Source organism: Bradyrhizobium sp. HKCCYLRH2015, assembly GCF_051168215.1.
Taxonomy (GTDB): domain Bacteria; phylum Pseudomonadota; class Alphaproteobacteria; order Rhizobiales; family Xanthobacteraceae; genus Bradyrhizobium.
On record NZ_JBNPUO010000002.1, the window covers coordinates 55,391 to 110,867 of the forward strand.

General features: G+C 65.1%; 51 protein-coding genes and 1 tRNA gene (1 of these 52 only partly in view). 29 read left to right on the forward strand and 23 right to left on the reverse strand.

Going from position 1 to position 55,477, the window contains the following annotated elements; genetic code table 11:
- On the reverse strand, positions 1–1,159 hold the 5' portion of the coding sequence (gene pyk / locus ACQR1H_RS04350; protein ID WP_434873602.1) for a pyruvate kinase. Its footprint begins 278 nt before the window's first position; the window shows 1,159 of its 1,437 coding nt (coding positions 1–1,159); it begins with the start codon at positions 1,157–1,159; its stop codon lies off the left edge, out of view.
- Positions 1,156–1,752 (reverse strand): DUF1036 domain-containing protein, encoded by a 597-nt coding sequence (locus ACQR1H_RS04355; protein ID WP_315802598.1) that lies wholly within the window; start codon positions 1,750–1,752, stop codon positions 1,156–1,158. Before ACQR1H_RS04355 ends, pyk begins: the two co-directional genes overlap by 4 nt.
- A gap of 200 nt (positions 1,753–1,952) precedes the next feature.
- Here ACQR1H_RS04355 and ACQR1H_RS04360 point away from each other — a divergent pair, with 200 nt between their 5' ends.
- Together ACQR1H_RS04360 and ACQR1H_RS04365 are read left to right on the forward strand one after the other, a co-directional pair.
- Entirely contained in the window at positions 1,953–2,249 is a 297-nt protein-coding gene (locus ACQR1H_RS04360; protein ID WP_316179843.1) for a DUF1244 domain-containing protein, read from the forward strand.
- A 252-nt stretch (positions 2,250–2,501) separates the two neighbouring features.
- Positions 2,502–2,777 carry a DUF2312 domain-containing protein gene (locus ACQR1H_RS04365; RefSeq protein ID WP_008961835.1) on the forward strand — a complete coding sequence of 92 codons (276 nt, stop codon included), beginning with the start codon at positions 2,502–2,504 and terminating at the stop codon, positions 2,775–2,777.
- Positions 2,778–2,942: 165 nt separating this feature from the next.
- Here ACQR1H_RS04365 and ACQR1H_RS04370 read toward each other — a convergent pair whose 3' ends face one another.
- The 3 genes from ACQR1H_RS04370 to ACQR1H_RS04380 form a co-directional block, all read right to left on the reverse strand.
- On the reverse strand, positions 2,943–4,583 hold the full coding sequence (locus tag ACQR1H_RS04370; RefSeq protein ID WP_315802600.1) for a DUF882 domain-containing protein: 1,641 nt from the start codon (positions 4,581–4,583) through the stop codon (positions 2,943–2,945).
- Between the two features lie 269 nt (positions 4,584–4,852).
- Entirely contained in the window at positions 4,853–6,925 is a 2,073-nt protein-coding gene (locus ACQR1H_RS04375; RefSeq protein WP_434873637.1) for a L,D-transpeptidase family protein, read from the reverse strand.
- Positions 6,926–7,311: 386 nt separating this feature from the next.
- On the reverse strand, positions 7,312–8,805 hold the full coding sequence (locus ACQR1H_RS04380) for a sigma-54-dependent transcriptional regulator (RefSeq protein WP_434873601.1): 1,494 nt from the start codon (positions 8,803–8,805) through the stop codon (positions 7,312–7,314).
- A 120-nt stretch (positions 8,806–8,925) separates the two neighbouring features.
- Between ACQR1H_RS04380 and ACQR1H_RS04385 the strand changes: the two genes are divergently transcribed.
- The 12 genes from ACQR1H_RS04385 (at position 8,926) to ACQR1H_RS04440 (ending at position 19,800) form a co-directional block, all read left to right on the forward strand.
- On the forward strand, positions 8,926–10,908 hold the full coding sequence (locus ACQR1H_RS04385; protein WP_434907209.1) for a M3 family oligoendopeptidase: 1,983 nt from the start codon (positions 8,926–8,928) through the stop codon (positions 10,906–10,908).
- Positions 10,909–10,992: 84 nt separating this feature from the next.
- Entirely contained in the window at positions 10,993–11,217 is a 225-nt protein-coding gene (locus tag ACQR1H_RS04390; RefSeq protein ID WP_315802603.1) for an AbrB/MazE/SpoVT family DNA-binding domain-containing protein, read from the forward strand.
- Positions 11,214–11,609, forward strand: coding sequence for a type II toxin-antitoxin system death-on-curing family toxin (locus tag ACQR1H_RS04395; RefSeq protein WP_434884651.1), 396 nt, complete (start codon positions 11,214–11,216; stop codon positions 11,607–11,609). The genes ACQR1H_RS04390 and ACQR1H_RS04395 overlap by 4 nt, the downstream gene beginning before the upstream one ends.
- 106 nt (positions 11,610–11,715) lie before the next feature.
- Entirely contained in the window at positions 11,716–11,868 is a 153-nt protein-coding gene (locus ACQR1H_RS04400; protein WP_315736334.1) for an aa3-type cytochrome c oxidase subunit IV, read from the forward strand.
- Between the two features lie 131 nt (positions 11,869–11,999).
- A complete protein-coding gene (locus ACQR1H_RS04405) occupies positions 12,000–13,127 on the forward strand; it encodes a Re/Si-specific NAD(P)(+) transhydrogenase subunit alpha (protein WP_315753919.1) in 1,128 nt (375 codons plus the stop codon).
- Positions 13,128–13,138: 11 nt separating this feature from the next.
- Positions 13,139–13,456, forward strand: coding sequence for a proton-translocating transhydrogenase family protein (locus ACQR1H_RS04410; RefSeq protein ID WP_284420324.1), 318 nt, complete (start codon positions 13,139–13,141; stop codon positions 13,454–13,456).
- Between the two features lie 45 nt (positions 13,457–13,501).
- Entirely contained in the window at positions 13,502–14,899 is a 1,398-nt protein-coding gene (locus ACQR1H_RS04415) for an NAD(P)(+) transhydrogenase (Re/Si-specific) subunit beta (protein WP_315736336.1), read from the forward strand.
- An 18-nt stretch (positions 14,900–14,917) separates the two neighbouring features.
- Positions 14,918–15,718, forward strand: coding sequence for an alpha/beta hydrolase (locus ACQR1H_RS04420; protein ID WP_434907210.1), 801 nt, complete (start codon positions 14,918–14,920; stop codon positions 15,716–15,718).
- A gap of 97 nt (positions 15,719–15,815) precedes the next feature.
- Positions 15,816–17,150, forward strand: coding sequence for a sodium:proton antiporter (locus ACQR1H_RS04425; protein ID WP_434907211.1), 1,335 nt, complete (start codon positions 15,816–15,818; stop codon positions 17,148–17,150).
- 117 nt (positions 17,151–17,267) lie between these two features.
- Positions 17,268–18,365, forward strand: coding sequence for a calcium:proton antiporter (locus tag ACQR1H_RS04430; RefSeq protein ID WP_434907212.1), 1,098 nt, complete (start codon positions 17,268–17,270; stop codon positions 18,363–18,365).
- Between the two features lie 15 nt (positions 18,366–18,380).
- Positions 18,381–18,665 (forward strand): cupin domain-containing protein, encoded by a 285-nt coding sequence (locus ACQR1H_RS04435; protein WP_315717559.1) that lies wholly within the window; start codon positions 18,381–18,383, stop codon positions 18,663–18,665.
- A 226-nt stretch (positions 18,666–18,891) separates the two neighbouring features.
- On the forward strand, positions 18,892–19,800 hold the full coding sequence (locus tag ACQR1H_RS04440) for a hypothetical protein (protein ID WP_316217932.1): 909 nt from the start codon (positions 18,892–18,894) through the stop codon (positions 19,798–19,800).
- 222 nt (positions 19,801–20,022) lie between these two features.
- Here ACQR1H_RS04440 and rpsU read toward each other — a convergent pair whose 3' ends face one another.
- The 3 genes from rpsU to purE form a co-directional block, all read right to left on the reverse strand.
- Positions 20,023–20,325, reverse strand: coding sequence for a 30S ribosomal protein S21 (gene rpsU, locus ACQR1H_RS04445; RefSeq protein WP_011924350.1), 303 nt, complete (start codon positions 20,323–20,325; stop codon positions 20,023–20,025).
- Positions 20,326–20,490: 165 nt separating this feature from the next.
- Positions 20,491–21,600 (reverse strand): 5-(carboxyamino)imidazole ribonucleotide synthase, encoded by a 1,110-nt coding sequence (locus ACQR1H_RS04450; RefSeq protein ID WP_434907213.1) that lies wholly within the window; start codon positions 21,598–21,600, stop codon positions 20,491–20,493.
- Entirely contained in the window at positions 21,597–22,085 is a 489-nt protein-coding gene (gene purE, locus ACQR1H_RS04455) for a 5-(carboxyamino)imidazole ribonucleotide mutase (protein WP_315802609.1), read from the reverse strand. Before purE ends, ACQR1H_RS04450 begins: the two co-directional genes overlap by 4 nt.
- A 147-nt stretch (positions 22,086–22,232) precedes the next feature.
- On the opposite strand from purE, the gene ACQR1H_RS04460 reads away from it, so the two are divergent.
- Complete coding sequence (locus tag ACQR1H_RS04460; protein WP_434907376.1) at positions 22,233–22,934, forward strand: GGDEF domain-containing protein; 702 nt, start codon at positions 22,233–22,235, stop codon at positions 22,932–22,934.
- 48 nt (positions 22,935–22,982) lie between these two features.
- On the opposite strand, the gene ACQR1H_RS04465 is transcribed toward ACQR1H_RS04460, so the two are convergent.
- The 3 genes from ACQR1H_RS04465 to ACQR1H_RS04475 all read right to left on the reverse strand — a co-directional run bounded on the left by ACQR1H_RS04465 (position 22,983) and on the right by ACQR1H_RS04475 (position 23,900).
- Complete coding sequence (locus tag ACQR1H_RS04465) at positions 22,983–23,234, reverse strand: hypothetical protein (protein WP_315802610.1); 252 nt, start codon at positions 23,232–23,234, stop codon at positions 22,983–22,985.
- Positions 23,235–23,336: 102 nt separating this feature from the next.
- Entirely contained in the window at positions 23,337–23,549 is a 213-nt protein-coding gene (locus ACQR1H_RS04470) for a hypothetical protein (protein ID WP_315802611.1), read from the reverse strand.
- 144 nt (positions 23,550–23,693) lie between these two features.
- Positions 23,694–23,900, reverse strand: a complete 207-nt coding sequence (locus ACQR1H_RS04475; RefSeq protein WP_009028242.1) for a YdcH family protein — start codon at positions 23,898–23,900, stop codon at positions 23,694–23,696.
- Positions 23,901–24,191: 291 nt separating this feature from the next.
- On the opposite strand from ACQR1H_RS04475, the gene ACQR1H_RS04480 reads away from it, so the two are divergent.
- Positions 24,192–24,377 (forward strand): YdcH family protein, encoded by a 186-nt coding sequence (locus ACQR1H_RS04480; RefSeq protein ID WP_315802612.1) that lies wholly within the window; start codon positions 24,192–24,194, stop codon positions 24,375–24,377.
- 190 nt (positions 24,378–24,567) lie between these two features.
- Here the strand turns inward: ACQR1H_RS04480 and ACQR1H_RS04485 are convergent, their stop codons facing one another.
- Positions 24,568–25,671, reverse strand: a complete 1,104-nt coding sequence (locus ACQR1H_RS04485) for an NAD(P)/FAD-dependent oxidoreductase (protein ID WP_434907214.1) — start codon at positions 25,669–25,671, stop codon at positions 24,568–24,570.
- Positions 25,672–25,883: 212 nt separating this feature from the next.
- On the opposite strand from ACQR1H_RS04485, the gene ACQR1H_RS04490 reads away from it, so the two are divergent.
- From ACQR1H_RS04490 to ACQR1H_RS04510, 5 genes are all read left to right on the forward strand, one after another.
- Complete coding sequence (locus ACQR1H_RS04490; RefSeq protein ID WP_315802614.1) at positions 25,884–28,586, forward strand: sensor domain-containing protein; 2,703 nt, start codon at positions 25,884–25,886, stop codon at positions 28,584–28,586.
- A 131-nt stretch (positions 28,587–28,717) separates the two neighbouring features.
- Positions 28,718–30,280 carry a glycerol-3-phosphate dehydrogenase gene (locus ACQR1H_RS04495; RefSeq protein WP_316179767.1) on the forward strand — a complete coding sequence of 521 codons (1,563 nt, stop codon included), beginning with the start codon at positions 28,718–28,720 and terminating at the stop codon, positions 30,278–30,280.
- A 50-nt stretch (positions 30,281–30,330) separates the two neighbouring features.
- Positions 30,331–31,503 carry an ABC transporter ATP-binding protein gene (locus ACQR1H_RS04500; RefSeq protein WP_315802616.1) on the forward strand — a complete coding sequence of 391 codons (1,173 nt, stop codon included), beginning with the start codon at positions 30,331–30,333 and terminating at the stop codon, positions 31,501–31,503.
- Positions 31,500–32,414: an ABC transporter permease gene (locus ACQR1H_RS04505; RefSeq protein ID WP_315802617.1), complete on the forward strand. Its 915-nt coding sequence runs from the start codon at positions 31,500–31,502 to the stop codon at positions 32,412–32,414. The genes ACQR1H_RS04500 and ACQR1H_RS04505 overlap by 4 nt, the downstream gene beginning before the upstream one ends.
- A 171-nt stretch (positions 32,415–32,585) precedes the next feature.
- Positions 32,586–33,398, forward strand: coding sequence for an ABC transporter permease (locus ACQR1H_RS04510; RefSeq protein WP_315802618.1), 813 nt, complete (start codon positions 32,586–32,588; stop codon positions 33,396–33,398).
- Between the two features lie 98 nt (positions 33,399–33,496).
- Here ACQR1H_RS04510 and ACQR1H_RS04515 read toward each other — a convergent pair whose 3' ends face one another.
- The 5 genes from ACQR1H_RS04515 to ACQR1H_RS04535 all read right to left on the reverse strand — a co-directional run bounded on the left by ACQR1H_RS04515 (position 33,497) and on the right by ACQR1H_RS04535 (position 39,804).
- Positions 33,497–34,489 carry an alpha/beta hydrolase family protein gene (locus ACQR1H_RS04515; RefSeq protein WP_434907215.1) on the reverse strand — a complete coding sequence of 331 codons (993 nt, stop codon included), beginning with the start codon at positions 34,487–34,489 and terminating at the stop codon, positions 33,497–33,499.
- A 7-nt stretch (positions 34,490–34,496) separates the two neighbouring features.
- Positions 34,497–35,348: a carbohydrate ABC transporter permease gene (locus ACQR1H_RS04520; RefSeq protein ID WP_315802620.1), complete on the reverse strand. Its 852-nt coding sequence runs from the start codon at positions 35,346–35,348 to the stop codon at positions 34,497–34,499.
- Complete coding sequence (locus ACQR1H_RS04525; protein ID WP_316179762.1) at positions 35,345–36,220, reverse strand: carbohydrate ABC transporter permease; 876 nt, start codon at positions 36,218–36,220, stop codon at positions 35,345–35,347. Before ACQR1H_RS04525 ends, ACQR1H_RS04520 begins: the two co-directional genes overlap by 4 nt.
- Positions 36,221–36,333: 113 nt before the next feature.
- On the reverse strand, positions 36,334–37,713 hold the full coding sequence (locus tag ACQR1H_RS04530; protein WP_315802622.1) for an ABC transporter substrate-binding protein: 1,380 nt from the start codon (positions 37,711–37,713) through the stop codon (positions 36,334–36,336).
- Positions 37,714–37,854: 141 nt separating this feature from the next.
- Positions 37,855–39,804 carry an AsmA family protein gene (locus ACQR1H_RS04535; protein WP_434846805.1) on the reverse strand — a complete coding sequence of 650 codons (1,950 nt, stop codon included), beginning with the start codon at positions 39,802–39,804 and terminating at the stop codon, positions 37,855–37,857.
- 310 nt (positions 39,805–40,114) lie between these two features.
- Between ACQR1H_RS04535 and ACQR1H_RS04540 the strand changes: the two genes are divergently transcribed.
- Positions 40,115–40,843 (forward strand): CoA transferase subunit A, encoded by a 729-nt coding sequence (locus tag ACQR1H_RS04540; protein ID WP_315802623.1) that lies wholly within the window; start codon positions 40,115–40,117, stop codon positions 40,841–40,843.
- Complete coding sequence (locus ACQR1H_RS04545) at positions 40,843–41,493, forward strand: 3-oxoacid CoA-transferase subunit B (RefSeq protein WP_315802624.1); 651 nt, start codon at positions 40,843–40,845, stop codon at positions 41,491–41,493. Before ACQR1H_RS04540 ends, ACQR1H_RS04545 begins: the two co-directional genes overlap by 1 nt.
- 8 nt (positions 41,494–41,501) lie before the next feature.
- Here the strand turns inward: ACQR1H_RS04545 and ACQR1H_RS04550 are convergent, their stop codons facing one another.
- From ACQR1H_RS04550 to ACQR1H_RS04565, 4 genes are all read right to left on the reverse strand, one after another.
- Entirely contained in the window at positions 41,502–43,223 is a 1,722-nt protein-coding gene (locus ACQR1H_RS04550) for a hypothetical protein (RefSeq protein ID WP_316179759.1), read from the reverse strand.
- A gap of 178 nt (positions 43,224–43,401) precedes the next feature.
- Positions 43,402–44,283: a formylglycine-generating enzyme family protein gene (locus ACQR1H_RS04555; RefSeq protein ID WP_316217925.1), complete on the reverse strand. Its 882-nt coding sequence runs from the start codon at positions 44,281–44,283 to the stop codon at positions 43,402–43,404.
- A gap of 52 nt (positions 44,284–44,335) precedes the next feature.
- The gene (gene nirK / locus ACQR1H_RS04560) at positions 44,336–45,430 is read right to left on the reverse strand and encodes a copper-containing nitrite reductase (RefSeq protein ID WP_434846782.1); all 1,095 of its coding nucleotides are present in this window, start codon (positions 45,428–45,430) and stop codon (positions 44,336–44,338) included.
- Positions 45,431–45,774: 344 nt separating this feature from the next.
- Positions 45,775–45,984 carry a hypothetical protein gene (locus tag ACQR1H_RS04565; protein WP_315802628.1) on the reverse strand — a complete coding sequence of 70 codons (210 nt, stop codon included), beginning with the start codon at positions 45,982–45,984 and terminating at the stop codon, positions 45,775–45,777.
- A gap of 210 nt (positions 45,985–46,194) precedes the next feature.
- On the opposite strand from ACQR1H_RS04565, the gene hemN reads away from it, so the two are divergent.
- Positions 46,195–47,547, forward strand: a complete 1,353-nt coding sequence (gene hemN / locus ACQR1H_RS04570) for an oxygen-independent coproporphyrinogen III oxidase (protein WP_434907216.1) — start codon at positions 46,195–46,197, stop codon at positions 47,545–47,547.
- Between the two features lie 78 nt (positions 47,548–47,625).
- Positions 47,626–47,829 carry a DUF1858 domain-containing protein gene (locus ACQR1H_RS04575; RefSeq protein ID WP_409997929.1) on the forward strand — a complete coding sequence of 68 codons (204 nt, stop codon included), beginning with the start codon at positions 47,626–47,628 and terminating at the stop codon, positions 47,827–47,829.
- On the opposite strand, the gene ACQR1H_RS04580 is transcribed toward ACQR1H_RS04575, so the two are convergent.
- On the reverse strand, positions 47,830–48,549 hold the full coding sequence (locus ACQR1H_RS04580) for a Crp/Fnr family transcriptional regulator (RefSeq protein ID WP_434907217.1): 720 nt from the start codon (positions 48,547–48,549) through the stop codon (positions 47,830–47,832). It lies immediately after the preceding gene.
- A 170-nt stretch (positions 48,550–48,719) separates the two neighbouring features.
- On the opposite strand from ACQR1H_RS04580, the gene ACQR1H_RS04585 reads away from it, so the two are divergent.
- On the forward strand, positions 48,720–49,931 hold the full coding sequence (locus ACQR1H_RS04585; protein ID WP_434907218.1) for an NnrS family protein: 1,212 nt from the start codon (positions 48,720–48,722) through the stop codon (positions 49,929–49,931).
- Here ACQR1H_RS04585 and ACQR1H_RS04590 read toward each other — a convergent pair.
- Entirely contained in the window at positions 49,916–53,245 is a 3,330-nt protein-coding gene (locus tag ACQR1H_RS04590; protein WP_434907219.1) for a PAS domain-containing protein, read from the reverse strand. The two genes, ACQR1H_RS04585 and ACQR1H_RS04590, sit on opposite strands and share 16 nt — an antisense overlap.
- A 332-nt stretch (positions 53,246–53,577) precedes the next feature.
- On the opposite strand from ACQR1H_RS04590, the gene ACQR1H_RS04595 reads away from it, so the two are divergent.
- The 3 genes from ACQR1H_RS04595 to ACQR1H_RS04605 all read left to right on the forward strand — a co-directional run bounded on the left by ACQR1H_RS04595 (position 53,578) and on the right by ACQR1H_RS04605 (position 54,935).
- Positions 53,578–53,958, forward strand: coding sequence for a phasin (locus ACQR1H_RS04595; RefSeq protein ID WP_315802632.1), 381 nt, complete (start codon positions 53,578–53,580; stop codon positions 53,956–53,958).
- A gap of 204 nt (positions 53,959–54,162) precedes the next feature.
- On the forward strand, positions 54,163–54,597 hold the full coding sequence (locus ACQR1H_RS04600; protein ID WP_315802633.1) for a phasin: 435 nt from the start codon (positions 54,163–54,165) through the stop codon (positions 54,595–54,597).
- 261 nt (positions 54,598–54,858) lie between these two features.
- A tRNA-His gene (locus ACQR1H_RS04605) sits at positions 54,859–54,935 on the forward strand.
- Positions 54,936–55,477 lie beyond the last annotated feature (542 nt).

The window sequence follows — 55,477 nt, forward strand, 5'->3', positions numbered from 1 at the left end:
CGACGCGGATGGCGGTGGAACCTGACGAGGTCCAGCAGATGATGGTGGGCAGATCGAGATTCTCCGCAATCTGCCGCGCGGCTTCGGCGATGGCGTCGCCCGCGGTCGATTCGGGCTCGGGGCGCTGGGCCGCGATCACGGAGCGGTAGACCACGTCGCGCTCGACCTCCTCGCCGATGCGGTTCATGGTCGAGACCGCCTCGACCGGATATTTGCCGGCGGCCGATTCGGCCGACAACATGATGGCGTCGGCGCCTTCATAGACCGCGGTGGCGACATCGGAGACCTCGGCGCGGGTCGGCACCGGCGACTGGATCATCGATTCCAGCATCTGCGTCGCCACCACCACCGGCTTGCCGGCGCGGCGCGCCAGCCGCGTCATCTGCTTCTGCAGTCCGGGCACACGCTCCAGCGGCAGCTCGACGCCGAGATCGCCGCGCGCCACCATCAAGGCATCGGAGACGTCGACAATGTCGTTGAGCCGGTCGATCGCCTGCGGCTTCTCGATCTTGGACATCACGGCGGCGCGGCCGCGGATGATCTTCTTGGCTTCCAGCACGTCGTCGGCGCGCTGCACGAAGGACAGCGCGATCCAGTCGATGCCGATGTTCAAGGCGGCGTCGAGGTCGGCGCGGTCCTTCGGCGTCATCGCCGACACCGGCAGGTCGGTGTCCGGCAGGCTCACGCCCTTGCGGTCGGACATCCTGCCGCCGATCACGACCCGGGTGACGGCGCGGGTCGGCGAGGTCTCCTCGGCGATCAGCCGCACCTTGCCGTCATCCAGCAGCAGCGCATGTCCGGGCTGCAGGGCGGCCAGGATTTCCGGATGCGGCAGGTGGACCCGCGTCGCATCGCCCGGCGTCTTGTCGGAATCGAGCACGAAGCTCTGGCCATTGTTGAGCTGAACCGGGCCCTCGACGAAGGTGCCGAGCCTGAGCTTCGGGCCCTGGAGATCGACCAGAATGCCGATCGGGCGGCCGTAGCTCGCCTCGACGCTGCGGATCGTGGCCACCAGCTCCCGCAACTTGTCGTGCGGGGTGTGGCTCATGTTGATCCGGAAAATGTCCGCCCCGGCCTCGAACAGCTTGCGAATCATCGCGCTGTCCGAGGAGGCGGGACCGAGCGTGGCGAGGATCTTGATGCGTCGCAGCCGCCTCATGGCTTGGGTGCTTGCCCTGGCGGCAGGGCCGGCGCGGCCGCCGGCGGCGTGCCCTGCGGCCCATTCGGCAGACCGGGGACGTTGCCTCCGGGTCCAAGCGTGCCGGGAATTCCAGGCACGCGCTGCTGCGCCGGCTGCTCGTTGGCCTCGGTGAGCTGTACCGTCCAGGCGCGCTGGTCGCCGGTGTCGACTTCGAAGAAGCCGGTGCGGTCGAAGCCGCGGGCCAGGCAATTGTCGGTGCCCTTGATCGTGAATTCCTTGTCACGCGAGCACATGAAGGCCTGTCCCGACCATTCGCCGCCGCGGTCATAGTCCAGCGCATAGATGTAATAATAGCGCGCCACCAGCGTGCCCTTGAGCAGCGTCTCGCAGCTGCGTGACGACACGTTCCACCAGCCTTCGGTGGTCCAGCCTTCGGAGTCCTTGTAGCCGAGGGCGATCCCGACCCGGCTTGAGGTGTTGTTGCAGAGCCGAAAATCGGCGGCCGCAGGGGAGGACCACAGACAGAGCGCGGCCAGCCCAAGCAGCGAAAGCAGTCCGTAACCGGGGCGGAAGGGATTGCGATGCAGGAGAGAGGAGATTTTCGGGATCATTGCGCGACGCTATATCAACCGTTGAACGATGTCGCTGGGCTTGGCTGCGGCTGTCAACGCCACGACGATCTCGTGCGAAGCCGCTGCGATCGAGCGCCTCGCTCCTCCTGACGGTGCTGCGATATGGCCAAATCCGCGACGAAGCCTCATTATATAGCAGACATCCGTCACGGCGCGGAACAGGGAACAAAGAGATGACGATGGACAGCACCACCCGGACCGAGCTCGAAGCCGCCGCCTTTCGCCGGCTTGTCGAGCATCTGCGGACGAGAACCGACGTTCAGAACATCGATCTGATGAATCTGGCAGGCTTCTGCCGCAACTGTCTCTCCAACTGGCTGAAGGACGCCGCCGACGCCCAGGGAGCGCCAATGACCAGGGACGAGAGCCGCGAGGCGGTCTATGGCATGCCCTACGAGGAATGGAAGGCGAAACACCAGCGTGAGGCCAGCGCCGAGCAGCGCGAAGCCTTCAAGAAGTCGCATCCGGGCCACTGATCAGACGCGCAGGAGCCGCGCTGTCCGGCGCGGCAATGTGCGAATCGGGTGCTGCGCGGGATGGCGACGAAACACAAGTGGCGCGAGCGGCTTGCGCAGGCTTGACGCTGCGCAGGCCAACAAGGTGTGGGCGCTCTGTGGATGAGGTCGATGCCGCCTTGACGCAGGGCACGCCAGATTTGAGGGTCGCGGCGAACACGTAGCGCCCTTTGGCGCCTTCCTTGGACACAGAGTTCCACTCAGGAGTATCAGATGGCCACCTCCGCCGCCGCGAAGGACGACGACTCGCCCGCGACCCGCTTTGCCGTAGACCAGCTCAAGTCGATCATCGAGCGGATCGAGCGTCTCGAGGAGGAGAAGAAGGCGATCTCCGAAGACATCAAGGACGTCTACGCCGAAAGCAAGGGCAATGGCTTCGACGTCAAGGCGCTGCGCACGATCATCCGGCTGCGCAAGCAGGACCCGAACGAGCGCCAGGAAGAGGAAAGCATCCTCGAGACCTATATGCAGGCGCTCGGAATGATCTGAGCAGCAGGCCTCGCTCACCTGCAGGAGATCTCCGCTGCCCCTGACGGGGCATTCGCTTTCTCCCGATCCGGCTCGGCTTGCCGGCGGCATGCGCATGTTGCGGCGATCGACGCCGCACTCCAACCTGTCGATGCTGAGGAGAACGACTAGCAGGCCGCCGCGGCGTCAGCGCAAGGCTGCCGCGCGCATGGCGAAGGATTTGGTTTCGAGCTTGATGATCGCCGGCCCCGTGAACTGGTCGTAGCTCAGTCCCGGCGTCGGCTCGGCGGCGAAGCTCATCGCCAGCGCGACCTGCGGCTTGACGAAATAGCTGCGCATCACGGTGAGGTCCACGTCGCCCATTTTCGTCACGGACATCGAGGATGAAGCGCTCGGCGTCAGCATGATGGCCCGCATCCAGGTCGAATCGGGACCCTTGGCCGCCGAGATCCGCGTCGCCATCGTGATGGCGCCGTCCTGACCTTGCCCGTTCTTCGCGGCCTCCGGCACCGGCGCGACGCTGCGGGTCGCCGGGCGGGCATTTCGCACCGGGATGACGGTCGTGGAGGCGGCATTGGCGCGATCGAGCGGAGAGGAGGCCGGGGGCGCGAAGGCCATGGCCTGCATCAGGCTCGCGGTCTGCTGCTGATCGATCGACGACAGCGCACGGCGCGCCGTGATCGCGGCAACCTGCTCGGGGGTGGCCTGCTTCGGCGTGCCGGGATTGTCACCCCAGAAGCCGCGCGAATTGATGATGTCGGCGACGCTCTGCGGCGCGCCGTCCCTGGATCTGCTGCCGACGGCGCCCGTCGTTTCGGACTTCGTCTCCGGCTTGGTCGCCACGGGCTGAGCTGCAGATTGCGCATCCGCGGAGGCCAACTGCAGGGCGTTGACGATCTTGCCACGCGCGGTGGCGGCTTTGCTGTCCACCGATCGCTCGGCGGTCCGGCTGTCCTTGTCGGAGTTCTTGTCAGCCGGCTTGGCGGCGAGTGCCGCGGTTTGAACCGGCTTGGCGTCGGCCTTGCTCTCGCTCTCGCCCGACTCCTCGTCATCCTCGCTCGGACGACCGCGGAACAGCCGTGCAAACAGGTTGGGGCTGGACGACGTGTCATCGCCATTGCCGCGCTTCTCGATCTCGGCCTTGGCCAGCTCATAGCCCTTGAGCGGAACGCCGTTGCTCGGCACGTGAACGGTCTTGCCGTCGGGGAACACGCGGGCGAGCTGCTCGGCGGTCATGCGCGGCCAGTGGCGGATGTTGCCGGTGTCGAGATGGACGAAGGGCGAGCCGGAGGTCGGGTAGAAGCCGACGCCGCCGCGCTGCAGGCGCAGGCCGGCAAAGCGGATCTGCTCCAGCGGCACGCCAGGGATGTAGAAGTCCATCGCATGGCCGAGCATGTGCTGGCTGTGGCGGGCCACCCCGGAATGCGCCGAGCGCCGGCGCAGCATCGAGTTGGTGGCGGGCGACCGGTACGACGAGATGATCTGGATCGGCTGCTTGGCGTCGACGTCGCGATAGACTTCCCAGAGGATGTCGAACAGGCGGCGGTCCATGACCGTCTCGTCCTGGGTACGCCAGTCGCGCAGGAAATGGTTGAGCTTCTTCAGCGCGTCTTCGTCGTAGCGGCCTTCGCGCTTGAAGGTGACCGTGAGATCTTCGCCGGAATGGGTATGGTGGAAGGAGAGAGTCTTGGTCTCGTTCAGTGCAGCGGCGTCATGCACCGAGCCGGCGCCCAGCACCAGGAGCAGTGCCGCCAGTCCGTATTGGCATCCAGCCTTCCAGCCCGCTCTCGTGAGCGAAACAGATTGGCGCGCGAAAACAGACAGCAAGATGCAGCCCACCCCGTCGACGAGCGTTTACTCGAATACCCTCTTGCGGCCCGTCCGGCGGAAGAGAGAGGAAACGCTTACCTAAGGCGGGATGGTTAAGGGATACTCACCGACCCGCCCCCCAATTACCCTTAACATATACTCTTGAGTGTGGCGAAAAAGAGCCATCGAATCTTGGTTGATCATTGTGGTTAACCTAAAGCAAAGGCCCCGCCGATCGGCGAGGCCTTTGATCTCAAAATGGAATTTGACCGTGATCGGCGGCCTGATCAGCGGGTGAAGACCCGCCGGGCAGGGCGGCCGACCGGCGCCGGCGGCGTCGGCGCGCCGCCGCCGCCAAACAGCCGCTCGAAGAAGTTCGGGCCGGAGGAGAAGCTGTTGTCGCTGAGGCTGACCGAGTTCGGCAGCGGCCCCTTCGGACGCGCGTAGTTCGGCTGGGCATGGGCGACGACGTTCTCGAGATCCTTGCCGCGGCTGTTCTTCAGGATCGCGATCATGGTGGCGTCGCGGCCATAGATGTCCTTGCGGAATTGCAGCTTGCCGGCATCGTCGACGAAGGCGGTCTGGTAGGTGATGTTGACCGGAATCGGCGTCGGGAATTTCAGGTCGATCTCGCTCCGGCCGTACATGCTGCGGATGCGCTCGGGCGTGTAGCGCTCGCCGGGCATGGTGATGTTGAGCAGGACCGACGCGTACTGATCCGGATACTGCACGCGCATGCAGCCATGGCTGAAGGCGCGCTCGTCACGGGCGAACAGGTTCTTGTCCGGCGTGTCGTGCTGATAGACCAGGAACTTGTTCGGGAAGTTGAAGCGGATGCGGCCGAGCGCGTTGGCCTCGCCCGGCGGCTGCGAGATGTGGATCGAGCCGTCGCGCGCGCGCTCCAGCCGGAGCCCCATGCGGTCGAGCACCGTCGGATCCTGCTGCAGGGCCGGCAGATACTCGTTGTAGATGATCGACGGCGGCACGTTCCAAGTCGGATTGACCGTGATGAACTTCATCGTCTCGCTGAGCAGCGGCGTCGCATGCTGCCCGGGCTTGCCGGTCACCACGCGGGTGCTCCACACCTGCGCGCCGTGCTGCATCACCTTCAGCGTGTAGTCGGGGATGTTGAGGATCACATAGGCGTCGCCGATGCCGGGGGCGCCGAGGTCGCGCGGCAGCCAGCGCCAGCGCTCCATGTTGACGAGGACCGTATCGATCTGCTTATCGCGCTTGGGCGTGTTCAGCGCCTTCACGGTGCGGTCGTCGAGCACTCCGGTCGGCTTGAGGTCGACGCTCTCCTGGAACTTGCGGACGGCGGCGGCGACCTTGGCGTCGTAGCGGATGTCGTCGGCATTCTCGGTGAGACCGAGCTTGGCGCGCAGCTTCGGCACGCGCGGGTCAGACATCTGCGCCTCGGCCTCCGGCGCATTCTTGCCGCGGGCAGGCGTGTATTTCAGCGGCTGGCCTTCGTCGATGATCACGGGCGCGCCGTCGGTGACGCCGCGCAGCTCGGCGAGCTTGGCCTTCAAGAGCTTGTAGAGCTTGTGCGGAGGGTTGTAGCTCTCGAGCGCCGCCGAGGCGTCCTTGGCGCCGGTGACGTTGGCCAGCACCTCGTTGGGGTCGACCGGATGCTCGGGATACTGGATGTCCGCCGAGACCTGCGACCAGTGCATGCGGCCGCTCTGCGCCTGGCGCGCGTAGTCCATCATGCTCTCGGTGAGCCTGAGATCAGCCTCCGCGAGTGCGTCCGGTGCGGAGGCTGCGGCTGCGAAGTCCGGCACCGGATAGTCGCCGGGATTGAGGCCATCGGCTGCTGCATCCTTGAGACGGGCGATGACGCCCTTCGCGGCGGCGGTCAGGTTGCCGCCCTGGGTCCAGACGGGCGCATAGTCGCGGCCGGTGTAGAACTTCTCGACGGCGGCGCGCTCGGCCTTGCGGTCGAAATACTTCGTCGCCTTGGTCGCCATCAGGTCGCGCAGACGGTCGGCAACGGGCTGGTCGGCGGCGGGAACGGTGCTGGCCGCCTTGACCGGCTCCGGGGCTGTCGCGGTGGCAGGAGCCGCTGCGGGCGGCGTGGCGACGGTCTTGGTGGGATCGGCCGCAGGCGCCGCCGCAGAGTCGACCGGCTTGACCGTGGTCTCGGGCGCCTTGACCTGCTCGGGCGACACGGTTGCGGTGGTGTCGGATTTGGTGGTGTCGAGTTTGAAGTCACTGGCGGTCGGCGGCGGCACGTTGGCCGGCTCGGGGAACGGGATCGCCGCATCGATGGCCAGCTCGGCCGCGCTGTTGCGGGGCGGATCGCTCTGGGCGAAAGCAGAGGTCGAGGACACCGCGAGGAAGGTCGCCGCGACAGCCATGAGCACGCGGTCATATCCGCCACGGGTGGTCACACAATCTCGCATCGTCAATCCCTCGGATGATCTGTCCCGGCTGGAACAGGTGTAACAAGGTCGATCCGCCAGCTTCGGCGTAGGTACCGCCGGTGAGGATGGCTCACGTCTGCACGCAATGATTCACGCCCAAACGATACTCAAGCCCCACTTCTGCGGCCAGCGCCACACGGGACAACTCACGACAAACTGACTCTTGGGAAACCCCGGCCAAACCGATCGTGCGTTTGTGCCACGCGTTATTTCCTTTGTCTGTCACCGCAAGGCAACGGTTCAGATGTTCCATTGTTGCCAAGACTTGCGGCCTTTTTCGGACGACAGCCGAGCGCGACCATGGTGAGCATCCGCGCGGCTCAGCCGAGCGGCGGGCTTTCCGTTGCGGGCGTCTCGCCATTGGCTTCGTCGAGCTTGCGGTAGAGCGTCGAGCGTCCGATTTTGAGGCGGCGCGCCACCTCCGACATCTGGCCGCGGTAATGGGCGATGGCGAAGCGGATGATCTCATGCTCCATCTCCTCGAGCGGCCGCACCTCGCCGCTCGCGGTGAGCAGCGGCAGGAACCCATGCGAGGGCAGAGGGGCAATGGGTACTTCACTACCCGGTACCATCGCAGGCAGGGGAGGAACAGGCCGCTCCACGGTGAGGGCCGGCGCAGGCTCCACCGGCGGCGCGTGGGTGGGAATCAGCGGAAAATCGGCCACGCCGAGCTGGTCGCTCTCGCCCATGACGACGGCGCGGTAGACCGCGTTTTCCAACTGGCGGATGTTACCGGGCCAGTCGAGCTTGGTCAGATAGGCGACGGCCTCGCCGGTGATGCCCGAAATGGCGCGGTTCTCCTCGGCCGCAAACCGCGCGAGGAAATGCCGCAACAGATGCGGGATGTCCTCGCGGCGGGTGCGCAGCGGCGGAATGGTCAGCGGCAGCACATGCAGCCGGTAGAACAGATCCTCGCGAAAATGTCCTTCCTTGACGCGGTCGAGCAGCCTGCGATTGGTCGCCGAGATGATGCGCACGTCGACCTTGACCGGCTTGCGGCCGCCGACGGCCTCGACGGCGCCCTCCTGGAGGGCGCGCAGCAGCTTGACCTGGGCGGTGAGCGGCAGCTCCGAGACCTCGTCGAGGAACAGCGTACCGCCATGGGCTTCGACGAACTTGCCCATGTGACGCTCGGTCGCGCCGGTGAATGCGCCCTTCTCGTGACCGAACAGGATCGATTCCACCAGATTGTCCGGAATCGCGCCGCAATTGACGGCGACGAACGGCTTCGTCTTGCGCTCGCTGGTGCCGTGGATGGCGCGGGCGAACAGCTCCTTGCCGACCCCCGATTCGCCTTCGATCAGCACGGGAATCGACGAGGCCGCGGCCTTCTCCGCGATGCGCAGGATCGGCGCCATCGCCTCGGCGCGGGTGATGATGTCGGCGAAGGTCAGGCGGCCTTCGCGGCTGTGCCGGATGCGCTGCAATTCGCCCTTCAGGGCCGAGGTATTGAGCGCATTGCGCAAGGAGACCTGGAGCCGCTCGATGCCGACCGGCTTGACGACGAAGTCCTGCGCGCCGGCGCGCATCGCGGAGACCACGTTGTCGATGCCGCCATGCGCGGTCTGCACGATCACGGGTACGGAGATCCCGATCTCGCGCATCTTCGAGAGCACGCCCATGCCGTCGAGGCCGGGCATCACGAGGTCGAGCACGATGGCGTCGATGGGGCCGGCGTCAGGATTGGTCAGCTTCTCGATGACGGCGTCGCCGGTCTCGACGACGACCGCCTCGTAGCCGCATTTCTGCACCATGTTCTCCACCAGCCGGCGCTGGACCGGATCATCATCGGCAATCAAAATGCTGGCAGCCATGGCTTTCCTTGCACGCTACGACTATCTGTCTCGAATCGGGGCACTCTCGCCGACGCCGATTAACGCAACCTTAAACCTCGCTGATCGGGATAAACGTTCGAACAACAGGTTACCCATCCGATGACCTCGCGCGCCTCTTCTGCCCTTCGCAAGCCGACCAAAGCTGCTCCTCCGCCCAAAGCCGCGTCAAAGACTGCCAAGGCCAAACCGGCCAAGACGTCCGTCGTCAAGACGCCGTCGAAGCCGGCGGCCGCCAAGGCCAAGCGTGGCGCGACGGCCAAATCATCTGCAAAGCCGGCGAAGAAGGTGGTCGCGGCCAAGACCGGAATCGGAACGCTGCCCGAATGGAATCTCGGCGATCTCTATATGGGCATCGACGCGCCTGAGATCGCTCACGATCTCGCGAAGATGGATGCCGAATGCGTCGCGTTTGAGACCGACTACAAGGGCAAGCTCGCCGAGCATGTGGCGCGCGAGGATGGCGGCGAATGGCTCGCAGAAGCCGTGCGGCGCTACGAGGCGATTGACGATCTTGCCGGACGGCTCGGCTCGTTCGCCGGTCTCGCGCATGCCGGCGACAGCGTCGATCCGGCGATCTCCAAATTCTACGGCGACATCTCGGAGCGGCTGACGGCCGCGTCGACGCATCTGCTGTTCTTTCCGCTCGAGCTCAACCGCATCGACGACGCCGTTATCACGCGTGCGATGGAGACGCCCGCGCTCGGTCACTACCGGTCATGGATCGAGGACCTGCGCAAGGACAAGCCGTATCAGCTCGAGGATCGCGTCGAGCAGCTATTCCACGAGAAGTCGCAGACCGGCTATTCGGCCTGGAACCGGCTGTTCGACCAGACCATCGCCGGTCTGCGGTTTCAGGTCGGGGCCAAGGAGCTCGCGATCGAGCCGACCTTGAACTTCCTGCAGGACCGTGACGGCGCCAAGCGCAAGGCCGCCGCCGAGGCGCTGGCCAAGACCTTCAAGGCCAATGAGCGAACCTTCGCGCTGATCACCAACACGCTCGCCAAGGACAAGGACATCTCCGACCGCTGGCGCGGTTTCCAGGATGTGGCGGATTCGCGCCATCTGAACAATCGCGTCGAGCGCGAGGTGGTCGATGCGCTCGTGGCCTCGGTGCGCGCGGCCTATCCAAAACTGTCGCATCGCTACTACCAGCTCAAGGCGCGCTGGTTCAAAAAGAAGAAGCTCGCGCATTGGGACCGCAACGCGCCGCTGCCGTTCGCCGCCAATGCCACCATCGCGTGGCCGGAGGCGAAGAGCATGGTGCTGACGGCCTATCGCGGCTTCTCGCCGGAGATGGCCGACATCGCCCAGCGCTTCTTCGATCACAGCTGGATCGATGCGCCGGTGCGCCCGGGCAAGGCGCCGGGCGCGTTCTCGCATCCGACCACGCCCTCGGCGCATCCCTATGTGCTGATGAACTACCAGGGCAAGCCGCGCGACGTGATGACGCTCGCGCATGAGCTCGGCCATGGCGTGCACCAGGTGCTGGCGGCCAGGAACGGCGCGCTGATGGCGCCGACGCCGCTGACGCTCGCCGAGACCGCGAGCGTGTTCGGCGAGATGCTGACCTTCAAGCGGCTATTGTCGGAGACCAAGGATGCCAAGCAGCGCCAGGCGCTGCTCGCCGGCAAGGTCGAGGATATGATCAACACGGTGGTGCGGCAGATCGCGTTCTATTCGTTCGAGCGCGCGGTTCATACCGAGCGCAAGAATGGCGAACTGACCGCGGAGCGGCTCGGCCAGATCTGGCTCTCGGTGCAGACCGAGAGCCTCGGCGAGGCGATCGAGATCAAGCCGGGCTACGAGAACTTCTGGATGTATATCCCGCACTTCATCCATTCGCCGTTCTACGTCTACGCCTATGCGTTCGGCGACTGCCTCGTGAACTCGCTCTATGCCGTCTATGAGCACGCCGCCGACGGCTTCGCCGAGCGCTATCTGGCGATGCTGTCCGCCGGCGGAACGAAGCACTATTCGGAGCTGCTCGCCCCATTCGGGCTGGACGCCAAGGACCCCAGGTTCTGGGACGGCGGCCTGTCGGTCATCGCCGGCATGATCGACGAGCTGGAGGCGATGGGGTAGGGCTGTTAAACATTTGTTGAACGGCAGAAAGGGGTGCGTTATACGTCTGTATAACACGCCCCTTTCTCGCTACCGGACCTCACCATGAAGATCGAGATCAAGAAGATCGGCAATTCCGATGGCCTGTTGCTGCCGCGCGAGTTGATGCAGCGGCTCGATCTCAAGCGCGGCCAGCAATTGCATATCGTGGAACTGCCCGGGGGCGGATTCCAGGCGCTCCCCTACGATCCGGATTTCGAGCGGACGATGGAGATCGCCGACGACATTATGGACGAGTACCGCGACACCCTTGCCGCGCTCGCCAAATGAGCGACCAGCAAGAGCCGCTTTGGATCACCTACGAGCAGGCGATCGCGATTCACGCCCGTCAGTTGCGCCGCTTCGGCGGCGCGCCAGGACTGCGCGAACAAGGAATGCTGCGGTCGGCGTTGGAGCGTCCGGTCAACAAATGGAGCTATGAGCAGGCGACGCTGCCGGAGCTTGCCGCGGCCTACGCATTCGGGCTCGCCAAGAACCACGCCTTCGTCGACGGCAACAAGCGCATCGCGTTCATGGCGATGATGACGTTTCTGCGCAGAAACGAAATCGCGTTCGCGCCCGACCCTGCGCAGGCAACTGCCATGATCCTCGCCCTCGCCGCCGGCGAGGTTAGCGAGGCCAGCCTGACGCGCTGGATCCGTGACAATTGGCCTGGCCAATAGCCCGATCGGAAAAACCGATAAATTCGCCTTGCATGCCAGCCGTTGCCCTTGCATCGGCTTTGAGGTATGCGACCTTAACAAAGCAATTTTTCTTTGGGGGACCCCGATGGCAAACCATGGCGAGATCGCCTACTCGACGGCTGACGGCAACGACTACGTGGCGCATGAGGCCACCTATGAGGGCTTCATCAAGCTGGTGAAGTACGGCACGATCAGCGTCGCTCTCATCGTCATCTTGATGGCTATTTTCCTCGCTTAATGTCGCTATGGGCCTGCCGGCATCTCCGCCGGCGGGCCTTCAGCTGACTGGCCGGGCCGATCCGCCGTCATGCTGAAGCCATGGACGTCCCGCCCTTTTAAGCTCGCGCGCGCATTCGCGCCGGAGGCCTCATGAAGATTGCCGTCGCCAAGGAAATCGACCCGTTGGAGCCGCGGGTCGCCGCCTCTCCCGACACGGTGAAGAAGTTCAAGGCGTTGGGTGCCGAGATCGCGGTCGAGCCCGGCGCCGGCATCAAGTCCGGCCTGCCGGATTCGGAATTCACGGCGGCAGGCGCAACCGTCAGCGCCGACGCGCTGAAGGACGCCGACATCATCATCAAGGTGAAGCGGCCGGAAGCCTCCGAACTCGCCAACTATCGGCGCGGCGCCTTGGTGTTCGCGATCATGGATCCCTACGGCAACGATGCCGCGCTCAAGGCGATGGCCGATGCCGGCATTGCCTCGTTCGCGATGGAACTGATGCCGCGCATCACCCGCGCCCAGGTGATGGACGTGCTGTCGAGCCAGGCGAACCTCGCCGGCTACCGCGCCGTGATCGAGGGCGCCGAGGCGTTCGGTCGCGCCTTCCCGATGATGATGACCGCGGCCGGCACCGTGCCGGCGACCAAGGTCTTCGTGATGGGCGTCGGCGTCGCCGGCCTGCAGGCCATCGCAACCGCGCGCCGGCTCGGCGCCATGGTCTCCGCCACCGACGTGCGCCCCGCCACCAAGGAGCAGGTGGAGAGCCTCGGCGCCAAATTCCTGGCGGTCGAGGACGAGGAGTTCAAGAACGCGCAGACGGCCGGTGGCTATGCCAAGGAGATGTCCAAGGAGTACCAGGCCAAGCAGGCGGCGCTGACGGCGGAACACATCAAGAAGCAGGACGTCATCATCACCACTGCGCTGATTCCCGGCCGTCCGGCGCCGCGCCTCGTCACCATGGAGATGGTGAAGTCGATGCGCCCTGGCTCGGTCCTGGTCGACCTTGCGGTCGAGCGTGGCGGCAATGTCGAGGGCGTCAAGCTCGGCGAGACCGTCGAGATCGACGGCGTCAAGATCATCGGCTACCCCAATCTCGCCGGCCGGGTCGCAGCGTCCGCCTCCGGTCTCTACGCCCGCAACCTGTTCTCCTTCATCGAGACGATGATCGATAAGAAGGAAAAGACACTGGCGGTGAACTGGGACGACGAGCTGGTCAAGGCCACGGCTTTGACAAAGGATGGCGCCATCGTCCACCCGAACTTCCAGCCGAAGGCCTAAGGAGCAGAGCCATGGAACATGTCGTCCAAGCCGTCGACCCCTTCGTCTTCCGGCTGTCGATCTTCGTGCTGGCAGTGTTCGTCGGCTACTTCGTGGTGTGGTCGGTGACGCCGGCCCTGCACACGCCGCTGATGTCGGTCACCAATGCGATCTCCTCGGTGATCGTCGTCGGCGCGCTGCTGGCGGTCGGCGTTCCCATGCTGTCGAGCGGCAGTGGTCTGGCGCGAGCGTTCGGCTTCATCGCGCTGATCTTCGCCTGCGTGAACATCTTCGGCGGCTTCCTCGTCACCCAGCGCATGCTGGCGATGTACAAGAAGAAGTCCAAGTAACAACGCCGCACGACGCGGGATGACAGGCACAACGGGGCATCTGCAATGAACGCCAATCTGTCGGCACTCCTTTATCTCGTGGCAGGTGTGCTGTTCATCCTGTCTCTTCGCGGGCTGTCGAGCCCGGCCTCCAGCCGGCAAGGCAACTTCTTCGGCATGGCCGGCATGGCGATTGCGGTCGCCACCACGCTGGCTGGGCATCCACCGGCGGATGCGATCGCCTGGATCCTCGTGATCCTCGGCGTTGCGATCGGCGGCGGCATCGGCGCAGTCATTGCGCGCCGGGTGCCGATGACGTCGATGCCCGAGCTCGTCGCCGCCTTCCATTCGCTGGTCGGCATGGCCGCGGTGCTGGTCGCCGCCGGCGCGTTCTTCGCGCCGGAAGCGTTCGACATCGGCACGCCCGGCAACATCCATCCGCAGAGCCTGGTCGAGATGTCGCTCGGCGTCGCCATCGGCGCGCTGACCTTCACCGGTTCGGTCATTGCCTTCCTCAAGCTGTCCGCGCGGATGAGCGGCGCGCCGATCATTCTGCCGGCGCGTCACATCATCAACATCGCGCTCGCCGTGGCGCTGGTCTTCTTCGTGGTCCGCCTGGTGATGACGGGCGGCGGCTTCGACTTCCTGATGGTGACGCTGCTGGCGCTGGCGCTCGGCGTGCTCATGATCATCCCGATCGGTGGCGCCGACATGCCGGTCGTGATCTCGATGCTGAACTCCTACTCCGGCTGGGCGGCCGCGGGCATCGGCTTCACGCTCGGTAATTCGGCGCTGATCATCACCGGCGCATTGGTCGGCTCGTCCGGTGCGATCCTGTCCTACATCATGTGCCATGCGATGAACCGGTCCTTCATCTCGGTCATCCTCGGCGGATTCGGCGGTGAGACCGCAGCGGCCGGCGGTGGCACCGGCGAGCAGAAGCCGGCCAAGCTCGGCTCGGCCGACGATGCCGCCTTCATCATGAAGAACGCCTCGAAGGTGATCATCGTGCCCGGCTACGGCATGGCGGTCGCCCAGGCGCAGCACGCGCTGCGCGAGATGGCCGACACGCTGAAGAAGGAAGGCGTCGAGGTGAAATACGCGATTCATCCGGTCGCTGGCCGCATGCCCGGCCACATGAACGTGCTGCTCGCCGAAGCCAACGTTCCCTATGACGAGGTGTTCGAGCTCGAGGACATCAACTCGGAATTCGCCCAGGCCGACGTCGCCTTCGTGATCGGCGCCAACGACGTCACCAATCCGGCGGCCGAGGAGGACAAGTCCTCGCCGATCTACGGCATGCCGGTGCTGCAGGTCTGGAAGGCCGGCACCGTGATGTTCATCAAGCGCTCGCTGGCGTCGGGCTATGCCGGCATCGACAATCCGCTGTTCTACCGCGACAACACGATGATGCTGCTCGGCGACGCCAAGAAGATGACCGAGAACATCGTCAAGGGCATGTAGCCGGCGGCATCGGGAGCCATGACGTTTCTGAAATGGCTCCTGATCGTCGTGGCGGCGGTCTACGGCATCGTGCTTGCGGCCCTATTCGTCCGCCAGCGTGCAGTGCTGTTCCCCATTCCGCCGGTGGGCCGCACGGCACCGGCTGCAGCCGGGTTTCCTCAGGCTGAGGAGCATGTGCTGACCTCGGTCGATGGCGAGAGGGTCATCGTCTGGCATGTGCCGGCGAAGCCTGGCCACAAGGTCGTTCTGTACTTCCCGGGCAATGGCGATTTTCTCGCGGGCGTGGTGTCGCGCTTCAAGGCGCTCACGGCCGACGGCACCGGTCTCGTTGCGCTGTCCTATCGCGGCTATGCGGGGTCCAGCGGCAGTCCCAGTGAGCACGGGCTGCTGCAAGATGCCGCAGCCGCCTATGCGTTCACGACACATCGCTACGAGGCGGGCCGGATCGTCGCCTGGGGCTTTTCCCTCGGCAGCGGTGTCGCCACCGCCGTCGCGGCGGGGCATCCGATCTCCAAGTTGATCCTCGAAGCCCCTTATACGTCGACAGTGGACGTCGCCTCCGCGATGCTCAGGGTCGTCCCGGTCAGCCTGCTGATGCTCGACCGCTTCCCTTCCGACCAGCGCATCGCCAATGTGCATGTGCCGCTGCTGATCATGCACGGCGAAAGGGATCCGGCGATTTCGATCCGCTTCGGGGAACGATTGTTCGCACTTGCGCATGACCCCAAGCGCTTCGTACGGTTTCCCAACGGCGGACACAATGACCTGGATCTTTTCGGTGCGACTGAGACGGCCAAGAGCTTCATCGACGGCCTGTAACGTTCATCGATCGCGGTGGCCGGCTCTCCTCGGGATCGTCCTGCTCTTTGGCGGCCTGCCAGTGCAGGCCCATGCCGCCGCCCTGAACGGCGCTGCAATGACCTGGCCGTTCGCGCTGCCATTCGCGGGACTGCTGTTGTCGATCGCGCTCGGGCCGTTGCTGTTTGCCAGGTTCTGGCATCATCACTACGGAAAGATTGCCGCGGCATGGGCCTTGGTGGCGTTGGCGGCGTTGACCTGGAATGCAGGGCTTGGCACGGCGCTCGCCGCCTTCGTCCACGCGCTGCTCGCCGAATATCTCAGCTTCATCGTGCTGCTGTTCGCCCTCTATACGGTCGCCGGCGGCATCCTGGTGACCGGCGACATCAAGGGCACGCCCGCGACCAACACCGCCATCCTGGCGCTCGGCACGATCATCGCGAGCGTCGTCGGCACGACGGGCGCCGCGATGATCCTGGTGCGTCCCCTGATCCGCGCCAATCTGAGCCGGCCGCATAATGTGCACGTGCTGATCTTCTTCATCATTCTGGCCGCCAATGTCGGTGGTGCACTGAGCCCGCTCGGCGATCCGCCACTGTTCGTCGGCTTTCTGCGTGGCGTCGACTTCTTCTGGACGACGCAACACCTCTGGCTGCAGACCGCGATCGTCGCCGGCCTGTTGCTCGTGATCTTTGCCGCGATCGACGCATGGCGCTTCCGTGCCGAGAAGCCTTCGAGCACGGATGGCACGAGCGAGCCGGTTCGTGTTCGCGGGCTCGTCAACGTCGTCCTGATCGCGGCCATCGTCGTCAACACGCTGGTATCGGCGACCTGGAAGCCGGGCATCTCCTTCGACGCCTTCGGCACGCATGTCGAACTTCAGAACCTCGTGCGCGATACCGTTCTCGTGGCGATCGCCGGACTGTCGCTCTGGCTGACGCCGGACGAGCACCGCGAGGCGAACGGGTTCAACTGGGAGCCGATTCGAGAGGTCGCCAAGCTGTTCGCGGCGATCTTCACCGCGATCGTCCCGGTCATCGCCATGCTGAATGCGGGGCGCAGTGGCTCCTTCGGCTGGCTGTTGGATGCCGTGACGACACCCGCCGGGGCACCGCGGGAGGTCGCCTATTTCTGGTTCACCGGTCTGATGTCGGCCTTCCTCGACAATGCCCCGACCTATCTCTTGTTCTTCGAATTGGCGGGCGGCGATCCCAAGGTGCTGATGGGCGAGCTCTCGGGAACGCTGGCGGCGATCTCGATGGGCGCAGTCTACATGGGCGCACTGACCTATATCGGAAATGCGCCGAACTTCATGGTCGCAGCGATCGCCAATGAGCGGGGCATCCAGATGCCGAGCTTCTTCGGCTACATGCTGCGGGCAGGTGCCGTCCTCATTCCGCTGTTCGTGCTGCTGACCGTGCTTCCGATTCATCCGCTGCTCAGTCCGCATTGACCTGATCGACGGCACCTTCAGAGACCGTCCTGGTTGAGACCCTGTCACGGCCGGACCGCGTGACGATCGCCTCGCTGTCGCGCATAGTCGGACAGAACGGATCGAAGGACGCGAATCATGAGCGTGAAGGGCGCAACGCCCGCATCATCGGTGATCTTTCCCGGCTTGGCGGTCGCGCTGGTCGCGATCGTCACGGCGACGCATTATGACTTCACGCCTTCGGCCGCTGGCGTGGTCTTCGCCGCGGTGCTGCTGGTGGTCCTGTTCGGCACGGTGTTCGCGGCCGTGCACCATGCCGAGGTGATCGCGCATGAGATCGGCGAGCCGTTCGGCACGCTGCTCCTGACCCTGGCGGTGACGGTGATCGAGGTGGCGCTGATCGCCACCATCATGCTCGGCGACAAGGCTGCGCCGGCGCTGGCCCGCGACACCGTGTTTGCGGTGGTCATGATCGTGTGCAACGGCTTGGCCGGCATCTGCATCTTCATCGGCGGCCTGCGCTATCGCGAGCAGGACGTGCTGGTCCCCGGTGCCAATCTGTATCTCAGCGTACTGTTCACGATGGCAACCATCACGCTGGTGCTGTCGAATTATACCTTGACGTCGCCAGGTCCGGTGTATTCTGCCGTGCAGATCGCCTTCGTCAGCGTCGTGACGATCCTGCTCTACGCGGTGTTCCTGTATACGCAGACCACCCGCCATCGGGATTATTTCGTCGGGAACTCGGTGGGGTTCGCCGATGACGATGTCAGGCTGCCGCGCGCGAAGCTGTTGCTCAGTGTCGGGCTGCTGCTGGTCGCGCTGCTCGCTGTGGTCCTGCTTGCCAAGAAGTTCTCGCTGGTGGTCGACGCCGGCGTTGCCGCAACGGGTGCGCCGCAGGCGGTCGCAGGCGTGCTCGTGGCGCTGTTGATCCTGCTGCCGGAGAGTGTCGCCGCCCTCTCGGCCGCCCGCGCCAACGACCTGCAGAAGAGCATCAATCTCGCGCTTGGCTCCTCGCTCGCCACCATAGGGCTGACCATCCCGGCAGTGGCGGTCGCCGCCCATGTGCTCGACAAGCAGCTCGTCCTCGGGCTGGACCCGCAGGGAATAGTGCTGCTGGGCCTGACCTTCGTCCTGAGCATGCTGACCTTCGGCACCGGACGGACGAACATCCTGTTCGGGCTGGTGCACATGGTGGTGTTCGCGATATTCCTGTTTCTGCTCTTCGTCCCCTGATTCAAGAGATCCAGCATGCTCAGCGCCCAGTCCGACGTCCAGGTCGATACGCCCGAAGTCCGCGTCACGGAGTGGCGGCTATTGCCCGGCAGTGCCACGGGGCGCCATGTTCATGAGATGGATTACGTGATCGTGCCGGTCACCGCGGGCGAGATGACGATCGTGGCGCCGTCCGGCGAGCGCTCGAAGGCGCAGCTCGCGGTCGGCAAATCCTATTTCCGAAAGGCCGGGGTCGAACACGATGTGCTGAACGAGACCGGTTCCGAGATCGTTTTCCTCGAAGTTGAATTGAAGCCGTAACCAATTGTTTACCGGGATGCCGCTGATTGTGGTATCTTGAGCCGCCGATCCGGAAGCTGTGGCAACACCCTCGGATTGCTGCACGGCTCCGGTTCGAAGGGTTTCAGGAAACGACTTTTCGGCGGTCGCGGCTGCACGGAGTGCAGTCCGCGAGCTCCGGAAGGTGTGGGATGGTCCCTTAATTGTGCCTCAAAGTTCCCGCAAATACCGCGCGGGAGTGGTCAGCATGCTGAAATATCTCACAAAGTTCGCCATGGAGATCATCCCGTCGGTGGTTGCCACCATCATCGGGGCCTACATCGTCAATCACTACATCAACACCAAGCCCGACTCGCCGCCATCGACCATGGCGGCGGTGGCCTCGGCTGCTTATGCCAAGCTCACAGGCTCAAAGAGCGACGCTCCGAAATCCACGGGCAAGGGGACCGACCCTGCCAAGCTGGACGCGAAGGCCGATCCCAAGTCTGACGCCAAGCCGGCGGAAACGTCGAACGAGGTCTCCAGCATTCCCGCTCCCGGCATCAAGGCCAAGGGCGTGTCGGAGAAGTCGCTGGCCGACAAGGCCGCCGAGAAGGCCGTCGAAGTGAAGCCGACCGAAACGGCGAGCCTCCCGGCCGATCCGCAGGCCTCGCGCCATCCTGCATCGTCGAAGGAAAAGCTGATCGTGCGTGGCACTTCGGCCGAGGCCCCAGCGACCCAGCAGGAAGATCGCCGGGATGCTGCCGATCTTGCCCGCGCGGCGATCGAGCGGTTGCGCGCGAGCGAAGGTGCCGGCAAGGCGGCTGCCGAGAAGCCGTCGACCGATGCAGCCCGCGGGGCTGGCGAGGCGCCGCGCGTCGCAACCGCGTTACCTCAGGTGTCGCCGGTTCGTCCGCTGCCGCCTCCGGTGACGGTCTCCGCGCCTCCGGCCGAGCAGGGTTTCATCATGCCGTCGGCCTCGAGCCCGACCTACACGGGATCATTGCAGCCGGACGGGCGCCCGACGCCGCCCGCGGAGATCCCCGTCCAGCAGTTGCGTCCGCTCGACCTGCGTGCCGACAAGTCCGATCCTTCGATCAAGGACCAGATGTCCAACGTGGCGCAGGACATGATGTCGGCGGCGAAGTCGGTGTTCCACTCGGTGCTGCCGAAATAATTGATCGGCATTGCTCTCGAACGAGATCGAGCGGCGGGCCTGCTGGTCCGCCGCTTTTTCTTTGGGGCGTGCCGTGCTCTGCATCGTAGCGACGGGCGGGCACACCGCGGCTGGATCCGGACGCCGGATGGCAGGGAGGCGCGAAATCAAAATGAGGTGCCCAAAACAAAAACGCGAGCCAGAGGCCCGCGCTTCAGACGACGTCAGATCTATCGGGCCAGATCAGCGCGGCGCGCCGGGACGGGCACCTGCGCCCGGACCACGACCAGCACCACGGTCACCGCCGGGGCCAGCGCCAAACACCGGCTTCGGCTTCATCGGCAGCAGGCCTTCACGCTGCAGCTTCTTGCGGGCCAGCTTGCGCGCACGGCGCACGGCTTCGGCCTTCTCGCGGGCTTTCTTCTCGGACGGCTTCTCGTAATGGCCGCGAAGCTTCATCTCGCGGAAAATGCCCTCACGCTGCATCTTCTTCTTGAGCGCCTTGAGGGCTTGATCGACATTGTTATCGCGAACGAGAACCTGCACGCGGCATCCTCTTTCTCAGTCTATCGGTTTGAAATCTGGTGAAGCCAGGGCTGGCAAATGGCCGCGCCCTTAACCTTGAGGGCGCCCGTGTATCAGAGGACACCGTCGCTGTCCACCCGCTGAGGGGCTCTTGACCGCAAGTTTAACCCGCCCGAGCGGTTTATTTCAGCCCTGCCTCAGCGGCAGGGGCGAGACCTGGGTCACATGCCCCATCTTGCGGCCAGGGCGGGCGGCGCCCTTGCCGTAAAGGTGCACGGTGGCGCCGGGAACCGTGAGCCACTGCTCGTAGGTGTCGATCTCGTCCCCGATCAGGTTCGTCATCGTGACGTGGCCGTGGCGCAGCGGCTTGCCGAGCGGCCAACCTGCGATCGCGCGGATGTGCTGTTCGAACTGGGAAATCGAGGCACCGTCGAGGGTCCAGTGGCCGGAATTGTGCACCCGGGGGGCAATTTCATTGACCAGGACGCCGGGCGCAGGTCCATCGGATACCACGAACATCTCCACGGCGAGCACCCCGACGTAATCGAGGGCGGTGGCGATCCGGCTGGCAATGTCCCGGGCCTCGTCGGCGAGCGGATCGGGGATGCGGGCTGGCGCCCGCGACACCTTCAGGATGTGATCGCGATGCTCGTTCTCGGTGACGTCGAAGCACTCGACCTGGCCATCGGCCGCGCGGGCCGCTACGACCGAGATCTCGCGCTCGAACGGAACGAACGCCTCGAGGATCGCCGATTTGGTGCCGAGCTCGGCCCAGATCCGATCGAGATCGTCACCCTGGCGGATCTTGATCTGGCCCTTGCCGTCATAGCCGAACCGCCGTGTCTTCAGCACGGCCGGCAGGCCGATCCGAAAGGCTGCTTCGCGCAACGTGGCGAGTGAGGACACGTCGGCATAGTTCGCCGTGCGGATACCGAGCGAGGTGACGAAATCCTTCTCGATCAGCCGATCCTGCGTCGTCTCCAGCGCAGAGCGGCTCGGCAGCACCGGGCGCCTTGCCGCCAGCACCATCGCGGCCGCCGACGGGACGTTCTCGAACTCGTAGGTGACGACGTCGACGTCATTGGCGAACAGCTCGAGCGCCTCGACGTCGGCATATTCGGCGCAGGTGGCGTTCAGCACGACGTCGAAGGCGGGCGAGTCCGGGTCCGGCGAGAACACCTGGCAGCGCAGCCCGAGCCGCGCCGCAGCCAGCGCCAGCATGCGGCCGAGCTGGCCGCCGCCGAGAATACCGATGGTGTCGCCGGGCTTGAGCTTCACCCGATTGGAGCCGGTCACGCCGTGCCCTCCGGACGTTCGGCGATCGCATTGGTCTGCGCCTGCCGCCAAGCCGACAGGCGGCCGGCGAGCGCGGAATCCGAGAGAGCGAGCACGCTGGCCGCCAGCAGCGCTGCGTTAATGGCGCCGGATTTGCCGATGGCGAGCGTTCCGACCGGAATTCCGGCCGGCATCTGGACGATGGAATACAGCGAATCGACCCCCGACAGCGCCTTCGACTCGACGGGGACGCCGAACACGGGCAGTTCCGTGAGCGAGGCCGTCATGCCCGGCAGATGGGCGGCGCCGCCGGCACCGGCGATCACGACCTTGTAGCCCGCCGCCTTGGCACCCTTGGCGAAAGCATACAGCCGGTCCGGGGTGCGGTGCGCCGAGACGATCCGGGCGTCGTAGCTCACGCCCAGGGCTTCGAGCGTCTCGGCGGCATGGCGCATGGTATCCCAGTCCGACTGGCTTCCCATGATGATGGCGATCGGGGCGGTCATGACCTCAATTCTTCTCGGGAATCCATCAGCATGGGCCGGAGTATAGGATCGGTCCTGACAGCGGCAAGCCATGGCATGAAGGTCCGAATGGACTATCCTGTCTTGGTCAAGCCCGGCAAGCCCAAACGGTGGCGCGGCAGGTGTCCGATGAAAAAGAAGCGCATGGCGGCCGCGTGGCGAGCCGGGAAGCGAAGAACCCGGTACCGTCATCGGCCTTCGCGGCGCGCGCGGGCTCCTGAACGCGGTTCCGTACCGGCAGGCGCGCGACAGACGATCCGACGCCTTAATGCCGAGTTGGCGACAGCACAGGCCCGGATCGCCGAGCTGACGGCCTCCGCTGAGCGCGACTTCCTGCTCGACATCTTCAATCGTCGCGGCTTCGCCCGCGAGCTCCATCGTTCGATCGCCTTCATCAAGCGCTATGACGCGACCGGTGCCCTGGTCGTGCTCGACGTCGATCGGCTGAAACCGATCAATGATACGTTCGGCCATGCCGCTGGTGACGAGGTCCTGAAGGCGGTTGCGCGTGTCCTCAGCGAGCATGTCCGATCCTCCGACGTGATCGGCCGGCTCGGCGGCGACGAGTTCGGCGTGCTGCTCTGGCATCTCAGCGCGGCGGACGCACATGCCAAGGCGGCGGAGCTGGAGCAGGCCATCGACAGCCTGACCTTCAGCTTTGGCGATCAGACCGTGCGTGCCGGCGCGTCGGCCGGGATTGCTCTGCTCGACAAGCGCGTCAACCCGGTGCGTGCGCTGGAGGAAGCCGACCGCGCGATGTACATGCGCAAGGCCCAGCGAAGGTACGAGAGCCCCGCGCACGCAACGGCCCGGTCGGGCGACCAGCGGTGACGCTCCCGGGCCATCCGCGCCGATGACAGAGCTTGCGGTGCACGGCGCTCACAACTCGCCGAGATCGTCGGGCAATTCGCCGAACTTATGCAGCAGCCGGGCGTCGCTGAATTCCCCCATCAAGGGATCGCCGCTGCGGCTGAAGGCAATGGCTCCGATGTTGTCCGGCAGGCGCGACATCGCTTCGGCACGACGCAGCGCTGCGGACGAACTCTGGCATTCCTCGGCCGCGCCTGCGACCAGCATCCCTGCCTCGTCCCGTCTGAACGGCATGGCGACGTAATAGGTGATATCAGGCATTGCACGCACCTCCCGGCCTTCGTCGAAGCTGCGAGCGAGCGCGGTGGCAATCGTCCGGAGAGTCTCGACGGCCCGAGGACTCAGGTAAGACTCAGGCAGGGCTCAGGCCGCATTGCTCTCCGGACCGTCCGAAGCGGTGTTGGGCACGCAGCCGCAGGAGATCGCGGCCCGCAGCTCCTGCAGCTCCAGCTCGAGATACTCGTTCGCCATGATCAGCGCCTTGATCGTGGAGCGCAGATTGCCGTCGCACATCGCGATGGCCTGGTCACAGGCCTGTTCGTAGAGCCGATCCTGTGGGGAGAAGGAGGCGGGCATCACAACCATCCTTGTTGTCGTCAGGGGACGAGGGATGACCTGATTGTTCTCTTTTTGTTCTGTTTGTCAAGGCGCCTCGGCATATCCTGCACCGCTGATGCATATTGCCTGTGTGCATACGGTCAGGCGTGCTGACGCTTCGCCTCAGGCGATAATGTCGGGAGTGATCTGGTCTTCGATGAAGGCGATCCGATCGCGTAGCAGAAGCTTCCGCTTCTTCAGTCGTTGCAGCCGCAACAAATCGGGGGCGGGCGATTGATGCAAAGCGTCGATCGCCGCGTCGAGATCGCGGTGCTCCTGCTGCAGGCGCGCGAGTTCGGCCTGCAGTTCGCGCTCGTCTTGGTCAGCCATGATTTATGATAGCAAAAAAAGCGGAAGGAAGTGGAAAGCCTTGCGAAGGCGGGCGCAAATATTGCGCCTGCGAAGCTGATAAGCAAGCCGCGCCCCTCAAGATCCGTGCAGCTGTCCCGTGAATTTCAGGTTGGCACCGGCGTTAGATTCGTCCGGATCTGCTCACGCTTCGTTACACACGGCGCTCAAATTTGCATGTGCGGTCTTTTGGCCCCATCGACAGGTCAAGCGACTTGTGTACACTCGTTAGCCCTGGTCGAATCTCAGGTTCACCTACCGAGGAGGTTTCGAATGGCCATTCAGGCGCATCTCGTTGAACTGGAGCGTAAGCATAAAGTTCTTGAAAGCGAATTGCATGAAGCTCTCCTGCATCCATCGACGGACGACCTGCGAATTGCCGAACTGAAGCGACGCAAACTGATGGTGAAGGATGAGATCGAGCGCTTGAGACAGGTAACCAGCGAAACACTTCACTGACATGTGACCATCACCCGCCGTACCATCTGATCGTAAGACCGTGCGCCTGGGATGGTGACTGCCCATCCCAGACGCAACTTCAATCAAATTAGTTGCGATAGACTTAGTTGCGATAGACGATGACGCGAACGCATCTGCCTGCGTTGTCTCCCGCTATCGCCACACGCCGTTCATCCCGATATCGGGGTCTTCAGCTCAAGGCGAGATCGCGGACGTGAGCCGCAATCGCCAGCGATGACGTCAATCCAGGCGATTCAATTCCGAACAGATTGATGAGTCCGGGCACCCCGTGATCGCGGGGGCCCTGAATGACGAAATCCTGCGACGCCACGGCCGGCGGTACGATCTTCGGCCTGATGCCCGAATAGCTCGGCATCAGCGCCCCATCCGGCAGCGACGGCCAGTACTTGCGGATCGCCGGGTAGAAGCGCTCGGCGCGCGCCGGATCGACCGTATAGTCGATCCGGTCGATCCACTCGACGTCGGGGCCGAATCTGGCTTGGCCTGCCATGTCGAGCGTGAGGTGCACGCCGAGGCCGCCTGGTTCCGGCACCGGGTAGATGAGCCGGCTGAACGGTGCCCGGGCGCTGCAGCTGAAATAGTTGCCCTTGGCGAGATAGGTCATCGGCACCAGCGGCGACGGCATGCCGTCAATCAGCCGCGCCAGCTCGGGCGCGTCGAGGCCGGCGGCGTTCACCAGCAGCCGGCAGCTCAGCGTCATCGGTTGCGCGCCGCCCGCATCGACCTCGATCGATCCCCCCGTCGCCTTGGCCCGCAGCAACGGCGTGTGGAAGGCGAAGGCACCGCCGGCGTCCTCGATCTCGCCGCGCAGCGACAGCATGAAGGCATGGCTGTCGAGGATGCCGGTGGATGGCGACAGCAGCGCGGCCTGGCAGGCCAGGGCCGGCTCCAGCGCCAGCGCTTCGGACCCGGGCAGCAGCCGCATCCCTTCGACACCATTGGCTTCGGCGTGCGCGCGGATGCCCTGCAGCTTCTCGGTCTCGGCTGAATTGGTCGCAACGATCAGCTTCCCGCAATTGCGGTAGGGCACGCCATGCTCGTCGCAATAGCGGTAAAGCATGCGCTTGCCGGCCACGCAGAAGCGGGCCATCAGGCTCCCGGCCTTGTAATAGATGCCGGCGTGGATCACTTCGCTGTTGCGAGACGACGTGACGGTTCCGATGCCCTCGGCCGCCTCGAGAACGATGACCTCGCGTCCGGCCCGCGCCAATTGACGGGCGACGGCAAGTCCGACGACGCCGGCGCCAACGACCACGCAATCCACTTTATCCATGCATAGTCCTGAGACGATTGGGGGAAGTCATGTCTCGCTGCAATCCCTGGTGGGTGGAACTTCAGTCCGGAGTGCGCCTGCCCTTAGCAAACCATTCATCATAGGGCGGCCATTGACCAAATTTGCTTCGTCTTTTTCGAAGTTTGCGGAACCCGTTTACCCGATCCCAATAGGTGAAGCCAGATACTGTCGCCGAATACCGCGGGTGATTGATGGCTGGCAAGAATTGGCAGGCGAGCGACCGAAACGCGTTTTCTGCGCGTGTCGTTGCGGCCTCGGTGGCCGCCATGGCAGCTTGGGCGGCTGCGCCGACGCGCGCCTGGGCCGCTTCCTCCGATTTCTCGCCCTCCGGCTACCTGGGCACCATCGAGCCGGACGTGCTCTGGAAGGTGTTGATCGCCGGCGTTGTCGTCTGCGCCTTCCTCGCGTCGGTCGTGATCTGGATCCATTCGGCCTTGCGGCGCGCCAAGCGGGCACAACTTCGGCGTAACGTTTTCATCAGCTCCGCGCTCAACAATTTGAGCCAGGGGCTGATGCTGACGGACGCCGCCAACCGCGTCGTCTTCTACAACCACCGCTTTCTCGAGATCTACGGCATGAGCCGGGCCGACATTCCGCCCGGCTGCACCGGCCGGGATCTGGTCGAGTTGCGGCGGCAGCGTGGCCTGCTCAATCTGACGGTCGAGGACTATGCGCGCCAGGCGCGGCAGCCGGACGGGTGCCTGACCGAGCTGCCCGGCGGACGTGTGGTGCGCGCCCAGATGTTCCGTCTTCCGACCGGCGGATCAATCGGCATCCATGAAGACTGTACGGTGCAGCACCGGCTGGAGCGCGAGCTCGCCTCGACCAAGCAGTTCCTGGAATCGGTGGTCGATCAGGTTCCCGTCTGCGTCGCCGCCAAGAACATCGAGGACGGCCGCTACATCTTCGCCAACCGGGCGTTTGAGCAGTTCGCGCAGGTGCCGCGGGATCAGATCATCGGACGGCGCCCGAGCGACCTGTTCGGCGAAGAGACCGCGGCCGACATCGCGGCTGCCGACCGCGAAGCGATGCTGGCGCCCGGCACCACCTATTGCAGCGAACTCGTGGTTCAACGCGGTGACGAGAAGCGCATCCTGGACGCCCACCGGGTCGTTGCACGCAACGACAAGAACGAACCGCAATTCCTCATCGCGCTGTTCGACGATGCCACGGAGCGGCGATCGCTGAGCCGCGAGCTGGAGAACAGCAAGAAGTTCCTGGAACTGGTCGTCGACAACATTCCGGTTTCGCTCATCGTCGAGAGCGTCAGCGACGGCCGCTATCTGCTCGCCAACCGCAGCGCCGAGATCATCCTCAACCGCAAGCGCGAGGACGCCACCGGCCTGACCACCGCCGACATCTTCAATCCGCGCGAGGCCAGACTGATCACGGCGCGCGACGAAGCCGCCATCAAGAAGCGCGGCCTTCTGACTGAGGAACATCCGATCTCGACCAAGGACGGCCTGCGGCTGTTCCTGACGCGGCGGGCAACCGTGCTGGGCGAGACCGGCCAGCCGCAATATCTGATCAAGACCTATGAGGACGTCACCGATCGGCGCCAGACCGAATCGCGGATGGCGCACATGGCCTATCACGACGGCCTGACCGATCTGCCGAACCGCGCCGCGTTCCTGCAGGCCCTGAGCCAGATGATCGAGGCCTGCGCGGATACGGACGAGGAGTTTGCGGTCCTGAACGTCGATCTCAAGGGCCTGAAGGACGTCAACGACGTCTTCGGCCACGCCATCGGCGACAAGCTGTTGATCGAGGTCGCCCGTCGCGTCCATGCCGTTGCCCGGGGCGGCGTCGTTGCCCGTCTCTCCGGCGACGAGTTCGGGCTGATCATCGACGGCAAGCAACCGGAAACGGGCAGGGCCCTGGCCGAGCAATTGGCGGCGGCGATCGCGGTGGACTTTCAGATCGAGGGCAAATCGATCCGCACCGCGCTGACGACGGGCATCTCGGTGTTTCCGCACAATGGTTCGGATCCGGCGTCGCTGCTCGCCAATGCGGGTGCTGCTCTGTTCCGCGCCAAGGCCAAATCGCGCGGCAGCATCACCTTCTACGAGCCTGAAATGGATCAGCAGATTCGCGACCGCCGCGTTCTGCATCAGGAGCTGTCTGTCGCGATCAAGCATGGCGAACTGTCGCTGTACTTCCAGCCGCAGGCCGTCTCCGGCCGCACGGTCGACGCCAGCGAGATCATCGGCTTCGAGGCGCTGGCGCGCTGGCAGCACCCGGTCCGGGGGTTCGTGCCGCCGAGCGACTTCATTCCGCTCGCGGAAGAGAGCGGCCTCATCGTCGAGATGGGCGAGTGGATCCTGCGCGAGGCCTGCCGCGAGGCGGCGTCGTGGCCGAAGCCGCTGCAGGTCGCGGTCAACCTGTCTCCGGCGCAGTTCGTCCATGGCGACCTCGTTGCGCTGGTCCACTCGATCCTGATCGAGACGGGGCTCGCGCCCGGCAGGCTCGAGCTGGAGATCACCGAGGGTGTGCTGATCGAGGATTTCGATCGCGGTGTCGCGCTGCTGCGCCGGCTGAAGGCGCTCGGCGTTCGCGTCTCGATGGACGATTTCGGCAGCGGCTACTCGTCGCTGAGCTACCTTCAGGCGTTCCCGTTCGACAAGATCAAGATCGACCGCGCCTTCGTCATGAATATCGGCCGCAACCCGCAATCGGCGGCGATCATTCGTGCGGTCATCGGTCTGGGTCACGGCATGAACATGTCGATCGTGGCGGAAGGCGTCGAGACGCCGGAGCAGCTCGGCTTCCTCGCCGAGCAGGGCTGCGACTCGGTTCAGGGCTATCTGCTCGGCAAGCCCCTGCCGATCGCCAAATACGACGGCATTGTCGGTCGCGCTCACGACGACATCGCCTCCGTTCGCAAGACGGGCTGACCTGGCACTCGTGCTCAGAGGCGGTTGCGCAACAGCGCGGATTTATCCGCGCGCATGACGGCTGGGCCGCTACGAGAATCATCTCCGTCGCTCTACGATCGCTCGTCCTGGGACGCTCGAAGACCTTGCGCATGGCGGACTACGATCTGGCGATCATCGGCGGAGGTCTGAACGGCGTCAGCCTGGCGCGTGATGCGGCTGGCCGCGGTCTGCGCGTGATCCTCGTCGAGCAGGGCGATCTCGGCGGCGCCGCCTCGTCGGCGACGTCGCGGCTGGTGCATGGCGATCTCGCAGCGCTGGAGCGCCGCGGCTTTCTGCGCGTGCGCCGTGCGCTCGCGGAGCGCAACGTCTGGCTCACGGTCGCGCCGCATCTGGTGCGGCCGATCCGCTTTGCGATTCCAGCTCACGCCAATGAGCGGCCGCCATGGCAGCTGCGCGCAGGGCTCTGGCTCTATGACCGCCTCGCTACGCGCAACCGGCTGCCGGCCGCTTCGGCGCTCGATGTCACGCATCATCCGATCGGCGATGCCCTGAAGCGTCCGATCGGGACGGCGTTCGACTATTCCGATTGCGTGGTCGACGATTCCCGCCTGGCGGTCCTGACCGCGATGGATGCCGCCGAGCGCGGTGCGGAGATTCGCACCGGTGCCCGCTGCGTGCGGGCCGATCGTCATCACATATGGCAGCTCGCCATCATCGACCGGGGCCATCGCCGCATCGTCACGGCGCGCGCGCTCGCCAATGCTACCGGCGCGTGGAGCGTCTCGACGGCGGAAACCGTGCTGCGTCAGCCGCCGCCGCGGGTCACCGCGCGGCAGGTCAGCCAGATCATCGTGCCGCGGTTGTTCGACGTCGAAGCGGTCTACGTGTTCCAGAATTCGGATGGACGGCTGATCTTTGCCCAGCCCTACGAGCAGGATTTCACCCTGATCGGCACGGTCTCCCACGGCTTCAAGGGCGACCCAGCCGTGGTGGCGGTGCCGGCGGCAGACGTGGCCTATCTCTGTAAGGCGGCGAACCGCTATTTCCGCTCGGACATTCAGCCTGCGGACGTGGTCCGGAGCGTGGCTGGCGCCAACATGATGGTGCTGCGCGCCGCCGACAGCGGACGGTTGGAAACGGTCGTGTGCCTCGATGCTGGACGCGCCAGGGAGCCGGCCAAGGCGCCGCTGCTGACCATGTGCGGCGGCGACGTCACGACGGTCCGGCACCGGGCCGAGCAGGCGGTCTCCCGCCTCGCGCGCTTCTATCCAATGTCGCCACGCTGGACTGCGAGCGCGCCGCTTCCTGGGGGCGACTTCGCCTGGGACCGGTTCGAGGATCTCGTCGATGACGCACGGGACCGCTGGCGCTTTCTCGGCGAAGCCGAGGCCCGGCGGCTGGTCGGCGCCTATGGCACCCGGCTGGCGGAGATGCTGGGCGAGGCGAGATGCCGGGCCGATCTCGGACAGGCGTTCGGGCCGCAGCTGACCGAGGCGGAGGTCCGCTACCTCATGACGCGCGAATGCGCACGCTTTGCCGACGACGTGCTGTGGCGGCGAACCAAGCTGGGCCTGACGCTTCCCGCTGCCGACCGCGACGCGCTCGCTGCGTTCATGGCCGCTGCGACCTGTGGCCGGAGCACGCCGCAGGCGGCTGACGCGAGCGGGGATAGTCCGGCCCGTGCGGTTGAGCTGCAATCCGCGGGCGGCTAGCTTGCCGACTGGCCCGGCGTTGTGGCCGGGCAGGGTGACTAGATCAGGACATGGCTGACGAGACCGCAAATCCAGCACCCGCCGAGGAGCCGGTAGCATCGCCACCGCCGGATCCGCGCCCCGATCCTCAGCCGCCGCTCCTGCGCATCGAGAACGTCGTCAAGACCTTCGGCAGCTTCCGCGCCGTCGATGGCGTCTCGCTCGACATCCGCGCCGGCGAGTTCTTCGCGCTGCTCGGCCCCAGCGGCTGCGGCAAGACGACCTTGCTGCGCATGCTGGCCGGCTTCGAGACGCCGGATGAAGGACGCATCCTGCTGTCGGGCGAGGACATCGCGCAGGTGCTGCCGCATCAGCGGCCCGTCAACATGATGTTCCAGAACTACGCGCTGTTCCCGCATCTGAACGTGCGCGACAACATCGCCTTCGGCCTGAAGCGTGCCGGCATGCTGCGCGCCGAGATCGCCACCCGTGTCGCCGAGATGGTGGCGCTGGTCCGGCTCGAAGGCCTGGAGAAGCGCAAGCCCGATCAACTGTCCGGGGGCCAGAAGCAGCGCGTCGCCTTGGCGCGCTCGCTGGCGCGCCGGCCGCAGGTGCTGCTGCTGGATGAGCCGATGGCGGCGCTCGACAAGAAGCTCCGCGAGAGCACGCAGTTCGAGCTGATGGAGCTGCAGCGCAAGCTCGGCATGACCTTCATCATCGTCACCCACGATCAGGAAGAGGCGATGACAGTGGCGAGCCGCATCGGGGTGATGAACGCGGGACGGCTCGAACAGGTCGCTGCACCGCGCCGGCTGTATGAAGAGCCCGTGTCGCGGTGGGTCGCGGAGTTCGTCGGCGACATCAACCTGTTCGAGGGCGAGGTGATCGCGCGGGAGCCGCACCGGCTGCGGATCACGACTGCCTCGGCCGGCGAGCTCGCTGCGGCACAGCCCGTCACTCCCGTCAGCGAGAGCAGGGTTGCGGTCGCGATCCGTCCCGAGAAGATCCGTCTCGCGCTTCGCCGGCCGGCCGGCGATGCCGCCGCGATCAACTGTGTCGAGGGGACCATTTCCGATGCGAGCTATCTCGGCGGCAAGACCGCGTACAAGATCCAGCTCGACGGCGGCGCTGTCCTGCACGCCTCTCAGGCCAACACGGCCCGGCTCGACGTCGACGGCTATGGGCTGAACCAGCGCGTCGTGGCCTGGTTCACGCCCGATGATTGTGTGGTGCTGGAGCGATGAGCGCGCGCCGCATCTTCTCGCGTCCGGCCCGCTTCGCGGCGATCGCGCCCTACGTCTGGATGGTGCTGTTCTTCCTGGTGCCGTTCGCCTTCGTCGCCAAGATCAGCCTGTCGCAGACTGCGATCGCGCAGCCGCCCTATACGCCGGTGTTCTCGCTGGCTGATGGTTTGTCGTCGCTCCGGGATGCATTTGCGGCACTGTCGCTCGACAATTTCCGTCTGCTGCTGTCGGACGACCTGTATCTCGCGTCCTATCTGCGCAGCGTCGTCGTCGCGGCGACGTCGACGGCCATCCTGCTGCTGATCGGCTATCCCGTCGCCTATGGCATGGCGCGGCTGCCGAGGCGCTGGCAGGGCGTCGCGATGATGCTGGTGATCGTGCCGTTCTGGACCTCGTTCCTGATCCGCATCTATGCCTGGGTCAACATCCTCCAGCATGACGGGCTGTTGAACCAGGTGCTGCTCGCGCTGCATCTGGTCTCGGCGCCGGTGGTGTGGTTGTCGACCGACAGCGCCATGTATGTCGGTATCGTCTATTCCTATCTGCCGTTCATGATCCTGCCGCTGTTTGCGACGCTGACGAAGCTGGAGCCGGCGCTGGAGGAGGCCGCTGCCGATCTCGGCGCCTCGCCGCGCGAGACCTTCTGGCTGGTGACGTTTCCACTGTCGCTGCCGGGAGTCGGCGCCGGCGCGCTGCTGTGCTTCATCCCGATCGTCGGCGAGTTTGTCATTCCCGACCTTCTCGCCGGCTCGAAATCGTTGATGATCGGCCAGACGCTCTGGCTCGAGTTCTTTACCAACAAGGATTGGCCGGTGGCCTCCAGCATCGCCGTGGTGCTGCTCGCCGTCCTGTTGCTCCCGCTCCTGCTCTACGACCGGCTGCAACGCCGGCAGCTGGAGGAGAGCCGGTGATGGCTGGAGTGCAGCGAGGCACGCTCTCTCGCTCCCCTCCCCCTTGCGGGCAGGGGTTGGTGGTAGGGGTCCGCATCGGCAGTCTTTGCTGGGGGCCGCCCTCCCTGACCCTCCCCCACAAGGGGGGAGAGAACGGAGAAAGCTTCGCCCGGGTCGACGGAGGAGGCGCTCATGCCTAAAGCCTCCCGCCTTTCTCGCTTCAATGTAGCCTCGCTGACGCTCGGGCTGGCGTTCCTGTATCTGCCCATTCTGATCCTAGTGATCTACTCGTTCAACGCCTCGCGGCTGGTGACGGTGTGGGGCGGCTGGTCGCTGCGCTGGTATCACGAGTTCTTCAACGACCGTGCCATGATCGATGCGGCCTGGATGAGCCTGCGTGTCGGCGCCACCGCGGCGACGGCGGCGACGGTGCTGGGGACGCTGGCCGCGGTGGCGCTGTCGCGCGGCCAGGGCTTTCGCGGCCGCATGCTGTTCTCCGGCATGCTGTATGCGCCGCTGGTGATGCCCGAGGTGATCACCGGCCTGTCGCTGCTGCTGCTGTTCGTGGCGCTGGAGGCCGAGCGCGGCTTCTGGACGGTGACGATCGCCCACACGACCCTCACGATGTGCTTCGTCGCTGTCGTCGTGCAGTCGCGTCTGGTGTCGCTCGACCGCAGCCTGGAGGAGGCCGCGATGGATCTCGGCTGCGATCCGCTGCGCGCGTTCGTGATGGTCACCTTGCCGCTGATCGCCCCTGCGGTGATCGCTGGCTGGATGCTCGCCTTCACGCTGTCGCTCGACGATCTCGTGATCGCGAGCTTCACCACCGGACCGGGCTCGGCGACGTTGCCGATCCGGATCTACTCGGAGGTGCGGCTCGGGGTAAAGCCGGAGATCAACGCGATCTGCACGCTGGTGATTGGAGTCATCGCCGTGGTGATCGTGATCGCATCACTCGCCTCGAAATTGTCGAGCGACCGCGGCGAGAGCGCGGCCCCGCTCTAACTTCTCGTCATTGCGAGCGAAGCGAAGCAATCCAGGGCCGAGCAAGGACTCTGGATTGCTTCGCTTCGCTCGCAATGACGGAGGATGTTGTCGCAGCGTCACTCAACAGCGAACAGCTCTAACGCAGCAGCGATGACCGAGCGATGAACCGCGCCGCGATCGACCGACGGCGGATCGACGCAGCTGGCCGGATCGGAGCTGCGGCCGAGGTCGGTGCTCTCGGGCAAGAAGACATAATGGCCGGCGTCGGCGGCGACCATGTCGAACGTGCTGCGCGGCAACCGCTCCTGCAGCCAGCGTGCGGCCGGCAGCAGCGCGTCCGCACCTCCGACCATGATGCGGGTCGACACGCGGATCGCGGTGACGCTCTCCTCCGAGAAGCCCTGCACCGATCGGCCCGGCGCCAGCAGCAGCGCCGCCTTGATGCGGGGATCGCGATAGGAGGCCGACATCCGCGCCCAGGAATCGCGGAAGATCTGGCTCTTCTCCATCAGCCGCGGCAGATGATCGACGAGATCGGGAAACTCGCGCGGTCCGCGGCCGAGATTGGCGCCGGGCTCGAACGGCGAGCGGAGCATGATGGCGCCGAGCAGGGCCGTCGCCGTGACGCCACCGAGCGAATAGCCGACGGCGTAGTTGCGGGCGAGGTTGATGCGGCCTTCGAAATCGGGATGAGCGACGATGTGGTCGATCAGCAAGGACACGTCGCGCGGGCGTTCCCATGAGCAGAGGAAGCCCTCTGCGCGGTAGGGCTCGGCGTTGCTGTTGCCATGATGATTGACGGCGACCGCGACAAAGCCGCGGGCCGCCAGCTCGCGCGCCAGCCATTCGAACTGCAGGCCGTTGCAGCCGGTGCCGTGCGAGTACACGACGAGAGGACAGGCGTCCGCGCTTGCAGCGAGCGGCGAATTCAAGGCCGCTGGTCCCGCATTGAACCAGCCCTGCGGCCACGGTGCGAGCGGGAGCGCCGTCTCCTCGGCGTCGTCGGCGGCCGGGTACCAGGCGAACCAGTCGATCGGCCGCGGCCCGTCGCCATCCCAGTTCGCCCGCGATGCGTCGGCGAACCGTCCCTGACGAAATCCGACCCTCATCGCTCCGTCACGACTTCACGGCGCCCGCGGTCAGCCCGCCCACCATATAGCGCTTGAAGGCATAGTAGACCGCGGCGGGCGGCAACGCGTAGATGAAGCCGGTGGTCATCAGCAGCTCCCACGGCGAATCGTCGGCGGCCAGGAAGTTGCCGAGCGCCACGGGCAGCGTGATATCCTTGTCGTTCGACAGCAGCAGGAATGCGTAGAGGTACTCGTTCCAGGCCAGCAGCACGGCGTAGGTGCCGATCGCGACCAGCGAGGGCATCATCAACGGCACATAGACGAGGCGGAAGATCTGCAGCGGGCTGGCGCCATCCATCACGGCGGCCTCATCCAGCTCGACCGGCAGCTTGTCGGAGGCCTGTTTCAGCACCCAGATCGCATAGGGCGAGGCGATCGTCACCATCGCCAGGATCAGCGACCAGTCGTTGTTGAGGAGGCCGTATTTGCCCATGGTGCGATACATCGGCACCGCGAGGAACGCGGCCGGGATGAAATAGGTGAACAGCGCAAGGTTCATCACCACGCGGCTGCCGGGCACGCGCAGGCGCGAAATGGCGTAAGCCGCGCAGGTCGCGATCACCAGGGTCAGCGCGCCGACGGCGGCGGCAATGAGGACGGAGTTGCCGAACTGGATCCAGAAGTCGCGCAGGAAATAATGCTGCTGGTGGAACACGATCGAGAAGTTGTGCAGCGTCGGATGATCCGGCCACAGCTTACCCGAGAACGCGTCCTCCTTCGGCGAGATCGCGAACAGGAACATGTGGTAGATCGGAATCATCGTCCAGATGAAGACGGGAATGCCGATCAGCAGCAGCCGGGCCTCGGTGCCAACCTCGCGCAGGGTGGGGAGCTTCATCGCGACAACCGCTTCATCATGAAATAGACCAGGGGGAGCACTAGCGGCATCGCGCAGACGATCGAGGCCATGGCAAGGCTGAGCTGATCGAGCCGGAGATAGCGGATGCCGAGTGTCGACAACACGTGGGTGAGATCGGCGGGACCGCCGCCGGTCAGGAGATAGACGCTGTTGAAGTCGCCGAGCGTCCAGATCATCGAGAGCAGCGTGCAGGTGATGTAGAGCGTCTGCATCGACGGCCAAGTGATGAAGCGGAACTTCTGCCACCAGGTGGCGCCATCGACCTCGGCCGCCTCGAACAGGTCCTGCGAGATCGCGAGCCGACCCGTCATCAGGATCAGCGTCCAGAACGGCAGCGACTTCCAGATGTGCATGCCGATCGCCATCGACAGCGCAACGGTCGGATCGTTCAGCCAGTTCGGGCCGTCATCGCCGGTGAACTTGAAGATCAGCTGGTTCACCACGCCCCATTCGGGATTGAGCATGAAGCGCACCGACAGGATGGTCGGGATCGAAGGCACCGCCCAGGGCAGGATGAAGATGACCGACAGCCATTTGATCCAGCCGCGCTGCTGAATGAAGAAGCCGGACAGGAACAGCGCGACCACCATCTTCAGATTGATGCCGACCAGAAGGAAGATCAGCGTGTTGACGGCGGCGCGCGCGAAGATGGGATCGTTATACAGCGCGACATAGCTGGCCGGCTCCCGGGCGAGCCACAGGCCGTAGCCGACGGGATAGACGACGAAGGCGAGGAAGACGAGCAGATAGGGGGTAAGCATGACGATGCCCCACACCTGTGACGGTGTCAGCAGCACCGGGCGCGGTGCCTCCGCGATCGCGGAATCGGAAGCTGAGAGCGTGATCGCCATGGTCGTTTTTCCCGGGTCGTCTCTTCCCGCCTATAAGCCATCCCGGCCGCATGCGCTGCGGCCGGGATTTGGTGTCTTGTCAGGATCTCGCCAGTGCCTCGCGAGGCGAGAGACTAGCCGGCGACCTCCTTGAGCCGCGCGATCAACTCGTCGACGGCCTTCTCGACCGGCACCTTCTCGCTGACAACGCGGTTCATCGCCTTCGCCCAGACGTTCTCATTGTTGAGGATCGTGAACTTGTAGTTCTTGGTGAAGTCGAACGGCGTGGTGCCGCCGGTGAACTGGGTGTACACGGCCTTGCGATGGCGGTCGGCCTGCCAGAACGGGCTCTTCTGGCCGGCGGTCGTCACCGGGAACCAGCGGCCCAGCGCGCCCTCGACGTAGGGACCGAGGTTCTCCTCCTGCATCAGGAACTTGATGAACTCCTTGGCCTGCGCCTTGTGCGGCGCATTGGCGAAGATCAGGCCGGTCTTGACGTCGGAGCGGTACTTGATCGGCGTGCCGTCGGGCTTGTTGGGGAAGGACGCGGTGATGATGTCCTCCTCATAGGCCTTCTTGCCGGCCGCGCGCTGCTCGGGTGTCAGCGCCGGGTTGGTGGAGTCCTCGAACCACTTGGCCGCGATCGAGATCGTGAAATTGTGGGTCATCACGATCGTCTTGTTGTGGAAGGCGACGTTGTTGTCCGGATCCTTCCACGTCGTGGACGAGGGCGGCGTGCAGCCCTTGATGTAGGTGTCGGTATAATCCTTCATCGCCTTGACGAGGCCGTCGCGCACCTTGGGGTCGTCGACCAAGAGCTTGCCATCGTCATCGACCAGCTTGACGTTGTAGGCGTCCATGAAGGTGTAGAACGACTGGAACGAGTCGGTGGATTCCACGCCCATCGGCTGGCCGACGCCGTAGATGCGCTGGCCGGTCGCCTTGCGGATCGCCGGCTGCACCTTGTCGCACCAGAACGTCCAATAGTCTTCCCACTTGGTCGGGATGTCGCTCTGCTTGAAGCCGGCCTTGCCCAGCATGTCGCCCCAGATCTGGACGTGCATGCTCTGCTGCTTCAGCGGGAAGCCGTAATAGGCCTTCTTCTTGGCGACGTTGTTGTAGAGGTAGGCGGTCTCGAGCGTGTTCGGAGCGAACGCCGACTTCATCGGCTCCAGGATGTCGGTGAGATCCTCGAGCTTGCCTTCGTAGGCCCACTTACCCTGCGCCTGAACGTCGTAGGTGTCCGCATAGGCTACGTCGGGCACGGTGCCGGAATCGAGCGCGGCGACCGTCTTCGGAATCATGTCCTGGATTGCGTATTGCGACAGCTCGACCTTGATGCCGGTCTTGGCCTCGAACTTCTTGACGACGTTGAGCAGCGCATCGTCCTCGGACTTGTAGAAGCCCTTGCTCCACCAGATCGTGATGGTGTCCTGAGCGATAGCTGGTGCTGCAGCGCAAAAAAGCCCGGCGGCTACTGCGATTGAAAGCGCACCCATTCCCCTGGATTTCACATGTCTCTCCCTGATCCGCCGATCTTGCTCGATCGGTTGTGGCGGACACTAGCCCAGGGACCCGACGTGATCCAGAAGTAATATATCAGACATAGGTCGTGGCGGCGGCCGCGTCTCGGCACGCGAAGCAAGCCGAGTTGGTCAGTTCTGCTTGGTGGGAGTGCCGCCCGTCGGCGCGTCAGCCTGCGGCGCATTGTCCGGCTGGGCCGGGCGCAATCCGCCGCCAGTGAATCGTTCCAGCACCGAGCGCACCGCATCCCTCGTCTTGCGGTCCTTGACTGCATCGAGCAGAGGGGCGGCGGCCGGGGCGCGGCGGATCAGGCTTTCCGGATCGGGAAAGATCAGTGGATCTTCCCAGGGGCCCTGGACGACGAAAGGCAGTTCGAAGCCGTTGCTGCCATTGCCTGACGACAGCAGGCTCGCGACGCCCTTGAAATCGTATTCCCGTGTCGGCACCGAGGCCGTACCGGTCATCGTGATGCGCGCGGTCGGGCTCTCGACGCGGATGTCCTCCGCGGTCGCGATACCCTCGGAGAATTTGACCGCGATCGTCAGCGAATCGTAAGGCGTCGAGCCGGAGCGGAAGCTGCCGCCGCGCGACAGCGGGCTGCGCTCGAGGCGCTTCAGGAGCTGCTCGACGTTGAAGCCGGAGATCGCGCCATCGCGGCCCTGCAAATTGGCGCTGCCGTCGAGCGACTGGGCGAGCCCGAACGGGCTCGAGCCCGAAGCCGTCAGCGAGACGTTGAGATTGCCGCGTCCCGACAGCGACGACACGCCGAACATCTCGTTGGCGCAGGCCTGTAGATCGACATCGTTGAATTGCAGCTCAGCCTTCACGTCGGCCACGGTGTCGGCCCGGGCGATTCCGAACGAGCCGCGCACGATGCCGCCATACATCTGAGCCTCGCCGACCGAGAGGGCGAGCACGCCGTTGCGCAGGTTGGCGCCGAAGGCCGTGCGTCCGATTTTCGAGGAGCCGACCGTGACCTTTGCGGCCGATAGCCGCATGTCGAGGTCGGTGGTGGACAAGGCCTTGAGGTCGAACAGTTGCCGGTTCCAGTCGCGCGCACCATTGGCCAGCAGCCGGACTGTCGAGATGTAGGGGGTGAAGTCGAGCGCGTCGGCCGCCAGCGTAGCCTGCAGCGTCTGCCGGCCGTTATTGGCGTAGGTCATCACGCCTTCGGCGGTGTTGCCGTCGAGCTCGACGTTGACATTGGTGAGGGCGACCGAGGCGCCGACCACGTTGGCGCGGGCACGCAAGGCGAAGCGCCCGAAGCCGCCGCCGCCGAGCGGCGTCTGCCCCGTCCAGCGCAGCGCATCGCGGAGCGACGGGCTGTCCACGGTCAACGTGCCTTCCATCAGCGCGCTGGTGCGGTTCGCGACCGTGCCATCGAAGGCGACCTTCAGTGGCGGGCTGGCGAGACGCATCTTCAAGCCCGACCGGTCCCCCGACAGCGCAGCCAGGAAGTCGCTGACGCTGATGGAGCCCTCGATGCGCTGGCCGCGCCAATCGAACTGCCCGGTCGCCGCGAACGAGCGCGAGATCGACGGCCAGGCGAGCGACAGATCGATATCGTCGAGCCGCTCGGAAGCATGGTGGTCGGTGTCCTCGTAGACCAGGATGCCGTCCTGGATGCGGATCTCGGAGAACGACATCTGGCTGTCGGGCCCCGGACGCATCGTGCGCGCGATGGTCTCGATGAAGGGAGTCCAGTTGCTGTTGCCGTCGGCCTCGCGGGTGACGTTGATCTGCGGCCGCAGCATCATGACATCGGCGATTTCGAACCGCTGCAACAGCAGCGGCAGCAATTGCAGATTGGCGGTCAGCACGTCGACGCGCAGGGCCGGATCCTCGGTGCCGCTGCCCTTCAGGCCGACATCGTGGAACGAGACGTAGCTGCCCGGAAACAAGGAGACGTCGATATGTCCGTTGACGACGAGCTCGAGCCCGGTCACGGCGCGGATCTGGTGCTCCACCGCCTGCCGCAGTGCCTCGCGATTGACCAGCCAGGAGCTCGCCAGCAGGGCCACGAACGCGATGCCCAGCAGCACCGCGATCGGTGTGCCGAGGCGCCTCATTCCTTGGGCCATGGTCACGGACATGTCCTGGGATCGTCGGATCGCTGGTTGCGCGGGATGGGCAGGGTGCGCCGAAAACCCCTGCCAACATCAACAACTTGATGCGCTTTCTTGACGCTTTCAAGGCCACGCCGCCGGTGTGGCCGGATTGCGGCGGATCCCTGATATTCCTGACTCCGGATCGCCCCGGAGGCGCAGGCTGGCGCCACAGCTAAAGCAGGATGTGCGCGTTGGGAAGGCATCATTGACGCATTGCGAAGATTTCGCCTAATAATCCGGTCGATATCCGCGCGGTCGCCGCTCTGCATCAGGTCATTTCCGTATGAACAAGGTCTATCCGGACGCCAAATCCGCCCTTGCTGGCCTCCTCAAGGACGGCATGACCATCATGTCGGGTGGGTTCGGTCTTTGTGGCATCGCAGAAACCCTGTCCGACGCCATTCGCGAGTCCGGGGTGAAGGACCTCACCGTCATCTCCAACAATGCCGGGGTGGACGGCATCGGCCTCAGCCGGCTGCTGGAGACACGGCAGATCAAGAAGATGATCTCGTCCTATGTCGGCGAGAATAAGCTGTTTGCCCAGCAATATCTGGCCGGCGAGCTGGAGCTCGAATTCTGCCCGCAGGGCACCCTGGCCGAGCGCATCCGCGCCGGTGGCGCCGGCATCCCGGCCTTCTTCACCAAGACCGGCGTCGGCACGCTGGTCGCGGAGGGCAAGGAGGTGCGGGAGTTCGACGGCGAGAAATATCTGATGGAGCGCGGCCTGTTCGCCGATCTGGCGATCGTGCACGCCTGGAAGGGCGACACCGCCGGCAACCTCGTCTACCGCAAGACCGCGCGCAACTTCAATCCGATGATGGCCACTGCGGCCAGGGTGACAGTCGCGGAGGTCGAGCATCTGCTGCCGGCCGGCCAGATAGATCCCGACCACATTCATACGCCCGGCATCTTCGTCAAGCGCATTATCCAGGTCGGAACCGAACTGAAGCGCATCGAGCAACGCACCGTGCGCAAACGTGAAGCCGCCGCTGCAGCCGGGGAGGAAGTCTGATGGCCTGGACGCGAGAGCAGATGGCGGCGCGCGCCGCCAAGGAGCTGCGGGACGGCTACTACGTCAATCTCGGCATCGGCATTCCGACGCTGGTCTCCAACTTCATTCCGCCGGGCGTCGACGTCGCGCTGCAGAGCGAGAACGGCATGCTCGGCATGGGTCCGTTCCCCTATGAGGGCGAGGAGGATCCCGACCTCATCAATGCCGGCAAGCAGACCGTCACCGAGCTGCCGATCACCAGCTATTTCTCGTCAGCTGAATCCTTCGCCATGGTCCGCGGCGGCCACATCGACCTGTCGATCCTCGGCGCCATGCAGGTCGCCCAGAACGGAGATCTCGCCAACTGGATGATCCCCGGCAAGATGGTGAAGGGCATGGGCGGCGCGATGGATCTCGTCGCCGGCGTCAAGCGCGTGGTCGTGGTCATGGAGCACAGCGCCAAGGACGGCCCGAAGCTGCTCAAGCAGTGCACCTTGCCGCTGACCGGCGAGCGCGTGGTCGACATGGTGGTGACCGATCTGGCGGTGTTCACGATCGACAAGCACGGCAATGACGGCATGGCCCTGATCGAGCTCGCCGATGGCGTGACGCTCGACGAGGTCAAGGCCAAGACCGAAGCCGAGTTCCGGATCGCGCTCAAGAATGCCTGAGGGCGCGACTACCAGCGACGGCACAGCATCTCCGCGACCTTGACGGCGAGCCGGCACGCAGCATGCCGTGGCGGGCTCGCAGCAGCGGGCGGCGCGGTCTCCGCCAGCCCCTGGATGATGAGGCACGGCACACTGCGGCTGAGGCAGATCAGCCCCATCGCATAGGCCACGTTGTCCGTCGCAAGCGCACCTGGAAACGCTGCTGATATCTCGGCATCCGTGCCGTCGCCATCGCACGTCACTGTCATTCCTTCGAAGAACACGCCGATGTCATCCAGCATGCCATCCGTGGCCTCGTGCGCGAGGCGGCAAAGCTCGGGGTCGGCCGGAATGATCATTCCGCTGTCATCGACCGAGGGCGGCTCGGCAATGCTGAGCGCGTCGCGCAGCTTGATCTGAATCCGGAATGGCGCGACCGAGGTGGCAATGACGAGGTCACCGGGGCCGGCCCCGACGAATCGCGGGCCGCGGGAGACGTGCGGGAGATTCGGTCCCAGTGCCTCGGCCCGTCCCGGCATGATCAGCCACTGCGCCCCATGCTCTTCGATCGCCACTGCGGCCGCGCTCGCCACCTCGGCCATCGATCGCCCGAGGCATACGACCGCATGGAAGCAGGAATGCCTGATGATGGCGCGCGCCGCGTTGCGCTGTTCAATCAGTGTGCCCGGGCCCATGGCCTGGACCAGGGCTTCGATATCCTCCGGCGTTTCGACCACGAAACCGATCGTGTTGGCTTTGGCATGGAGAAATCGCAGCGCGTCGAGCATCGCGTTGATGCTGGCCTTCTCCCGACCATCGAGCTGCTGCCACAGCGCTTCGAGCACATCCAGGGAGGCCTCGATGCCGGCGCCGATCACGCCCTGGCCGAGCGGGCGGCCGGGTGTCTCACAACGGTAGAGCTCCTCCAAGGCCTGCTGGACGGTTCTGCGGTCTTTGACGGCGTAGGCTCCTTGCAGGATGCGCGCGAGAACCTGGGCGCGCTTGCCAAGTTCGAGCGGAACGGCAAGCCAGGCAAAATCAGCCAGCTCGGCGGCCTGCTCGCTGGCGGCACGCTGAAATTCGCCGACGACCTGACCGTAGTGCCAGCTCAATTGCCACGGGGTCACCTGCCTCCCGCGATACCTGCCGCGCTCGATGCGTTCGAGCGATTGTGCCTGCAACTCGTTGCGCAGGTCGGGATCCATTCCCGATGCGCGGGAATCCAGCAGCCGATAGGCGCGTGTTGCGATCGCCGGTCCGAACCATTCGTGCTCGGGGTCGCCGACCGAGAGACCGCTGGGCATGCGGATGTGGACCGTCCTGCGAAACTGGTCGAGCTCGCGTTTTGCCACCTGGGCCGCGGTCACCGAAACCTGCTGTACCTCGAACAAGCCGTCGACGACACTGGCCCAGTCCCAGAAGTCGTCGCCATAGAACGGAATGCGATATTGGCGGCTCGCGACGATCCGTGCGCAAACCTGTTCGATGGCGGGAGCCACACGATCCAGAATATCCTTGCGCGCCAGCGCGCCGTCCGTGAGACATTGGTGCACGAGACGCGCCGCGCCCGCATTCACCACATGCCAGTCCTTGGCGGCGAACTTAGGCGATGTCCGCAGATATTCGAGCGCGTCGATGAGGCAGCGTCCAGCCAGTGCGCGAGGCGAATCGTCGTCGAACCAGCTGGTGTTGCCAATTCCGTAACCATGCAGGTCGGACGTGAAGAAGACCGGCGGATGTCGAGAATTCACACTCGCCTCCTGGTCCGCTCATCGCGTCTCTCAACGGAAATTGTCTAACGTTTGTAGCTTACATCTCGCAACCGAAAGTTGATTTTGCATGACTGTCATTTGTGCCAGTGTCAGGGCACCGCCGATCCGGCACCGGCGTCGGCTGCTGTCGAACGTGCTTGAGGCTGAGCATGCCGCGTCATGCGCGAATGGCGCCGAGGAGCCGGCTGAGGCGCTGCGTCAGGCTGCGGCTCCATGAAGGCTGTTCGCGGACCAGGCGGAAGCCGAGATTGGCAGGTGGCGTGCCGGAGGCGCACCCGCCGGCGCGCGCGTCGCGGATGAAGTCGGTCACGTAGGCTCGATGCGCGCCTTCGGCCAGCCGCACGCCGCAATTGCTGACGGTCTTGGTGACGCGACCTGCACTATCCTGCATCTTGCGTGTGAAGCAGGTCGAGGTCCATTCCCAGACATTGCCCGCCAAGTCAGCAACGCCGTGCTCATTGATGCCGAAGCCGCCGAAGCCGCGCGTCTCGGAGTCCTCTTGCAGGGCGGCTTCCCGTTCGTAGCGGGCAATCCAGCGCCGCGAGGGATCGGCGTCGTCGATCGAGACGCCATCGTCCTTGAAGCGGCTGCCCGCCGCATAGGCCCACTCGGTATCGGTCGGCAGACGATAGCTGTGGCCGGTCCGGCGTGAGAGCCATTCAGCGTAGGCCACCGCGTCATGCCAACTCACCTGCACGGCCGGGCGATCGATGGCGATGGGAACGTTGCGATCGAGCGCGCGGCACGCATGCGCTTGGACGCAGGCGTGGTAGTCTGCGGCACTGACCTGGTTCGTCATGATCGTCAGCGGATGATCAAAGCGGACCGTCGTGATGGGAGCTTCGGCCTGCCGCCCGCTGCGGAGATGGTCACCGGAGTCGCGGTAGCTGATCGTACCGGGTGCGATCTCGGTGAGGGCAGGGCCGTCGAGGCCGGCAGCGCGGTTTGGCAGATCTGCAAGGATCGGTGCCATTGCGGTCGGGCCAGCCAATCCGACGACGCAGGCGATGGTGAGCTTGATCTTGAAAGCGAGCAGCATGGCAGCACACTCAGGAGAGTGGGGGCCGGATACGCCGGCCCCCCTGGGCCGATCAGTTCGTCGTGCCGGTCGGAATGTCCGCCGGGGCTTTGACCTGCGTCATCAGGTCGTCATTCCACTTGCCTTCGACCTTGAAATGGGCGGTCGCGCCGAGATTGGCCGCCTCGATCAGGTTGTGGGTGACGTAGGCGTAGATGCCGGGCTGCAGGAATTTGTAGAGCGCGGCGCCCGCCGAGCCGCCGCGGATGAACCAGGTCTCGAGCCCGGTCTCCGGCGCGTTCGAAAATTTTCCGGTCTCCCAGACATAGTCGCCGTGGCCGCCGATCAGATGCGGACGACTATCGCGATTCGCCTGCGAGTGCACGATCAGAACGTTCTCGCCGACATTGGCCGTGAGCGCATTCTTTCCGGTGAGCGCGCCGGCCTTGCCGTTGAACACCACATGGGTCGGCGTGAGCTTGCGCATGACCTCCTCGGTGTCGCTATAGGCTTCGCCGGGCGAGTCGTAGGACTTGAAGTTTCCCTTGTCGTCGCGCGGGACGTAGAGGTCCTGCTCGCCGATGTAGTAGATGCGATCATAGCGCAGCGCGTGTCCGCGGCCGTCATTGAGACCGTCGCGCGGCAGCACCATCACGGCGCCGTTCATGCCGGAGACGACATGCCAGGGGATCATCGGTCCGCCGGGAGCGCAGTGATAGACGAACACGCCGGTCCGCGTCGCCTTCCAGCGTAGCACGACCTGCTCGCCCGGATTGACCAGGGTCAGCGCGCCTCCGCCCAGCGCTCCGGTCGCGGAGTGGAAGTCGATGTTATGCGGCATGCTGTTGGTCGCGGGATTGACCAGGGTCACTTCGACATAGTCGCCCTCATGGACCACCATCAGCGGGCCCGGCATCGAGCCGTTGAATGTCATGGCCTGGAAAGTGGTGCCCTTCTCGTCGATCACCATCTTCTTCTCCTGGACCACGAGCTTGAACTCCATGATCTTGGGCCCCTGCTTCGTCGCCTGCTCGTGCGCATGCACGAACGGCGGAGCCACCAGATCGACCTTCTGGCGCGGCAGTTTGAGGTCTTCGGCAACAGCGGGAGCCGCAAGCATCATCGCGGCGACGGCTGCACTGAACATGGCGGTGCGGCGGGTCAACATGGATCGCTCCTTCATTGGATCTGTTGTAGTGCCGCAATCAGCATGCTCCCGTTGGAACTCGGCTTGTTTGTGCTGCAACAAGCAACTTCGCAATTGCGGAATCAGACGGCGGATTTCGAGCGAGATTGGCGCGACTGTACCCGCGCAGAGCGCTAATGAGTTGCATCGGCGCGCAGTTTCTTGGGAGGCCGGACAGGGTGCGGAGCAAAGCGGGGCAGACTGTCCCGCGCGACTACGCGATTAGACGGGCCTCTATCCGTTTGCCGATACAGCACGAGAATCGCGGGCGCTATGATGCGCGCTTCAGAGCAGAGCCCTGGACCGACAATGGGCTCCCGAACTCATCAGCTCAGCCAGCGCACCGTCAGCAACACAACGAAGGCCACTGCTGCCGCGATGCAAAACACCGTGGTCATGAACATGGCGATGTTGCCGAGCAGGCCCGTTGGCCCCGACTCGTCACGGAACGATTCGAAGCCGTCGGACTGGGGGATATGGCCGCGGATGCCGGCGAGGAGAGCAAATGAACGGATCAGCAGTTGCAGAGCTTCCATTGCGGCTTCCTCGAATCGTCAACAAATCAATGATGACGTGAAATGAGCCGGCCACTTTGAGGAAGCGCAAAGTCCGCGGTGATCACCGGCGTTCTACTGCGTCAACAGGTATCTGCCGGCCGCGCCTTGAGAAAGCTCAAGGCCGTCCCTCTTGCCTTGTGTCAAGAATCTTCGAACCCCAGGTCGACACGCTCAGGTGATAGGCAGGACATGAGACCAGATCTTGCAGCATGCTACGGACAGGAGCGCCTCCCGCGCTACACCAGCTATCCTACGGCGCCTCATTTCTCCGCCGCGGTCGGCCCGTCCACCTACGCAGAATGGTTGCGCGCGATACCAGCGAGCGCGACGGCATCGTTGTACCTGCATGTGCCGTTCTGTCGCTCGATGTGCTGGTATTGCGGCTGCAACACCATGGTCGCCAAGCGCGACGAGCCCATTGCGGTCTACGAATCGGCGCTGCGTTGCGAGGTCGACATGGTGGCGCGCCAGATCGGCCGGCGGCTACAGGTCGGGCACATTCATTTCGGCGGCGGCACGCCCACCATCATGGCGCCGGAGTCCTTTGTCGATCTCGTCGGATCGCTGCGCCATTCCTTTTTCGTGCTGCCGTCGGCGGAGATCGCCATCGAGATAGATCCGCGCACGCTGACGCCGGAGATGATCGCGGCGCTGGAGGTGAGCGGGGTCAATCGCGCCAGCCTGGGCGTGCAGAGCTTCGATCCGCGGGTGCAGCAGGCCATCAACCGGGTGCAGAGCTTCCAGCAGACCGCGGCGGCGACGAACGGATTGCGTCAGGCCGGCGTTGCCGGCATCAACTTCGACCTGATCTACGGACTGCCGCATCAGAGCGTTGAGTCGTGTCTCGACACCGTCCGGCGCGCCATCGACCTGCGCCCCGACCGGCTCTCCGTATTCGGCTACGCTCATGTGCCATCGTTCAAGACGCACCAGCGCAAGATTCAGGACTCGGCGTTGCCGGACAGCCTGGAACGCTACGATCAGGCCTGCGCGATCGCTGACGCGCTGAAGGACGCAGGCTACGTGCAGATCGGGCTCGATCATTTCGCCTTGCCCACGGATCCCATGACCATCGCGTTCCGCGAAGGCCGCCTGCATCGCAATTTCCAGGGCTATACGACCGATGCAAATGATCTGCTGCTCGGCTTCGGGGCCTCGGCGATCGGGCAGCTGCCGCAAGGTTATGTCCAGAACGCGCCGCAGGTCCGGGCCTATGAGCAGAAGATCGCCTCCGGCAGCCTCGCGACCGTGAAAGGCTATGGACTGACCGATGACGACCGCCTGCGGGCCGACATCATCGAGCGCATCATGTGCGACTACGGCGTGGACCTCGATGTCATCTGCACCCGCCATGGCACGGACACCGACGACATGCTGAGATCGGCGCCGCGGCTGCAATCGTTGATCTCCGACGGTGTGGTCGAGCTCAACGGCGGTGCGCTCGCGGTGACCGAGCATTCCCGGTTCCTGGTGCGCAGCGTCGCCGCGGCGTTCGATGCGCATCTCGACGCGTCGAAGCAGCTGCACAGCCGGGCGGTCTGACCGTCGAGGTGCCGCGGTGCTTGTGCCGCGACAAAGACCGCCAACGGCATGCCCGCTACCATTCGCGCTGGAGCTGGAATGGAGGCGCGCATGCCAATCTCCTTCGATGAACTGGTCGACGATGTCATGCGGCGAAGCCCGGAGACGATCGGCGTCTTTCTTGCTTTCCAGATGCGTTGCGTCGGTTGCCCGATCGCCTGCTTTCACAACGTCGCGGATGCCTGCCACGAGCATGGCGTCGATCCCGACGCGTTCCTCTCGGCGCTGTGTGCCTGCGCGTGATCAGCTACGCGATGCGGCCGCATCGCCGGCGCCCTGCTGCGCCAGCAGCACGATCTTGTGCGGCTCGCGCAGGACGATCTTCTGACGCCCGCTTTCGACCAGGCCGAGCTGCTCCCAGCCGGAGAGGATGCGGCTCACCGTGTGCAGCGTCGTCCCGGTCATCTGCGCAATGTCCTGCCGGCTGATCGGGAAATCGATCTGCACGCCATGATCGAGCTTGCGGCCGGCCTGGTTGGCGAGACGGAGCAGCGCATGCGCGATGCGCTGCTCCACCTGCTGCGTCGACATTTCGATCACGCGCGCATGGGTTTCCTGCAGCCGCTGGCCGACCGTCTGCAGCGTGTTCGCCGCTAGCGACGGGAACTTGGCGACCAGCCGCGGCCATGCGGCGGACGGCCAGGCCAGCACGACGCTGTCATCGACGGCGGTCGCTGTCGCCGGATAATGTTGGAGCCCGATGGCGGGGGCGACGCCGAAAGTGTCCCCTGGCACCACATAGCGCACCACGATCTGGTCGCCGGTCGGCGTCGTCTTGCTGGCGCGGACATGGCCGTGGAGCAGCAGGAAGAACGAGGTCGCATCGGCGCCCTGCTCGAACACCGCGCCGTTGCGGGGGACGCGAAGGGAGCGGGCTTCCCGCAGCACGTCCGTGAGATCCTCAGCAGACAGCCCTGCAAACAGCGGCAGATGCGCGACCAGCGAACGGTCGATGGAAGCCATGATGTTCTCCGGGCCGGATTCAGCTTAAATTTGCGGCGCTCAATAGCACGTTTTTGCGATCCGTCGGAAGTTTGTGCTGGCGCAAGCCATATCGGGCGACGCGCAACTACATGTTAAGCACAGCGCCGCAATCGGCGCAGTTCCCGTCGTTTCATCGAGCGAGCATGCACATGGCCATTCCACGCAACTATCAGGGCTGGACCGTCCTCGCCAACGGGTTCAGGCCGTTCTTTCTGCTCGGCGCGCTCCAGGCTGGGCTGGCGATCCTGATCTGGCTCCCGGCCTTTTACGGTGAGCTGAAGCTGAGCTCGGGCTTTGCCCCCCGAGACTGGCACGTGCACGAGATGCTCTACGGCTACCTGCCGGCCATCGTCACCGGCTTCCTGTTCACCGCGATCCCGAACTGGACCGGACGGCTGCCGATCCGGGGCCTGCCGCTGCTCACCCTCGTGCTCGTATGGACGGCCGGACGACTGGCCGTCACGGTGTCTGCGCTGGGGCCCTGGTGGGCCGCGCTGCTGATCGATGCGAGCTTCCTTGTGCTCGTCGTCCTGGCCGCGGCGCGCGAGATCGTCGCCGGGCGCAACTGGCGCAATCTGCCGGTGGTCGCGATCGTCACGATGCTGTGCGCCGGCAACATTGCGTTCCACGTCGAGGCTCATCTGCGCGGTTCGGCCGACTACGCGATCCGCATCGGCGTTGCCGTGATCGTGCTGCTGCTCGCACTGATCGGCGGCCGCATCACGCCGAGCTTCACCCGCAACTGGCTGGTCAAGCACAATCCCGGCCGGCTGCCGGTGCCGTTCGGCCGCTTCGACCTTGCCGTCGTCCTGTTCAGCGCGCTGAGCCTGCTCGGCTGGATCCTGGCTCCCGAAAGTGCGGCAACGGCGCTCGCGCTCGCTGCGGCCGGCGCGCTGCACGGGGCGAGGCTCGCGCGCTGGGCAGGTGATCGCACCTTGCGCGAGCGTTTGCTGGTGATCCTGCATGTCGGCTATTTGTTCGTGCCGCTCGGCTTCCTGCTCACGGCCGCCGCCAGCCTCGGATGGATTCTGCCGAGCGCGGGGCTGCACGCCTGGATGGTCGGGGCCGCCGGCATCACGACGCTCGCCGTCATGACGCGGGCCACGCTCGGCCACACCGGCGAGGCGCTGACGGCCGCGCCCGCGACCCAGGCGATCTATCTGGCGATCATCGTCGCAGCGGTCACGCGGGTCTGCGCCGTGTTGGCGCCGACGCATGCCGAGGCGCTGCTGCACGTCGCGGCGTTGGCCTGGATCATTGCCTTCGCCGGCTTCGTGGTGGCGTTCGGTCCGCTCCTGCTCGGCCTCAAGCGTCGTTCACTGGCGGTGCGACGGGCGGGATCGGCTCAGCCGGTGCTCTGATTGCGCGCCACGGCGCGCGAGAACACCACCTCGATCAGCGTGCCGGATTTCGGCGCCGCCTTGATGTGAAACTGCGCCCGGTTGGCCTCGACCAACGCCTTGGTGAGCGACAGGCTGAGACCGGCGCCGTCGGAGCCTTGCTCGGCCGCCGAGGGCGCACGGAACGGTTCGAGCGCGGCGGCCACCTCCTGATCGTTCAGGCCATGACCGGTGTCGCGCACGCGCAGCGCGACCTCGCCGAAATCGGTCAGCGCGGTCGAGACGATGACCTGGCCGCCGGGATTGGCCAGCGAGATCGAGGCCGAGATCAGGTTCATCGCGATCTGGCGCAGCGCCCTGACGTCGGCGATCACCGGCGGCAGCAGTTGCGACAGCGAGGTGCGGATGATGATGCGGGCGCGGTTGGCCTGCGGCTGCATCGCTGCGACGCAGCCCTCCACCAGCTCGTTCAAATTTTGGCTGGTGAAAGCGAGCTCGAGCTTCCCGGTCTCGATGCGCGACAGCTCCAGGAGATCGTCGATCAGGGACACCACGCGCTCGCCCGAGGCGCGGATATCCTTCATGTATTCGGCGTAGCGGGTGTTGCCGATCGTGCCGAAACGTTCGCCGATCATGACCTCGGCAAAGCCGATGATCGCGTTCAGCGGCGCGCGCACCTCGTGGCTGATCCGGGCGAGCATGTCGGCCTTGGCGTTGGCGGCCCGATCGGCGACGCGACGGGCCTGCAGCAATTCGCTTTCGCCGCGGCGGAGCTGCGACAGATCGCGAAACACGGCGAAGAAATTCGGACCGTCGGTCCTGGTCCGGCCAATTGCCATCGACAACGGAATGACGCCGCCCTGAGCGATCTTCCCGAGCACCTCGTGGCCCTTGTCGAGCCCGCTCGACGCGCCGGACTGCTGCGCGCTGTCGAGATGGTCGAGCACGAGGCGTGCGCTCTCCGGTGCGAACAGCTCGATCAGGTTGCGGCGGACCAGCGCCGCGCCATCGTAACCGAACAGCGCCTCGGCGCTGCGGTTGCAGGCGTGGATGTTGCCGCCGGCGTCGAACATCAGGATGCCCTCGGCGGTGACGTCGAGGATCGCCGCCAGATCTTCGGCTTCGGCGTGGCCCGCAGCCGGAGGCGGGGCGACGACCAGCGCGGCGGGGGCCGGGGCCGGCATCGGTGCCACGTCGGTCGTCGGAATCGCAGCCGCAGGGCCGGGCAACGGAGCGAAGATCAGGGCATGCGCGCTATCGCCGTCCCAGGTGATCGTGAACAGGCGGGCTTCCGCCTTCACCTCCTCGCTGGAGGAGCCGTCGGCGGCCGAGATCGTGACGGGAGTGCCGGCCTCGGACTTGTTGGGTGCAGATGACACGCCCGGCTCGACATAGAGCGCATCGAGCCCGCCGGCCTGCTCCAAGGCCGCAAGGTCGGCGTAGCCCATCTGCTTGAAGAAGGCCGGGTTACCGTAGAGCAGGCGGTCGAGCCGGTAGATCAGCATGCCCGTGGGCAGCAGGTCGAGCAGGATGCGGTCGCGCTGGCTGTCGCCCTGGGCCGGCGGCTCCTCGGGTGTGAGCCATTCGGTGTGCAGCTCCGCGCCTTGATCGGGCGCCGTCTCCGTCGCCGACGGAGCCTGCTGCGGCGGCGGGACGAGCGGATCGCTCATTCGCGATCCCGGCTCGGGCACCACGCCCTGGACGTCCGCGGGCGCGTTGCGGATCTCACCTTCGAGGCGGGCCGACAGCTGGCGCGCGAGCTCATGAAACGCACTGTTCTCCACCGGCGTGAGCACAGGATGCTTGGACTCGCCCGGAGCGCGGAACGGGACCACGTTCCCGGTCGTTTCGAGCCCGATGCCCTCGATGTGGTGTACGTCCGGCGCAATGGAAGCCTCACGCGATGACGCAGTGACGTTGTCCTGCTGCGGCGGCACATCTGCGGCCCGCACATGGTCGGATTGGGCAAGCTCGGTTTCGTCGGCGTCCGGAACATCGGTCGCGGCTGCATCGGTCGATGCGGGGCGACGCAGTGCGGCCAGCCGGTCCAGGGCGTCGAGGTCGCGACAGACACCGAAGCCGCGATAGCCGGCATGGGTCCTGTCCTCCGCCAGGACGGGCAGTCCCGACAATTCGACCGCAAGCCGCTCGCCCTCGGCGGGCCAGCTGACGACGAGCCCGCTCCAGGTCTCTTTCGTTTCGATCGCGGCACCGACCCGCCCGTCGGGATCGAGGCCTAACGATGCAGCGAGCTCATGCCAGGGACGGCCGAGCTCGGCGGCGCCGTGCCGCCCGATCAGGTGGGTGAATTCATCGGAGCCGATCGAGAACCGTCCCTCGGCATCCATCTGCCAGGAAAATCGGAGCGGATGGCGACGGCCGACTGAAGGCTCCGCCGCGCCGGATTCGGCAGGATGCGCGTGATCTTCCGTTTGCGGCGCCGGCGCCTTGAACAGATCAGCTTCGGCCGGATCGTCGATCAGCAGGAACTCGGCCGGCGCGTCGTTCGACAGCGCGGGGGATTCGTCGTCGGTTTGGCGTTCAGTCATTGCATCCATCGGAAGAGGAGGCGAAGTCACGACCGCGGGCCCAGCGGCAACATCCACGGGGGCTGATGATGCCGGGGCGGCATCTGCGGTTGGCTCAGGTATTGGCGCCGAGCCCGGTGCCTCGATCTCGTCGGCAGGGGCCGGCATCGGGACGGCCACCAGCCCGACCTGATTGCCGCTGCCGATGCGGTAGAGCGCTGCGCGCTCCGTGCCGAACGTCACCTCGGCCATGCCATCGGCCAGCGCCGCCCTGCGTATCTCGACGAAATCCGGCTCGGTCAGGTCGCGCATGCCGAACAGGCGCCGTCCGGCTGAACTAATGCCGGCGAACTGGCCGTCCTGGGTGAATGCGATCAGCGCATGCTCGCTCGTCTCCGCCAGCCGCTTCAGGCGATCCGCCAGTGGGAAGCTACGTCCACCCCCGTCAGTGCTGGTGATCAGCACCGCGCGCGTGCCATCGGGCAGGTCGATCCTGGCGCAGCCGCAGGTCGCGAGCGTGCCGAGCGGCGCGCCGAAACCACGTAGACGTTCCAGCCGCAAAGCGCCGGTCTCGGGCAGCCGCCGTCCCAATTGAGCGACCTGGCGGCGATGCGCGTCGGCGGGGCCGAACGTTTTCGCGATCAGCGCCGCTGCGCTTGTCGCACCGAGGGCGCGCGCACCGGCCGCATTGGCCCACAGCACACGGCCGCCATCGGCCGACCATAGCCAGGCCGGCAGACTGCCGGCGGCGTGGACGGCCAGCCGGGGGTCGCTGAGGGCCTGCAATTCGAGATCGGCGTGGGTCATGGGCGACGACGGCGAACGGCTCTTGTGATGTTGATCGGCCGTGGATGACCGGCGGCCGGAACTGGAAGCGTTAAGAATTCGTTACTATCGCGCGTTTTGAGGGCCGAGGTCCACGGCGGGGCCGCACTCCTGTCCTGCTAAAGCTTGGATAACCTTAATGTGTTCCTCGTGAGCCCCCCGGGCTCGGAATCGCGGCGAAACCGGCATGGACCGTTGCAATCTCGGCTCTCGATAGCACGATGATACCCTGGACTGGTTCGGGGCCGCTCGGCAGCGGGAAAGCTGCTGAGAGACGAGGGCGCAGCCAATCGGGACTTCAGAAGGAGGAAAGCATGACCGACGATGGACGACGATTCGAGATTCCGAAAGACGTGCGGGCAATGGCGGAGGCGGGCTTCGACCAGGCACGTCAGACGTTTGAGAAGTTTCTGGCCGGAGCGGAGGCGACGGCCGGCTCGCTCGAACAGCGCGGTGCGACAGTGCGGGCCGGAGCCAAGGACATCGGCTCCAAGGTCTTGTCCTACGCGGAAAAGAACGTCCAGTCGTCGCTCGACTACGCCCAATCGCTGGTCCACGCCAAGGACCTGCCCGAGGTGCTGCGGCTGCACAGCGAATTCGTTCAGGGCCAGATGCGATCGCTCGCCGAACAGGCAAGCGAAGTCGGCCAGGCCATCGGCAAGGCCGCGATCGACGCAACCAAGCCCAAGGCCTGATCAGACATGCCTCGATCCCCCTTTTTCTGGAAGCGGGCGCGGCAACAGTTCCTGATAGTGGAATTTCCGTTGCGTTGCACAAAAGCGCCACGATATAGCTCTACGCGAGGTTGTTACCTCCCAGGGGCGGTTCCTCTGCGTGATCCGAAGTGACTTCCCGATTGCCGGGCCGGTCCAGTCTCAATGTTTCGAAGGATGCATGCCATGACCAATGCCACCGATCCTTTCTCCGCGTCGATCATTCCGTTCGAGGTTCCCGAACAGGTACGCGCGCTCGCCGAAAAAGGCGTGTCGCAGGCCCGCGAGAACTACGCCAAGTTCAAGGACGCTGCGGAAACCCACAATTCGGCCATCGAGGCCTTCTTCGCCAACGCCAGCAAGGGCGCCGGCGTCTACTCGTCGAAGGTCATGGAATTCACGAAGGCCAATACCACCGCGTCGCTCGACTTCGCCCAGGAGCTGTTCGGTGTGAAGTCGCCGTCGGAGGCGATGGAGCTGTGGACCGGTTTCGCGCGCAAGCAGTTCGAGACCTTCACCGCCCAGGCCAAGGAGCTCGGCGAGCTCGGCCAGAAGGTTGCGGCCGAGACGGTCGAGCCGATCAAGGAAAGCGCCACCAAGCTGTTCAAGACGGCAGCCTGAGGCAGCCTCAAGTCTCGCCAGGTGCGCGATGCGGCCGCGCGCCGGCATGGACGGCGGTAGATCCAGAACCCGGGCGCGTTGCGGCCGGGTTCGATGCTTTCTGGGCTTCCCGCTTGAACGGGGGCTCACTCGGGCCGAAACGGCGTCAAAAAACGCAGTCATGGCAGGGGACTTTATCCGTTCTCGGCCTTGCCAAATTCGCCCGTTGCACCTAGTTTCCGGCCCGTTCGGACGCTCCTCGCGGGCAGTCCCATGGCGGATGCAGTTGTAGCTCAGTTGGTTAGAGCGCCTGTCTGTGGAACAGGAGGTCGGTGGTTCGAGCCCACCCAACTGTACCATGGCCGGGACCATCGCTGGGCCGTTCGCAAGCTCACCTCTATCCGTGCTCCGCGTCCCATTGATCGTGCGCCGTGATTGGTCGCCCGTCGCGACCTCTCGCGCATGGCTGTGGCCGGGGCGTGGCCGCAGAGCTTTGCCCGCGGAAGCCTGAGCCCGGTCTCCGTATTTCGACGGATATATCGCCGGGCGTGCGCTCGCTTGCGGTTTGCCGCGCCGGATCGGTAGCACGGCGTGGCACTGTTGCTTGCGAATCCGGTCTCCTTCAATCACACTTTGCGGCAACGAGGGGGAGGGGACGATGAGAGGGATTGATCTCGATCCACGCATCTCTGCCGTACTGATCGTAATGGCCGCGCTGTTAGTCCCCGTAACCGCACGGGCCTATACCGCCGAGCAGGAGCAGGCATGCACAGGCGATGCGTTCCGGCTTTGTAGTTCCGACATTCCCGACGTCGATCGTGTCACCGCCTGCATGGTTCGCCGCAAGGCCGAGCTGTCGCCGTCATGCCGCGCCCAATTCGGGCCGCCAGAGCGCCAGGCA

Excerpts from the sequence above, each read along its gene's own strand:
- ACQR1H_RS04595 (WP_315802632.1), top strand. The coding sequence starts at position 53,578 with ATGACCGACGATGGACGACGATTCGAGATTCCGAAAGACGTGCGGGCA.
- hemN (WP_434907216.1), top strand. The coding sequence starts at position 46,195 with ATGAGACCAGATCTTGCAGCATGCTACGGACAGGAGCGCCTCCCGCGC.
- ACQR1H_RS04385 (WP_434907209.1), top strand. The coding sequence starts at position 8,926 with ATGACCTCGCGCGCCTCTTCTGCCCTTCGCAAGCCGACCAAAGCTGCT.
- ACQR1H_RS04585 (WP_434907218.1), top strand. The coding sequence starts at position 48,720 with ATGGCCATTCCACGCAACTATCAGGGCTGGACCGTCCTCGCCAACGGG.
- ACQR1H_RS04380 (WP_434873601.1), bottom strand. The coding sequence starts at position 8,805 with ATGGCTGCCAGCATTTTGATTGCCGATGATGATCCGGTCCAGCGCCGG.
- ACQR1H_RS04495 (WP_316179767.1), top strand. The coding sequence starts at position 28,718 with ATGGCGGACTACGATCTGGCGATCATCGGCGGAGGTCTGAACGGCGTC.
- ACQR1H_RS04435 (WP_315717559.1), top strand. The coding sequence starts at position 18,381 with ATGCTCAGCGCCCAGTCCGACGTCCAGGTCGATACGCCCGAAGTCCGC.
- ACQR1H_RS04590 (WP_434907219.1), bottom strand. The coding sequence starts at position 53,245 with ATGACCCACGCCGATCTCGAATTGCAGGCCCTCAGCGACCCCCGGCTG.
- ACQR1H_RS04430 (WP_434907212.1), top strand. The coding sequence starts at position 17,268 with ATGAGCGTGAAGGGCGCAACGCCCGCATCATCGGTGATCTTTCCCGGC.
- ACQR1H_RS04375 (WP_434873637.1), bottom strand. The coding sequence starts at position 6,925 with ATGGCTGTCGCGGCGACCTTCCTCGCGGTGTCCTCGACCTCTGCTTTC.
- ACQR1H_RS04600 (WP_315802633.1), top strand. The coding sequence starts at position 54,163 with ATGACCAATGCCACCGATCCTTTCTCCGCGTCGATCATTCCGTTCGAG.
- ACQR1H_RS04410 (WP_284420324.1), top strand. The coding sequence starts at position 13,139 with ATGGAACATGTCGTCCAAGCCGTCGACCCCTTCGTCTTCCGGCTGTCG.
- ACQR1H_RS04395 (WP_434884651.1), top strand. The coding sequence starts at position 11,214 with ATGAGCGACCAGCAAGAGCCGCTTTGGATCACCTACGAGCAGGCGATC.
- ACQR1H_RS04440 (WP_316217932.1), top strand. The coding sequence starts at position 18,892 with ATGCTGAAATATCTCACAAAGTTCGCCATGGAGATCATCCCGTCGGTG.
- ACQR1H_RS04540 (WP_315802623.1), top strand. The coding sequence starts at position 40,115 with ATGAACAAGGTCTATCCGGACGCCAAATCCGCCCTTGCTGGCCTCCTC.
- ACQR1H_RS04545 (WP_315802624.1), top strand. The coding sequence starts at position 40,843 with ATGGCCTGGACGCGAGAGCAGATGGCGGCGCGCGCCGCCAAGGAGCTG.
- ACQR1H_RS04420 (WP_434907210.1), top strand. The coding sequence starts at position 14,918 with ATGACGTTTCTGAAATGGCTCCTGATCGTCGTGGCGGCGGTCTACGGC.
- ACQR1H_RS04580 (WP_434907217.1), bottom strand. The coding sequence starts at position 48,549 with ATGGCTTCCATCGACCGTTCGCTGGTCGCGCATCTGCCGCTGTTTGCA.
- ACQR1H_RS04520 (WP_315802620.1), bottom strand. The coding sequence starts at position 35,348 with ATGAAGCTCCCCACCCTGCGCGAGGTTGGCACCGAGGCCCGGCTGCTG.
- purE (WP_315802609.1), bottom strand. The coding sequence starts at position 22,085 with ATGACCGCCCCGATCGCCATCATCATGGGAAGCCAGTCGGACTGGGAT.
- ACQR1H_RS04515 (WP_434907215.1), bottom strand. The coding sequence starts at position 34,489 with ATGAGGGTCGGATTTCGTCAGGGACGGTTCGCCGACGCATCGCGGGCG.
- ACQR1H_RS04360 (WP_316179843.1), top strand. The coding sequence starts at position 1,953 with ATGGACAGCACCACCCGGACCGAGCTCGAAGCCGCCGCCTTTCGCCGG.
- ACQR1H_RS04475 (WP_009028242.1), bottom strand. The coding sequence starts at position 23,900 with ATGGCTGACCAAGACGAGCGCGAACTGCAGGCCGAACTCGCGCGCCTG.
- ACQR1H_RS04565 (WP_315802628.1), bottom strand. The coding sequence starts at position 45,984 with ATGGAAGCTCTGCAACTGCTGATCCGTTCATTTGCTCTCCTCGCCGGC.
- ACQR1H_RS04575 (WP_409997929.1), top strand. The coding sequence starts at position 47,626 with ATGGAGGCGCGCATGCCAATCTCCTTCGATGAACTGGTCGACGATGTC.
- ACQR1H_RS04505 (WP_315802617.1), top strand. The coding sequence starts at position 31,500 with ATGAGCGCGCGCCGCATCTTCTCGCGTCCGGCCCGCTTCGCGGCGATC.
- ACQR1H_RS04485 (WP_434907214.1), bottom strand. The coding sequence starts at position 25,671 with ATGGATAAAGTGGATTGCGTGGTCGTTGGCGCCGGCGTCGTCGGACTT.
- nirK (WP_434846782.1), bottom strand. The coding sequence starts at position 45,430 with ATGTTGACCCGCCGCACCGCCATGTTCAGTGCAGCCGTCGCCGCGATG.
- ACQR1H_RS04400 (WP_315736334.1), top strand. The coding sequence starts at position 11,716 with ATGGCAAACCATGGCGAGATCGCCTACTCGACGGCTGACGGCAACGAC.
- ACQR1H_RS04390 (WP_315802603.1), top strand. The coding sequence starts at position 10,993 with ATGAAGATCGAGATCAAGAAGATCGGCAATTCCGATGGCCTGTTGCTG.
- ACQR1H_RS04480 (WP_315802612.1), top strand. The coding sequence starts at position 24,192 with ATGGCCATTCAGGCGCATCTCGTTGAACTGGAGCGTAAGCATAAAGTT.
- ACQR1H_RS04460 (WP_434907376.1), top strand. The coding sequence starts at position 22,233 with ATGAAAAAGAAGCGCATGGCGGCCGCGTGGCGAGCCGGGAAGCGAAGA.
- ACQR1H_RS04465 (WP_315802610.1), bottom strand. The coding sequence starts at position 23,234 with ATGCCTGATATCACCTATTACGTCGCCATGCCGTTCAGACGGGACGAG.
- ACQR1H_RS04425 (WP_434907211.1), top strand. The coding sequence starts at position 15,816 with ATGACCTGGCCGTTCGCGCTGCCATTCGCGGGACTGCTGTTGTCGATC.
- ACQR1H_RS04510 (WP_315802618.1), top strand. The coding sequence starts at position 32,586 with ATGCCTAAAGCCTCCCGCCTTTCTCGCTTCAATGTAGCCTCGCTGACG.
- ACQR1H_RS04535 (WP_434846805.1), bottom strand. The coding sequence starts at position 39,804 with ATGGCCCAAGGAATGAGGCGCCTCGGCACACCGATCGCGGTGCTGCTG.
- ACQR1H_RS04525 (WP_316179762.1), bottom strand. The coding sequence starts at position 36,220 with ATGGCGATCACGCTCTCAGCTTCCGATTCCGCGATCGCGGAGGCACCG.
- ACQR1H_RS04555 (WP_316217925.1), bottom strand. The coding sequence starts at position 44,283 with ATGCTGCTCGCTTTCAAGATCAAGCTCACCATCGCCTGCGTCGTCGGA.
- ACQR1H_RS04355 (WP_315802598.1), bottom strand. The coding sequence starts at position 1,752 with ATGATCCCGAAAATCTCCTCTCTCCTGCATCGCAATCCCTTCCGCCCC.
- ACQR1H_RS04470 (WP_315802611.1), bottom strand. The coding sequence starts at position 23,549 with ATGCCCGCCTCCTTCTCCCCACAGGATCGGCTCTACGAACAGGCCTGT.
- ACQR1H_RS04405 (WP_315753919.1), top strand. The coding sequence starts at position 12,000 with ATGAAGATTGCCGTCGCCAAGGAAATCGACCCGTTGGAGCCGCGGGTC.
- ACQR1H_RS04490 (WP_315802614.1), top strand. The coding sequence starts at position 25,884 with ATGGCTGGCAAGAATTGGCAGGCGAGCGACCGAAACGCGTTTTCTGCG.
- ACQR1H_RS04415 (WP_315736336.1), top strand. The coding sequence starts at position 13,502 with ATGAACGCCAATCTGTCGGCACTCCTTTATCTCGTGGCAGGTGTGCTG.
- ACQR1H_RS04365 (WP_008961835.1), top strand. The coding sequence starts at position 2,502 with ATGGCCACCTCCGCCGCCGCGAAGGACGACGACTCGCCCGCGACCCGC.
- ACQR1H_RS04500 (WP_315802616.1), top strand. The coding sequence starts at position 30,331 with ATGGCTGACGAGACCGCAAATCCAGCACCCGCCGAGGAGCCGGTAGCA.